The organism is Pseudodesulfovibrio sp. JC047 (genome assembly GCF_010468615.1).
GTDB lineage: Bacteria > Desulfobacterota > Desulfovibrionia > Desulfovibrionales > Desulfovibrionaceae > Pseudodesulfovibrio.
Genome location: NZ_WUEH01000026.1, coordinates 1 through 55,144, shown reverse-complemented (window position 1 = coordinate 55,144; position 55,144 = coordinate 1). Strand labels below are relative to the sequence as shown.

The window sequence follows — 55,144 nt, the reverse complement described above, 5'->3', positions numbered from 1 at the left end:
TCGCGAAGCGACCCAAAAAGTTTAGGAGAGTCCAGAGAACCCTTTTCAAAGGGTTCTCTGGCAGGTCCAGGACAGCGTCCTGGTCTCACCGAAGGTGCCCCCCGGGAGGGTAAGAAAGGCAATTCCCCCGGCTTGGGCGCAAACCGGGGGGAAAGGAGGTTGGAGGCATGGGAAGACGTGAATGCTCAGGGTGCTTCCTTATGATAATTATTACTACTAGAGTAGTAATATGTCAAGTTGGTTTTGAGCCTGTTGAATTATAGGTGCGTAACCTGTAAAAATCATGCTAGCTATTTGTCATGTGTTTTGAAGGTTGAAGGAGAAGGGGGATCTGTGGCTGGAATTGACAGAAAATTCCGAAAGGGTCAGGTGGACGAATTGGAGCACCTTCGGGTGCGCCTCGCCGAGTGCGAGGCCGAGTTGGAGGAGTATAAGGCGGGTCGAAAAGGGGCGTGTGTTGAGGTTGAACAATTGCGAGAGGCCAGGGAGAAGTTGGAATTGGCCAATCTGATTGTGGAGAATTCCTTGGCTGTGTTGTTCCGGCGAAAGGCGGATGATAAATTCGGTTTGGTGTATGTTTCGGAAAACGTGAGTCAGTGGGGATATTCGGCTGAGGATTTTTTAAATGGTACGGTTTTTTTTGAAGGAATCGCACATGAGGATGATCGGGAGTTGGTGGGCGCAGAGATTCAACGGTATCAAGCGTTGGATGCCGAAGAATACACGCAGGAATATCGAATACGGACCGCTGATGGCGAGGTGCGGTGGGTTTCGGATGAGACATTGGTTGTCCGTGATGAAAAGGGAAGGCGACTTTTCAATCAAGGCATTTTGATGGATATTACGCGCCGAAAGAAGGCGGAGGAAGCGCTGGTCGCGAGTGAGTCTAAATTTCGGCGGACGATTGAGGGAGCTGGTGAAGGGTATTTCCTCATGGGTGAAGATTTGACGATCAAGGAGGTCAATGACGCCTATTGCCGGATGATCGGGTATGAACGGGACGCGTTGATGGGGCGGCGGCCGCATGATTTCGCAACATTGGAATATCAACGATTTCTCGTGGATAAGAAAAAAAAGTTTCTCAAACAGGATCAGCGTCGATTTGAAGGGAGCATGATTCACAAGGACGGGCATGTGGTTCCTGTTTTGGTCAATGCGAATACTTTGCGCGATGAAGAAGGTCTTTTTTTGGGACATGTGGCTTTTGTTGCAGACTTGACCCAACAGAAGAAGGCCGTGGAGCTGGCCGGAGAGGTGCAGAAAAGTTTGTTGCCGAAAAAAGCCCCAACGGTTTCCGGGCTTGATGTAGCCGGGGCGAGTGTGGCGAGCGAGATCGCAGGCGGCGATTATTTTGATTATTTGGAAGGGGCGGGCGTTGGGCGTCCCGGGTTGACCGTTGTTGTCGGTGACATTTCCGGCCATGGTGTGGACGCGGCTCTGTTGATGACGACCGCTCGGGGATTTTTGCGAATGCGGGCCTCTCAACCAGGGACACCGGTTCAGGTCGTAACGTCGATGAATCAGCATCTGGCGGAGGATCTGGATGGATCTGGCCGTTTCATGACTCTGTTTTATTTGACGTTGGATACACAGAAAAAAAGAGCGACTTGGGTTCGGGCTGGACATGATCCGGCCATGATTTACTGTCCGGTTCATGATGCGTTTACGGAACTCGGCGCAGAAGCAGGGCTGCCAGTCGGGGTGATGGACGAGTCCGTGTATACCGAACACACGAACGATCTGCTTCCCGGAGAAATTTTTGCTATCGGGACTGATGGGATTTGGGAATCCCGAAACAGGTCGGGGGAGATGTTTGGGAAAAAACGGTTTAAAGCTGTGGTGCGTAGGCTTTCTGCGTTGTCGGCTCAGGATATTTTGGATGGAGTTTTCAAGGCGGTAGAAGTCTTTACCGAGGGAGCCAAGGCGGAAGATGATATCACGTTGGTGATTGTCAAATACGATCAGGAGGGTTGATGGGGCGATATATTACCGCGATAGTGTTGGTGCTGTGTCTGGGGAGTGTCGTGTGTGCCGCGCCCACCAGTCTGGACCGAGTGTCCCAAAAATGGACCGGCGATCTTGCCGAGATGATCGAACTCGGTCGGCCGGTCCGTGTGCTTGTTTCATATAATCAAACAAATTTCTTTGTCTCTCAAGGCGTCATGCGTGGTCTGGAAGTGGACCTCATGAATGCGTATTCGCGATATTTGGCCAAACAGTCTCCAGGGAAAAAAGTCCGTATGGTCTTTTTGGCTGTCCCGTTTTCCCAATTGATCCCTTCGTTGCTGGATGGACGGGGCGATGTCGTGGCCGCTGGGATGACGATGACTCGGGACCGGCAAAAAATCGTGGCTTTTTCATCTCCCTATCGAAAGGATATTCAAGAAATCGTTGTGGGCGGGTATCGAAGCCCTCTTGTTTCCAGTTTGGATGATTTGGCCGGAAAACGAGTCCACGCCATGGCTGGAAGCAGTTATGTCGAACATCTTCAGAGAGTCAGCAAGGATTTGGAGGCACGAGGATTATCGGCCATAGACGTGGTTGAAACCGATCCTGATCTGGTGACGGAAGATCTGTTGGAGATGGTGTCACGAGGTTTGATAGAGTATGTGGTCGCGGAAAATCAATTGGCTGAAATCTGGAAGAAAACCATGCCCGGACTGCGACTTTTTTATGAGGCTGTTCTTCATGAAGGCGGCGATTTGGCCTGGGCGGTCCGGCCCGGTAATACGGAGTTGAAGGCCAGTCTTGACGGGTTTGCCAAGACCGTCCGTCAGGGCACGCTCAAGGGGAATATGTTTTACAAGCGGTATCTGGTCAACGAGCAGCATGTCCTGAATTTCAAGAACCCGTTGGAACAGGGCCGGCTGCATCCCATGGCAGAGCTTTTTCGGAAGTATGCGGCTCGATATGGATTCGATTGGCTCAAGATTGCAGCATTGGCGTTTCAGGAATCCGGTTTTGATCAACGCTTGCGAAGCCGACGGGGCGCGGTGGGCGTCATGCAGATCAAACCTTCAACCGCCAGCGACCCCAACGTGGGCATCACCGATATTGAAGAACTGGAAAACAACATCCATGCCGGTGTGAAGTATTTACATTTTTTGTGCGAAAAATATTTCAAAAATTTGGCACCTGAGTCTCGGGTGGATTTTGCACTGGCTGCCTACAATGCGGGACCAGGACGAGTGCGAACATTTCGGAAAAGAGCCGTAGCAATGGGATTGGACCCTGACCGATGGTTCGGGAACGTCGAGTGGGCCGCCTATGATATTGTGGGCCATGAAACGCCTGACTATGTGGCGCATGTTCAGATGTATTATGCGGCATATTTGTCCATGGCAGAGGTGCTGAACCGTCGGGATTCTGTGGTTGAGCCGTAAATCCGTGGATTTTTCGGATTGAGAGAAAGGGAAAGTGGTTTTTCAGCATGTATGGAACGAATCTGGTGTCTTGGACGATATCAGAAAAGAGTATCATAATAAAAATACAGGGTTTGTATTAATACTGACGGTCTGATATTGTGTGCAACGTGAATCAAAAGACACTGTGTATACTCTATTGCGTTCTCCTTCTGCTTGGCATGGAGCTTTCTGCCTGGGGGCAGGAGCAAATTGTCGTGGTTGCTGATGAGAGGATGCCGTACAATGGACGGACTGGCTCTCGTATGGAGGGGTATGCCGTTGAAATCCTTCGTGCGGTTTTTGAATCGAAGGGGTACGAAATTCAATATCAGCCGATGCCATGGAAACGCGCTGTTGACGACGTGCGGAGTGGCAAGGCCGATATTCTGATCGGGTGTTTGCAAGATGACCACTCAGGGTTCATTTTCCCGAACGAGACCCTTGGCAAGGATCTGTTGTGTTTTTATACGAACCAGCCCGGATGGATGTTTGCCGGTGAGGAATCGCTTGCTGATGTCATGGTGGGACTTGTCAAAGGGTATGAATACCGTGACTGGCTGCGTGATGCGGTGATCCGTTCGCCTGAAAAATTTCATGTCATGTATGGGGATGAACCGGTTGTTCGGCTGTTGAAGATGCTCAAGGACAAACGGATTCAGGTCCTTGCCGGAAACAAGGTGGTCGTGGAATATTATCTCAAATCTCTCGGACTGAAAGATGTTCTGTTTTATGGCGGGTGTTATGCCGATCCAACAGATCAATATTTGAGTTTTGCCATGACATCCGAGCGGCCGGAGCGTTCGAGAAAATTGTGTGACATCCTTGATAAAGGGGTATCAGTCATGCGCAAGACCGGCCAGTTGAACTACCTGTTGTTGAAATATGGGCTGAAAGATTGGATTCAGCTGCGATAATCGGCCATGCCTGTTGTGCAGTTAGCGGTTTTCCCGCTACGCGGAAAGATTCCTCTCGAAATGAAAAAGGCACAGAGACATCGGGAGTCATGCCTCTGTGCCGATAGTCTAGAACCGTTCGTAATCGTCGTTCTCATCATCCATGTTTAAATCGACCCCCGTGTTCGTTTCCTTTTTTGAAGGGGGTGAAGACGGAGAATGAGAAGGGAGCGGCTGGGGTGGTGCAGCCTTGATTTTTGGAGTGCTTTTGGGGGCAGCCCAATCAGCGTTTTGCACCTTGAAAAAGGTCATTGCCTGTGCCAGATTTTCGGCTTGAGCGGCCAGTTCTTCACTGGTTGAGGCCATTTCCTCGGAGGCTGAAGCATTGCCCTGAACTACCTGGTCAAGCTGATTGACCGATGCGCTGATTTCGCTGATGCCTTTATCCTGTTCTGTACAACTTGACGCGATTTCCTGCACGAGTTCGGCGGTTTTTCCGATTTCCGGGACCAGGGCTTCCAGCATTTGACTTGCCTTGTCCGCCACACCCATCGACGATTCTGACAATCCGCTGATTTCTTCGGCGGCTTCGCCACTTCGTTCTGCCAGCTTTCTGACTTCCGCTGCCACGACAGCAAAGCCCTTGCCATGTTCTCCGGCCCGGGCCGCTTCAATGGCCGCGTTCAGTGCGAGCAGGTTGGTCTGACGAGCGATTTCCTGAATGATCGTGATTCGTTCGGCAATAGATTTGAAGGCGTCCAATGCTTCGCCCACAGCCTCGCCACTGTCTTTTGCGCCGCTGGCGGCCTTGATGGCGATGCCCTCGGTCTGTTGCGCACTTTCCGCATTGGACCGAATGCCAGACGTCATTTCTTCAATAGATGAAGAGATGGTTTCAATGGAAGCGGCCTGTTCAACCACGGATTGCGACAGGGATTGTGCTGATGCCGATAATTGTTCACTTCCGGCAGAGACTCCGGCTGTAGATTGGTTCACCTCGCCCACAACCACATTGAGCTTGTCCGCCATGTCTGACAGAGAATGTGCCAACTGGCCCACTTCATCATTCTGGTTTAAATCCACGGTCGCGGTCAGATCGCCTGTCGAAACTTCCGCCGCGAAATCCATGCCTTTTTGGAGCGGAGAAATGATGCCCCGGGCAATGATCCATGCGAGGAAAATGCCGACAAGTATCGAAACGACGCTGAAGATGATGACTCCGGTCCGGGTTTCATTCGCTGCTGCGAGCATTTCCGTGTCAGTCATGATATTTGCCTGGATGACGGCAGAACTTTTGTTGAGGATATCCTGCACTGCATTGAGGGACGGAATGGTTTTGGAGACATAGACGAGTTTTGCGGCCTCGTAGCCTTTGAGCCTGCTATCGTTGAGTGCCAGGACCGAATCAATCGTCCCAAGTGTTTCCTCGGCCAGTCCTGCCGTGACATCTTTGAACCAGTCCATCGCCTTGTCGCGTTGGTCGGATTGCAATAGTTTGTCAATGTCGGTGGCCGAATCGTGGAGCGCGGCATGTGGCTCGAAAATCGTCTTGACTGCTGCTCCGAATTCCGGGTCGTCGATCATGCGCTGTCGTGTTTCTTCGGAATACAGCCACAGGCCGAGTTTGCATTTGTGCGGATCGGTCTCAACCCCTGTTTCGGTGGCTTGCTGATCGATCAACGTGTCCTTGATTTGACTCATCCAGACAAGATGATCCAATTTCTTGTCTCGTAAAAAGGCCCCCAATTCCACATCCACAGGTGCGTATTTGTCATTAATTTCAATGGCCGAAGCATGAAGTTCATCATGGTATGCCTCTATTTCATGCAAAAGTGGCTTGATTCCCGGAACAAGCTTTTCCGCTGCGATTCGGGCATCACTATAATACCACTTGCCAAAGGCGCATTCCTTCGGATCGGTCTGGACATCCAGTGAATGGATATGAGAATCCGTGAGTAATTCATTGACCTTTTCGGCCCATTTGAGGTGATCCACAATTTTTTCGGTGAAGTTCCCTCGCAATGCATTTCCTGAAATGACCTCTTTGGCATTGCCGACGATTCCTTCAATGCCATAGCCCGACCAGAAGCCGAGACCGACAAGTAAAAGGAGGACAGCCCCGAAGCCCACACCAAATTTAACGCTGAGTTTGCAGTCTTTCCAACCCATACCAACCTCCCGGACGACGTTAATATCATACTAAAAAAGTATAAATACTGGAAAATAGTTGCGCATACTAAGGGCACTATGAAGCTCTTGAAAAGGCTTCAATTATAATGTCGTGATAATCATGGGGGTGGCTGGATGCGAGGCATGGATGAATGTCGTCCCTTTTGGTCGGTATATTTCTATTGTGTCTGATGGTGGGCACCTGATAAGGTTCGGATTTTGAAGCATCGGATAGTGCGCGGGAAAGGGCGCATCGTTCTTATCGATACACATGACGCTCAATTGTAGGATGGCGTTCAACCCAAAGATTGGAGGGAAGTATGAAAATCCCGGTTTTCAATTGCAAAAATGCAGACGACGTGATGAAAGCGGTCAAGGATTATGACGTCAGTTTCATTCAATATTGGTTTTTGGACATTCTCGGGACCTTGAAGAGTTTTCAGGTGACTCCTAACGAGCTGGAAACCTCTTTTGAAGAAGGTATGGGTTTTGACGGCTCATCCATTCTCGGATTTTGTCGAATCGATGAATCCGACATGGTTGCCATGCCCGATCCCACCACGTTTCAAATTTGTTCCTGGCGGCCATCTGATCGCCCTGTGGCCCGCATGTTCTGTGATGTGACGAGTCCTGATGGATCTCCGTTCGAGGCCGATTCGCGGTACGTGCTCAAGAATGTCATGGGAGAGGCAGCCGAAAAAGGCTACACCTTTTACGTTGGTCCCGAATTGGAGTTTTTCCTGTTTGCCGATGACCAGGATACCGAAGTCCTTGATGCCGGTGGCTACTTTGATGCACCACCCCTTGATCTTGGAAACAACATTCGACGGGATATCATTTTCGCCCTGGATGCCATGGGCATTCAAGTCGAATACTCGCACCACGAGGTTGCTCCATCCCAACACGAAATCGATTTGCGCTACGCCGAAGGTATGAGAATGGCCGATACCGCCATGACTTATCGAGTCGTGGTCAAGGAAATTGCCCGTAAACACGGCTGCTACGCGACCTTCATGCCCAAGCCAATCTTTGGCGAAAACGGTTCAGGTATGCATGTCCATCAATCCCTGTTCAAAAATGGACGCAATGTCTTCTACGATGCCAACGATGAATACCATCTCTCGCCCGAAGGCAAGTCCTATATCGCCGGTATTCTCAAACATGCCCCGGAATTCGTGGCCATCACCAACCAGTGGGTCAATTCGTACAAGCGATTGGTTCCCGGCTACGAAGCCCCGGTCTACATGGCCTGGGCGCGGCGAAATCGGTCCGCGCTCGTGCGTGTGCCCATGTACAAACCCGGCAAGGAAAATGCCACTCGCATGGAGCTTCGTTGCCCGGACCCTGCTGCAAATCCCTATCTCTGTTTTGCCGTTCAGCTCGCTGCCGGACTCAAAGGCATGGAAGAAGGCTACGAACTCGCTCCGCCTGTCGAGGATGATATCTTCTCCATGGATGATCGTCAGCTCAAGCGAAACAAGATCAAATCCCTGCCCGGTTCGCTCTACGAAGCAACCATCAATCTCCAGAAATCAAGCTTCATGAAAGAAGTGCTCGGAGATCATCTGCACAACGCACTCGTCGAAAATAAACTCGCCGAATGGGATGAATACCGAACTCAAGTCACCGAATTCGAACTCGATAAATACCTCCCCATGCTCTAACAAGCCTACCGGCCCTACCGGGGGTCGCCTTCAGCGGGAGCCTACCGGCGGTCGCTTTCAGCGGGACCAGAGAACCCTTTGAAAAGGGTTCTCTGGACTCTCCGAAACTTTTTATCGCTCGCTTCGCTCGAAACTGTCGGCAGCGAAAGTTCGTGCGGCTCTTGGGAGAGCGTTGTAAAAAAATGTTTTTTTACAGACTCTTTTGAAGAATTTTAAAAAGTACATCTTCTGCAAGGGGCTCTTGAGTCTGTAACTTTCCCCCTCTTCTCTCTTATTTCTTTACCCATCCCCTCTTTCATATCCTTCCTCCTTCTTCAATCCCACTCAATGAATGTCGTGGAACCTCGCCGAAGGCGCGCCAAAAAGTTCTGGAAGGGAGTCCAGAGGGGAACCTCTTCCAAGAGGTTCCCCTCTGGCCGCCGGAGGCATCCCACATCCCACATCCCACATCCCATACCCCAGACGACAGCCGTCTCTTCACGCGGACGTACACATCTGCCGAAGGCACATAAAAAGTTTAGGAAAAGAGAGAGATAGGGGGTCTGGGGGAAAGGGAGAGAAAAAGCCCTTTTCAAAGGGTTTGTCTCTCCCTTTCCCCCAGTTGCCGAAGGCATTTCAATTTATCCCATTTCGGGTTCTGTTTTCCAGGCGAAGAGGGGTGTCATGGGTTTCATGTTGGTAAAATCGACGCGAACGGCGACGAAGGCACCGACAGAAGGTGGGAGAAGTGTGGTGTTCAGGAGCTTGGAAACGGTGGAATGGGTCCAGGTTTTGGAGGGGCCGGCGAGGACGGATCGGGCGATGGTTGGGCGAAAGCCGGTGGCGCGTTTGATGAGATCCTGCATTTCGCACCAGGTGAACCAGTTGGCTTTGGCCATGCTGGAGCCGGAGTTTCGGACATTCATGGTGTAGTAGAGGGAGTTTTTGTTGAGGAATCCGATGAGGAGTCCTTTTTCGGCCACACGGGCGGCTTCTGCGAGCATGGCTTCTGGCTCGTTGGAGAATTCGAGAACGGACCAGATCAGGGCGTAGTCGAATTCGTTGTCTGAATAGCCCATGTGCTCACCGTGTCCGAGATGCAGTTCGGCGCGGTTCTTGAAACGCTTTCTGGCGGCCATGAGCATTTCCGGGCTGGTGTCTATGCCGGTGACATCAAGGCCCATCTGGTACAGAATATCCATGAAAAGTCCGGTTCCACAGCCGATTTCAAGCAATTTGTGCTTGCGGCGAGGCCAGCCGGCCAACACGTTGTGGAGCAGTCGCGTCTCCTGTTCCAAGGCGAACCGCCCTTCAGGGGTGTCGAACCACGCTTCATATGTGTCAGGATTCCATGCCATCGCTCTGTCCTCGGTAAAAGAAAGTCTCCTTTCGGAGTATGACTCTCTTGTTTGACGCTGTAAACAGGAATCGGGCGGTGTGGGGCGGACGCGTCCGTTTCGAGAGCGAGTGCCTGTGTGAGCGGGAAGCTAGTCCGTTTGAATTTGGTATGCCTTGAGCTTGCGGTAGAGCGAGCTGCGTTCGAGACCGATGGCTTTGGCAAGCTGGGAGATGTTGCCATCGAATTCCTTGAGCTTGGCTTCGAGAAAACGGGCCTCGAAATCGGCGCGTGCCTGCTTGAGATCGGTTGGTCCCTCGGAAATCAACATGTCCATGGATTCATCTGGAGAGGAAGGGGTGTCTGTGATTTTTGATTCCACAGAGAGCTGTTTGAATTCCGGGGGCAAGCGGTCGGCGGTGACCACGTCTCCGGCATACATGATGAACATGCGCTCGACAAAGTTCTTGAGTTCCCGGACGTTGCCGGGCCATGGATATCGTTTGAGAATTTCAATTGCGTCCTGATTGAAGCCGATGGGCTTGAATCCGTGCTGCTGGACCAGCGTTGCCATGAAATCTTCGATAAGCAGGGGGATGTCTTCGATGCGGTCCCGGAGCGGGGGCAATTCAAGGGGAAAAACCTTGAGTCGGTAATAGAGATCTTCGCGGAAGTTTCCGGCCTTGATTTCCTTGGCCAGATCCTTGTTGGTGGCGGCGATGACGCGAACGTCAACCCGGATGGTCTTGCGACCGCCCACATGTTCAAAGGATTGTTCCTGAAGAATCCGTAAAATCTTAGCCTGTGTTTTCAGGCTCATGTCGCCGATTTCATCGAGGAAGAGAATGGAGCCGTCGGCTAGTTCGAATTTGCCTTCCTTGGCCTTGTCCGCGCCGGTGAACGCGCCTTTTTCGTGGCCGAACAGTTCCGATTCGATCAATTCTTCGGGGATGGCGGCACAGTTGACCGCAACCAGAGGGCGGTCAGCTCGACCGGATTGATGGTGAATGGCCCGGGCCACGATTTCCTTGCCCGTTCCGTTTTCGCCGGTAATGAGCACCCATGAATCCGTGGGTGCCACACGTCCGATGACCCGTTTGAGGTTGATGATGGCCTCTGATTCTCCGGTCAGGGTCACGCGTTGTTCGGAACTGATGCGGGTTTTGAGCGCGATGTTTTCCTGACGTAACCGGGAGAATTCGAGACCATTTCTGGATGAAACAACCACTTTTTCCAGAGAGAGGGGTTTTTCGATGAAATCGAAGGCGCCTTTTTTCAGGGCTTGAACCGCGGTCTCGATGGTGCCGTGGCCGGAAATCATGATAACCGGCAGACCTTCGTAGTCGCGGGTAATGATATCGAGCACTTTCAAACCATCCATACCGGGCAGCCAGATGTCGAGAAAAATGAGATCCGGGATATCCGTGCCGAGAGATTCCAGCCCTTGTTCGCCCGATTCGGCCTCGATAACTTCAAGGCCTTCGTCTTCCAGAATACCGCGCAAGGAGATGCGGATGCCTTCCTCGTCGTCTATGATAAGAATTTTGTCAGCCATGGGTACTCCTTGCGGTCTGAAGTGGTGCGCACTCCTTGGTATAAATGACAGAGCCGGATGATTCAAGGGGGGAAAGCGTTTAGAAATCCCAGTGCTTTTCTCGAAGCCAGGAATAGGATCGCATTCCGTGCACCATTTCGCCCAAAGGGGTGCCTGCCATTGTGAGAAAAAGTTTGAGACTCCACGGACCGATCCATTGCATCCCTTTTGACATGGCCCAGCGCAGATGATCCGATGCTTTGAGTTCCGGGATGATCTGCTGATTGAGCCGACGAATGTATTCCGGGCCGGGACTGGTCTGTTTTGCCAGACCGTGGGCCACGGCTTCTCCGGCATACATGCCTGAACACAGGGCAAAGAAAATACCTTCACCAAAAAGAGGCTCCACCAGTCCGGCCGCATCGCCTGCCAGCATCGTGACGCCAGAAACCGGCTCTTTCAGATAGTTTCCATAGGGCAAAGGATGTCCCCGTCGGTCGGGAATGGCCTCCGAATCTATCTTGAGAAACTCTAGATATTCTTTAAATACCTGTGAAATATTGGTATTTTTTGTTTTGAGTCCGCAGACGCCCACAATGACGGATTGGTTGTTCGGAAAGACCCATCCATAGCCTGCATCGAGGAAACCGATAGAGAGTTCCGGGTGTGTGACCGGGCGAGGGAAGGCGTGTGCGGGCAGGCGGACTTCAATGGTCGGGGCCATGAGTCGGCGCATCCGCTTCGTGTCCACGTCGGAAAAAGATTTTCTGACAACCGAGTTTGCCCCATCTGCGCCGATGACAGCGGTTCCCTGAAAGGTTTCCCCGGTCTGGCTGGTGACAATTCCTCGGGCCGGATCGCAGTGGGCGACCGCGGTGTCCTGAAAGATCGTTGCACCGGCCTGTCGGGCCTTGTTGAGCAGGAGCGCGTCAAAAGCGGTTCTGTCCACGAAGTGAAAGGGAAAGGACAGGGTGCCGTGGGCCACGGCATTGGTCCGGGTGTGGATGGAATATTGGTTGGAGGCGTAGTTGATTGCTCCGGCTCGGGTCAGTGTGCCGGGAGTCTCGCCGAACAGATGTTCCAAGAGCTTGACGGATTTCCACGTGAGCAGACCGCCGCAGAGCTTGGGACGGGGAAAGGTCGCTCGATCGAGAATGGCCACAGAGTGACCGGCCTTGGCCAGGGCGAAACCAGCCGCACTTCCGGCAAGGCTGCCTCCGCAGATGAGGGCGTCGAATGTGTGTGTCATGAGAGGGTCTCCGAATGAAGGGCACACTACACCGTCTTTTGTGCCTCGTGCAAGTCAAAGCCCCCCTTGCCGTAATGGGACTGGCCGCGTATGGAAGGAGAATGTCAGAAAATCAGCAGCGCATGTGGGCGACCATTATCATGTTCGCCTGTTTCTTCATTGGGTCGCAGACCGGGGTGTGTCGTGCCGATGGAGATGCCCGGTTTGTGGAGACCGTGGATGATGCGTCTGATGCGGTGCAACAGAAGAATGTGTCGTTTTTTGATCGGTTGGTGTTCGCGCCGGTTCCTATGGTCAACCCCACATTGGGTGCCGGACTGACCGGGGTGGTCATGTATATGCACCCCGAAGACGATTTCTGGAATGATCCTGGGAACGAAGCGAATGAAGAGCTTCATTCGATGACTGGCGTTGCCGCGATGGCCACATCCAATGAGAGCTGGGCGGCCGGGATGTTTCACAAGGGGTTTTATGCCAATGATCGGTTTCGGGGAACAGCGTATCTGGCCTATGGCGAATTCAATCTGAAATATTATGGGGTTGGCAATGACTCTGCGCTTCGGAACAATCCGCTGAAGTACAGTGCTGATGTGACCGCTTTTCAGGGAACATTTTCTGCCCGGATTTTCGATCACTGGTATCTCGGGCCGAAAATCAAGGTGTTCAATTGGGATTTTGGCGTTGATTTTTCGTCGTTGCACCCGGTGTTGCCCACACTGCATCATTCGGTAAAAACCGTGGGGCTTGGACTGGCTGGAGAACGGGACACGACCAACGACAGTGTCTTTGCGACCGCAGGCGGCAAGCTCCAGTTCGATTTCATGAGTTATAATGAAGCGTGGGGCGGAGACTATGATTACAGCAAGGCCTCGACGAGCTACGCCCATTATTATGGATTGACGGACAGGCTGGTTGTCAGCGGTATGGCCGAATTGAATTTTTCTGACGGGAACACGCCTTTTTTCGATATGCCGTTCCTTCGGCTTCGAGGATTCCCCTACGCGGAATATATCGACAAACAATCCGCATCGATCCAGACCGAGATCAAGTACAAGTTGACACAGCGATGGGGGGTGAATCTTTTCGGCGGACTGGGCTGGGTGGCCGATGAACCGAATCAGCTTTTCAAAAATTCGACAATTCCTACCGGCGGTTTTGGCGTGCGGTATCTCTTGTCGGAAAAGGAAACCATGTACCTGAGTACGGAAATCGGTTTTGGCCCGAATTCTCAGGCTGTGTATTTCAGGGTCGGCGAATGGTTTTGAACCGGACCGCCTTTCTTACATGGTGTTGATGAGTCCCCCTGGCTTTTTCCCGGATTTCTTGAGTTTGAGATAGACCTGAACGTCCTTGTCCAACTTGGCGAGGACGGATTTTTGCAACTGTGCCCGTGTGGTTCGCCGTGTCGGCGTCGTGAAGGTGAATCCGTCTTTCATGGTCACTTGAATCTCGAAGAGAATGGGAGTCGAGGGCGTGACTTTTCGATAGCTGTCCTGTGGCGACGCCTTGATCGTCACTTCTTTGAAGTATTTTTCCCGCTGGCTGAGATAGGCTGTCATGCGTTTGAGTTCTGCTGCGGAGAAATCCTCTCGTTCAAGAGACCCACTGAATTTGAGTTGACGTTGTGCATGGTTGGTGAAGATGGAACGTCCATGACGCACGGCATCCAGATTGAAGAAGATGGCAAGGGCCGAGACAGCGAGAAGGACCAGAATGGTGTTTCTCGTTTTCTCCATGGAATGTGATGTCCGTTTTCGTCGCATGCAGTCTCCTGAAATATGTGGGGTCGGAGGCGACCATACAGTGAATTCAGCCAATGGAAAAGAAAAAGCGTGGACAGGGAGTGAAAGAGGCTGACTCTCTTGACAAAACGCGGGGTGAAAGCCAGTTTGCGGAATGTGGGACATCTGTTCCTTGTCGGTGAATTCTCAAACAGAACAGCGATGCGTGTATGGAAAACAGTAAGATAGCAGCCCTTGTCGAATTGGGCATCCTGTGCCGGGGCGATTCGGTGGAGCAGGCGGGCGAAGGCTCGAGTGACGCCGGTCCCCATGGCCCCTCCGGGCATACGCCGGTCTGTGTATATGAAAATCCCATGTACCAGTATCCCTATGAGGACCCGGCACGGCGCGCCTTTTCCGTGTTTTCCGCTAAAATGTCCGTGGAAACGGCCATGGAACAGACCCGGCTCGTGGTGTTTCTGGGGGCAGCGGATTCGCCCCAGCTCCGAGCCTGCCTCGCCGATGCCAAAACCGTGGTCGTGCTTTTTGAACCGGACGAACGGGTGCTGGTTCATTGTGTGGACTCCATGGGCCTTGCGGCCTTGAATATCGAAAATTTCTTCTGCTTCACCGGAGACCCGGTTTCCTTGTCTCCCGCCTTGCAGGACCTGCTGCCCGGTGCCCTTTTCCGCATGGGGACCCCGGCGTTTTTTTTGACGGATCGGATTCGGCATGAGCACGGCCCATGGGCTGAAGCGGTTATCGAGTATCTGGAAATCCTGCACTATCGGTATGTTGTCTATCCCTTGTCCGGTCAGGCCTTTGCTCGCTCTCGTCCCATGCGGACCATCAAGCATGAGCTGATGTATGACCAGCAGCTGCACGCCTATGAAAATGTGGTGGATTGTACGGTGTCCCCGTCCATCAGCGCATTGAAGAACCGGGCCGTGAATGGCGGGGCCATTCTGGTGGCTGCGGGACCGGATTTGCCCGAGTCGTTCGAGTACATCCGCAAAAATCGGGACAACGCACTGATTATTTGTGTGAATAATGCGGTCAAACCCCTGGTCGAAGCCGGGATTCATCCGCATTTTGTGGTTATCAACGACACATCGATTGATTCCGGGCGCGTTTTCAAAGAGATTCCCCGTCTTCCGGATACCATTCTGGTGGGATATTGCCTGTCAGATCTGGGGGGTGATACCTTTGGCCGAAAGTTCCTTTTCGGGAGTTTTGCCTCGCCGGTCTTTGAGACCCGGGAAATGTTTCGACTGCACGGGTCCGTCATTTCCACAGCCTTTGCCCTGGCCCGACATTTGGGCTGTACATCCTGCGCGTTGGTCGGTGCGCAACTGGTTTCTTCGGACCCATGGGGCCTCCAATATGCGCGGGGAACGCTTAAGGACGAGATCATGGCGCAGGAGAAACCGCTTATCAATCGGTATCCTCAGTTGTATCCCGTGAAAACGGTGTTCGGCGAGCAGTTGTATACGACCATCAACTTTCGGGATGCCGCTTTGTGGCTGGCTGAAACCATCAGGATGTCCGGTGTTGCCTGTTGGAACACGTCCCGTTCCAGCATCCTCTACGGGCCGGGTATCGAACATGATCCCGAGCCGGACCTGGGCACGACTCCGGTGCGTCGGGTCATGGCCGAGGCTTTTCGGGTGGCTTCACCCCGTGTGGACAGGGAAAAAGTGCGACATTTCGTGCAGCGTGAAACCGCATTGTGGCGGAGTATTCGCAAAGCCGTGACCATGGTCCTGGCGGACTCAGGCCCGCTCTTCGAGGCCAAGGGGCTGGCCATTCTCGCCCATTTCGATGCAACGAATGTCACCTATTTGGTGCAACGATACAACGATTTCAATAACGCGATTTTTCATCGACAGGTGTTCGGCTCGGATACGACATCGCGTGAATCTGGGCTGCGGTCGTATTTCGAATACGTGCGGTCCATGAGCGAAACCCTGTTGACCGCTCTCGAAAAAGCCGATCAGTCGTTTTAGAAATCCTGTTTGCAGGCCAGGGGCATCCGCCAACCAGTGCCAAAGGAGCGCGGGGTGAGTTTGATCCCCGGGGCCGCCTGTCTCCGTTTGAATTCGGCAATGTGGACGAGTCGGAGGACGTGGTCCACGGTTGTGGCATCATATCCAGCCGAGAGAATTTCGTTACGGGATTTCTGGTGCTCGATGTGCAGCTCCAGAATACCGTCCAATATCGGGTAGTCGGGCAGGGAGTCCGCATCCTTTTGTTCCGGACGAAGCTCGGCGGACGGGGGTTTGGTGATGATGGCGTTTGGAATTTGTGGTCCGTTCTGGGCGTTGTACCATTTTGCCAGTGCGAATACGCCGGTCTTGTTTACATCTGAAATGACCGCGTACCCACCAGACATATCTCCATAAATTGTGCAATATCCCACAGCCAATTCAGATTTGTTGCCTGTTGTCAGGAGCAGGGAACCGAATTTGTTGGACAGGGCCATGAGCAGGTTGCCCCGGATGCGGGACTGGATGTTCTCTTCCGTGGTGTCCTGACTGTATCCGGCGAACGGCTCTGCCAATGCGGTTTCGAATTGGGTCATGATTGGTTCGATGGGCAGGGTCCACGTCTTGATGCCGAAGTTCTTGGCCAGTTTCAGCGAATCGTCGATGCTGCCCGTGCTGGAATAGGGAGAGGGCATGAGAACCCCGGTGACGTTGTCTGCGCCAAGGGCTTCAGCGGCCACAGCGGCAGTGACGGCGGAGTCGATTCCCCCGGACAAGCCGACCAGCCCGGTGGTGAAGCCGCTTTTATGCACATAGTCGCGGGTGCCGAGAACCAACGCGCGCCACGTCTCGCTTTCGCGGGAAAAATCGTCTGTGGCGACAGTGTTGTCTCCTTCGAGGTCCACCACAACCGTGGCTTCTTCAAATCCAGGGGCGCGGGCGATACAGGTTCCCTGAGAATCAAAGGCGCAGGATCGGCCATCAAAGACAAGATCGTCGTTGCCCCCGACCTGATTTACGTAGATGAGCGGTGTGGCGTATTTGTGTGCCACCGTGCCGAGCATGTCTTCCCGGATACGTTGTTTCCCCAGAAACAGGGGGGACGCGGACAGGTTGAGAATCATGTCGGGATGATGGGCTGCCGCCGCTTCCAGCGGATCGCGGGTGTAGGCGTTTTGATCCCAATAATCCTTGTCGTTCCACGCGTCTTCACAAATAGTCACGGCCAGTGTCGTGTCGTTGAAGCGGAGGATATTGGCGTTGGAATCGGTCTCGGGCGCAGGCTCGAAGTACCGGGCCTCGTCAAAAACATCATAGGTGGGAAGCAGGGCCTTCTTGAAGACCTGACGGATGGAGCCTCCCTCACAGAACAGGGCACAGTTGTAGACGGGTTTTCCCTGGCCGGAGCGGTTCTTTGTCACGGCACCGAGCAGCAGGGCCGGGCCGTTTTCGAGCGCACGAGCCACGGCTTCGGCTTCTCGCCAGACCCGGTCCACGAATTCGTCGTAGAGCAACAGGTCTCGGGGTGGGTAGCCGGTCAGGGCCATTTCCGCCGTCAGACAAAGGTCTGCGCCGCGTCTGGCCGCGTCCCGGGCCGCATCAATGATTTTGGCACTGTTGCCAGAAAGATCGCCGACAAGAGGGTTGAGTTGCAGTATGCCGATTTTCATGGGGAGCTAGTTACGCGAAAGCTGCGGCGTGGGCAACCATCGCGGGGGGTGTCTTGACAAGCCGCACGGCTGGAAGTCACTGTGGCGCATATTGCGAGGAACCATGACCAAAATCCGTTTTTCTCACCCGGAGCCGTCTCCGGTGGCCGGCCGAGTCTGGCCAGTCTTTTTGCCCTTTGCCGGGTGTCCCTATCGGTGTGCGTTTTGTGCGCAGGATAAACTGACAGGTCGGGACCACGCCGATCTGGACCTCGTGTCACGCGAGTTGGAGCGCGACCTGCAACAGGCCCTGGATCAGGGGCGAGGGCCATACGAACTGGCGTTTTACGGCGGGACATTCACGGCATTGCCCGAGCCGTGGCCATCAAAGTTCCTGGCATTGGCCAGCCGGTTTCGATCCCGTGGTCTGCTCACACGTATTCGATGTTCCACCCGACCCGATTGTGTGGATGTGCCCATGCTCGTTTCGCTGAAAGAGCAGGGATTGGATATGGTGGAACTGGGAATTCAATCTTTTGACGATACGGCCCTGCAACAATCGAGTCGCGGATATGACGGTCAAACGGCCCGTCGGGCCTGCGGGATTGTTGCCGAGTCCGGCCTTGTTCTCGGTGTCCAGCTTTTGCCCGGTCTGCCTGGGGATCAGCCCGGTCTGTTCGCTTCTGACGTGGAACAGGCCGCCGCATTTGCCCCGGAAACCGCCCGGCTCTATCCGTGCCTTGTCATCCAAGGCACAGCTCTTGCTACCTTATGGGAACAGGGGAAGTATGTGCCGTGGACGTTGTCCCGCGCCCGGACCGAGCTTGCTTCGGCCCTTGGGGTGTTATGGGCCAGGGGAACCCGCGTGATTCGCATGGGACTCGCCCCGGAAGAGCAGATGCAACAATCGATTCTGGACGGTCCGTGGCATCCCGCATTGGGGCAGACCGTGCGCGGTATGGCCCTGTTGGACATCATTCGGTCTCAGGTGGCGCGTTTGGACACGCCGCTTTCGGGAGTGCTCGTTCCCCGACGGTATCAGGGAGAACTGTTCGGCCACGCTGGAGAATTGGTGGATGCCTATGCCGCGTTTGGCGTGGACAAAACACTTGTTCAGTATGTGAATGATACGATGTTTTCGGTTTTTTAGAGAACTGAAAAATCGGTCGTTTTTTCCCGGAGAGTCCGGTATCTCTCGAAAAGAGAGATTGTGTCCGCTCTTAACAAAAAATGAAAATTGCCGATAGATTGTTCAGTGACTTGAACATTTAGTGCGTGTCGGAAATCCTTCTGACCATGAAATCGTGATCGCCGTTGCGCGCATCGAAGGGAATATGCAGAAATTTGCGCTTGTAGGATGTGGACGGATTGCCCAGAAATACGGGCAATTGTTGTCTGAAAATCAGGTTGAAGGTGCCTGTTTGGTCGCGGTGTGTGATATTCGCGAGGATCGGGCTGTGGCATTGGCTGAAAAAACCGGAGTGCCTTCTTTTTCGGACGCTCATGCCATGATGCGCGCCATGGGTGAGACCATAGACGTGCTCGTCATTGCCACGGAAAGTGGAACACACGCCGCAGTGACCATTGATCTAGCCCGGTATGGCAAACATATCGTGGTGGAAAAACCCATGGCCCTGCGGCTTGAAGATGCGGACGCCATGATTCGGGTCTGTGACGAGGCCGGTATCAAGTTGTTCGTGGTCAAGCAGAATCGGTTGAATTATCCGGTCATCAAACTGCGCGAAGCCTTGGAGGCCGGGCGATTCGGCAAATTGACCATGGGAACCGTGCGGGTTCGGTGGTGCCGCAAGCAGGAGTATTACGATCAGGACGCCTGGCGCGGAACCTGGGCCATGGATGGCGGGGTGTTCGCCAATCAGGCCAGTCACCATATTGATTTGCTCGAATGGATGCTGGGCGAGCCGGTCTCGGTGTTTGCCAAGAGCCGGACGGCCTTGGTGGATGTGGAGGTGGAAGACACGGGCGTGGCTCTTATCACCTTTGCCAGCGGGGCCATCGGCGTGGTGGAAGCAACCAACGCCACGCGGCCAGTGGATCTGGAAGGGTCCATTTCCATTCTTGGTGAAAAGGGGGCCGTGGAAATCGGCGGATTCGCGGTCAATGAAATGAAGGTCTGGAATTTCGAGACCCCAGAGCCGGGAGACGAAGACGTGTTGCGGGAGTATCGCACCAATCCTCCGGACGTGTACGGCTTTGGTCACATCGAGTACCTGCATCAAGTGGTGGAGTGCATTGAACTGGGGAGACCTTCACTGGTGGATGGTCTTGAAGGCCGGAAATCGTTGGAACTTATCAACGCCATTTATGAATCCATTGAAACGGGCCGGGAGGTCCATCTGCGGTTTCAGGCGCAACACTGCAAACTGGGGCACACCAATGACCGTTGAGATCGCCGCCTCCGCCGTGGTGCATGAATCCGTGATTTTTGAAGGCTCGGCCACCGTGGAAGCGTGGTGTATCGTTGGTGCGCCCTCTGTCGGAAACGACACACCGCCCACGACCGTGATCGGGGATGGTGCCGTGCTCCGGTCGCACACCGTGGTCTATGCCGGAAGCGTTATCGGGAAGAATTTCGTCACGGGCAACAAGGCCAATATTCGGGAAGCCTGTTGCATCGGCGACAATGTGAGCGTGGGGACCATGGCCGTGGTCGAACATCATGTTTCGCTCGGACACGGGGTCCGGTTGCACAGTCAGTCCTTTGTCCCGGAATATTGCGTGCTGGAGGATGGAGTCTGGCTCGGACCCAATGCCGTATTGACCAATACGCGGTATCCGCTTTCGCCCGAGGCCACGACCTCGCCAACGCCGGTCAGGTTGTGCCAGGGGGCCATTGTGGGTGCCAACGCCACGATTCTGCCCGGGGTGGTGGTGGGCCGTGACAGCCTCGTGGGAGCGGGGAGTGTCGTGGTCGAGGATGTGGCCGAAGGAACCGTGGTGGCGGGGAATCCGGCCCGATTCATCAATGAGAAAGCAGCCCTGCCCTATGGCGATCGGGAGCCATCGTGACCATTCCATTGGTTGATCTGACCGCGCAACGACGCACCATTCAGACGGAATTGGATGCGGCCATGCAGGCGGTTATTCGTGACAACGCATTTATTCAGGGACCGTATGCCGCAACGTTCGAGCGGGAGTTTGCCGACTTTTGTCAGGCCCGGTGCTGTGTGGGTGTCGGCAACGGGACGGACGCCCTCTATCTGGCCTTGCGCGCCCTTGGCGTGGGACCGGGGGATACCGTGATGGTTCCGGCTATGACCTTTGTGGCCACTGCCGAAGCCGTGACTCTGACCGGAGCGACCCCGGCTTTCGTGGATGTTGATCCCTCGACCTTCACCATGGACCCGGACGACCTGTGTCGGAAGCTGGTCCCTTCGGCCAAGGCAGTCATCCCCGTGCACCTGTACGGCCACCCTGCTTCAATGGAGGAAATTGACGCCATTGCCCGCGAGCATGAATTGTTTGTGGTGCAGGATGCGGCCCAGGCACATGGTGCGACATTTCAGGGACATCCGCTTGCCGCATTCGGGACCTGTTGCTGCTACAGTTTTTATCCGGGAAAGAATCTGGGTGCATATGGCGATGCCGGAGGCGTGGTGACCAATGATGCGGTTTTGGCCGAACAGGTCAGGAAGCTCGCCAACCATGGCCGCACCGCCAAGTACGGACACGATTTTCCGGGGGTGAATTCCCGGCTCGACGGGCTTCAGGCCGCGATACTTTCCGTCAAGTTGCCTCGACTCGATCTGTGGACAGCATCCCGTCGTCAGGTGGCGGATTGGTATGATGCCGGGGTGGCCGCTCTCCCTGATATCGTCGCGCCCGTCACAGGACCGGGAGCCGGTCATGTCTATCATTTGTATGTCATTCAGTGCCGGAAGCGGGACGCGCTCAAACGGTCTCTTGCGGAACAGGGCATCGCCTCGGGCATTCACTATCCGACAGCCGTGCCGTTTCTGCCAGCCTATGCGAATATGAACCACGGGCCGGAGGATTTTCCGGTTGCCCATGCCATGCAGAGTCGGGTGTTGTCCCTGCCCATGTACCCGGAGCTGGACGAGATGCAGGTGGCGCGGATTTGTGCCGCGATCACGGACTGGGCCACAGGTCTGGCCGGGGAGGAATAATCAGTGAAAATCGTTTCCATCACCCCGGATATTGATAGCGGCGGGGCCGCCAAGAGTCTTTTTCTGCTCGCACGGCAGATGGTGAAGGACGGGCATGAGCTGCATATCCTGTCTATCGCGAAACCGTCCCGGACCAAGCGCAAGGTCGAAGCGTTGCAGGAAATGGGCGTTACGGTGGACTATTTCGATATTCCGTATTTCCCGCTCAAGTTGCACGTCTGTCCCATTCCGTTCTGGAAGAACATCCGTCGGGCTGTGGCGAACCGGGCCGAATATGGTCGGTTGGCCGCCCGGGTGCGTGCGTTGGCACCGGACATCATCCATTACAACAGCTATACGACGCTCTTGATTTCATTGTGGCTGCGAGAGTTTCCGGCCATTCTTCACGCACGGGAAGTGCTGATCGAACCGGCCATGTCCATTCCCCTGACCCGGTGGCTCATGCGAAAGAATATCAGTGAAGTCATTGGTATCACTCCCGCCGAGGGCGAGCAGGCGGCGCGGTTGTTCTCTTTGCCGGTCACGGTGGTCAACAACTGGCCGGAAGTTCCGCCCGCCTTGACGCCCATGCCTGCGGATTCTCCTTTGGTATACGGGGTTTTTTCGCACATCACGCCCATCAAGGGCCATCTCGAATGCGTCAAGGCGTGTGCCCTGGCCGCAGACGGATTGCGCGCGGCCAATGTCACGGTGCGCCTTTTTGGTGGTCGGGTTCCCATCCATGAAGCGTATTATCAGGCGGTCCTCGCTGAAGTGGAACGGTCGAAATTGCAGGATATTGTCGATTTCAGAGGATTTACGGACACCCCGGAAGAAGAGATGCGCAAGACTAATCTGGTGATCCGTCCGGACGTGAGTGGGCAGCCGTGGGGTCGAGATGTGATCGAAGCCCTGAGTCTGGGAAGACCGGTTCTTGCCTTTGGATCAGATGAATTTTTCGTGAAACGGGGTGTGACGGGCCGATTGGTGCCGCCGGGTGACATTCGGGCCATGGCCCATGCCATGCTCGATTTCGCCGACCACGCGACCCTCGCCCGGCTGGGGGATTCCGCGTATGCCTTTGCCCGGGACCATTTCGATCCGGTCGGAAACCCCCGGCGGGTTATTGAACGCATGGAGCATATCCTCTCTGTAGCGTGCTCCCGAGAGGGAGCGTAAAAAGGAGACCGTATGTCACTCTCTTCCCCTGTTTCGATTTTGGTCAATCCCGTGGAGAGCGGTCCCCGTTCCCCTTTGCGTCACGCGGCCCGATGCGGCTCATTCTGGTATTTCGTGGATGCGGACGGTTTGTATCGCATTGACGAGACGGCCTTATGCCGGTCTGATGCTTCGCTGCTCGAAGCTGAACGAATTCCCACTCCCGACGGGCATGTGGACGGCGTGTTGGCCTTCAAGGGGAGGCTGTTGATCGGTGTCGCACCGGCTCCACGGAATGATTGTGAATTGTATGTGGCCCGTCCCGGTGACACATGGCGTCCGGCAGGGGCGGTCCATGGCCGGTTGTATAACTGGTGCCGAGACAGTCAGGGGCGATATTGTTTCGTGGTCATTGATCCCATTGATAAGTTTCGGCCTGAACCACGGGCGATCCTCATGAGTGAAAATGGGGAGGATTGGCGCGAATTTGAAATGATTACCGCTGACGAAGCCAATCATGTCCATTCCATTTGTGTGGTGCGGGATCAATTGATCGTGTTGGTGGGAGACAGCCATTTCAACCATCTGTCCATTCGGGTGCTTCATGAGGACGGGACGTTGATTGCCGACCCGGCACAACGAACTCGTGTGTCCTTGGGATTGAGTCATCGAAGCCTGTATCGCGTGTTGCCACGGGGCGACGGTTCAGAATTGTACGCATTGGACGGGGCCACGGAATTGTATGATGCGCGTGGTGATTTCTGGAAAAGCGACTACGCCGAAGACAGCGGATGTCAGGTCGCGGCTCATTTGAATTTCCCGTGGGCGGAGCATCTGCTTTTTCTCGGCACATGGCGGCACAGCCCACCACACCCGTTTCCCTGCCTTTATATCATTCATGGGGATGCCGTCGGGAAATTCGTTGAATCTTCACAGCCGTTTACCCCGGAATACTCCTGGTTTGGTTTTCAGGACATGGATGGGACATTGACCTCTCCTGAAGCGGAATCCATGCTTGGTCGTTTCTGGCCCTGTGCCGGAGGTGTGAGCTTGTATCTGAAACCACTCACCGCGTCACAGACGCAGACCATGGGCGAACAGGGAATACCGTGCCTGAGCAGTGAGGACCTGCACGGGACCGACATTGTTTCCCTGCCAAAGCCTCCATTCATTTTCTCTACATAGAACCTATTGAAATTCAAGGGTTTTGATTAATTTCGTATACTTTTCGATTTCTGCAATCGTCAGATAGAGGCCCATGTCGTTTTCGGCGGTATCCGTATGGGACGTCCAAGCATCTGTCGGGAATCGATATGGAACATTCGTGCTGCCTGCGATCAGGTCATCAATGGCTTTGGCGGCACGTTCACAGGCGTGTCCGTCAATGGTCCCCCAGAAGGTGTTTTGCGCAAATTCCAGGCGTTCTTCGGTCATGGTACTTGTGTGCAGCGGTGTTTCCGAGAAGAAAGTGAGGAAATCTTCATAGGTGTTGACGATGGGAGTGAGCTGATGCAGAGGGTGCCGACTGCCTTCCTGCACCCAGTAGGCAATGGACGGGATACCGAGAAGGTGTGCTTCCACCGAGGTGGTTGATCCCGCATGCAGGAGCATGTCGCAGTGTCGGAGAATTTCGATCATGTATCCGTCACAGATGGTTTTTATGGGCAAATGGTTGTCCGCGATGAAGGTATCATACGCTTCGATGCGTTCACCGGGATGGACCTTGAGCAACACATTCCATTCATCACTGAAGTCATGGCAGAAGTGGCGCATGAAGGCGAACCACGCCGCGCGCCCTTCTTGAGCCTCGTCGATAATTTTTTGTGAATGTGCGAGCAGTTTGTGTGCGGCACTGCCTGCTTCCGGGATGGCTGTTTCCGCCTGGCGATCGGCATAGGACCATGGAGAAGCCATGATGAGCAGCTTTTTGTCGAGATCCAGATCGAGTTGGTCAAAAACGGTTTTTCTGTCAGGGAATAATTCGTTCAGGCTGTGTTGATCGTAGATGTCGAACGTCATGGCTCCGACAGCGCGGACCCGTTCCCCCGGCATGTGTCCTTCCGTCGATATGATACGACGAAAATCTTCGTTGAAGCCGATTTCAAGATCCACATAGGGCGAATAATCCTCGGTGCCGAGGGTCAGGCTTTTCCATTCGGGGGACCGTTCATCCCATGTTGGGCGGTAGATCAGTCCTTCTTCTCGTCGAACCACCTGAAGAATGCCGCGATCCGCCGCAAAATGACTTAGTGACCGCTGAATAGGGGTCGTTCGTGCGCCCCAAATGATGAGGTCCGGACGCAGTTCCACAATGCTGTTGCAGGTGGTGATATTCAGTGGACGGAGAATGACCTCGTGTCCGAGCCGTTCCAATTGGGCCATGAGCAGTAGGTCAATGAACAAGTCCCGTTGCTTGTACACCACGAAGAGCAGGATGCGTTTTGTTTCCCGAGGCCCGCTTCCAAGTGTGTACTCGCGGAGGTCTCCGAAAAATTCTTGATCGGAAACGGGGGCATCACATTGCTCGTTTGCCTGTATCTCATGGAGCCAACTGAATCGGTCGAGCGATTGCGCCGCATGAAGCAGGCCGTGTGCGGTCCATTCCTTTTTTGGAACATTCAGACGATGCAGGCGCACCAATGCCGGGTAGCACAAGGGGTCCACCTGAAGGACGGATCGGGCACAGTCTCGGGCCGCCACGTCATGACATGGGGCGTTCAGGAGCGTGTCAAAAAGTGTGGATGGCGGGACCGGGGTCGGCGCGTTTCTGGTCGTTGTCGTCAGCAACAGCCAGTTGATATCCGTGGCAACGTGCCGGGGGACGCATGAATGCCGGAGATATTCAGCAACTGTAAGTGTGTGGGCGGCAGTGCAGTGTTTCAGGATGTCGAGCTGCATGGGGTCTCGGACGATCAGGCCGGAAATTTCGGGCAGGAGCGCGGTCCATTGGGCTGCCACGGCGTGGCCGCGTTCGGAGAGCGGCAGGCGAGATGCGTCGAGCACCACCGGGACGGACAGCTGTGTCAGGAGTTTTTTCCATGACTCCACGGAACAGATCGGGGTCTCAAGTGCGAGGAGTGACGGGGTGGGAATGCACAGTATCGCATCGGCTTCGGGAAGCGGGGTACCTATCGTTTCAAATAGGTCGGCGGGATACGTTCCGGTCGAGGACTCGGGGCAGAAGAGTGACAAATGGACACCCATGGACCGGAGCGCGTCCAGCACTTCGCAGGCGTGGGTATCGAGTTTTTCGGCGAGGATGTTCAGTTTCATGCGGCGGCCCTCCGGGCGTGTCCTTTGGCCAGGCCGAGTATTTGCCAGCCGAGTTCGTAGGAATAGAGAATGTCGGGATGTCGGTTGCTCCGGCGGAAGGCTGTCCACCCCGCAGGCGAGCGGTATCGCCAGGTCGCCGTGTCACAGGCGGCCATGGCGCGTTCGATCATGGATTCGAATTCGTCCGGGCGGTGTGCCGCGATATCCCAGGCCGAAAGCAGGAGCATTCCTTTCTGATGGACGGCATAGGTCGTGGTGTCGATCCAGTATCCCTTTTCAGCATCATAGAAAAACGGGAGCAGGCCGCTGGGTCGCTGGACTCCGCGCCACCAGCGCAGGGACGTGGCCGCGCAGTCCACATATTCATGGGATGGAGTGTGTTCATTCAAGGCCATCATGGCCCATGCTCCATAACAATGTCTGGAAAATCCGGTGATGTGGCCGTCATCGGTGAATGTCCCGGCAGCCGGGCCGTGGGGCAATCGGCAGTGGTCCATGAGAAAGCGGCCTTCCTGTTTCGCGTCATCCAGATACCGGCGGTCGTCGGTGTGTTCATGGAGCGCAAGGGCGGACAGGATGGCATGGTTGCTGGCCTGTACTCCCTGTTTTTGGCCAATGGGGAACCGGTCTCGATACGTTGCGTACACTTTTTGTGCCGTGTTGAGCACGTCGGTGTCGTGCAGCAGGTCATACCCGGCGCACAGGGTGGCCGGGAGCAGGGCGCAACTGTATTGGTCGAGGTTGGTGGTCACTTCGTGAGAATCATATCCCAACTGGGTTCTGCCTTTGAGTTCGGCATTGAGCCAGTGCGCGGCTTGGGTAAGCTGGGCATCCCATTTGGTCAGTTCGGGCAAGAGTCGCTTGGCCTCAACAATCGCGTAGAGATTGCACAGCCCGTAATAATAGTGCGGTCTCTGGTCCGTCAGTCCGGAAGAAAGGTGCATGGCGCGTCGCCAGAATCCGAGATTCGAGTCAAAGATCGGTGCATTGAAAGCGGTGAATGCGAGGTCCATGGCAGTTGTTGCCAATGAGGACGATTCCAGTCTGGCGGACTGAGGCGATTCTGTTTGGTTTTCGGCTGTTTGGGAGGGAGACACTTTCGTTCTTCTGCTGTCAGTGTGCGTATGATGAAATGTCTTTTTCGCGAGTCGGTGGCACAGGTGCGTCAGTTGCGACGCTTTCTGGTCGAGCGGCGGAGCGAGGTCTCTGATATTCTGTGCTTCCCGCATGGCGCAGACCGCTTTGAAGCTGGCGAGAAGCGTTCCGGGTTCGACGAGAGTGACCCCCTGAATCGATGCCGTGTTGTTGTCCACGGAGAGGACTGGCTGTCCGGCGGCAAGGGCAAGGGCGAGTCGGCCATCCGAAGGTGTCCAGCCCAAGGGAAGCAGCACGGCGGAAGAAGTGCCCAGTTCAGTGACGATGTCGGTGACACGTGTCCATTCTGGATGGGTGGAGCCGTGAATGTGCAACGGGATGAGCGAAATGTTCGCGGCTGCGCATTCATCTATGATCCAACGGGGGATTTGGTCCTCCAATACGCCGAAAAGTAGGGGAATCCGGATCGATGGATGCCGGGCCTCGGTTTTGGCCGGAAACAGCGGGCCGGGTGGCAGGTCACTGACCAGAATTCCGGTAGGAAGAACGGTGTCTGTTGGTTGTGTGTCCGCCATTTGTGAAGAAAAGAGCCTGTTTGTGGTGGCTGAAGGAACCGGCGTACCGTGTTCGATGCAGTCGAACAGACAGGGAATGGACAGCGATCGGCACAGTCCGGCCAATTCCCCGGCGGGCTGGCGGCAGATGAGGCAATCATATCGGCCTGCAATGGCGGCGAGGTCGTGGATGTCTTCGGGCGCGTGGCATTGCGCGAACGGAGCGGTCATGACCTCGGGTGCCACGGATGCCGGACCCGGAATCAGATGGAACAGGTCGGTTTGACAGCCTGTGCCGTGGAGCAGTCGGGCAAAGGTGGCGCTTCGCAGGTCGGGAAATTGTTGAACAAAAAGTACGCGCATGGCGATCAATCCAGTGTGTCGAGAAAGGTACTGGCAATGATGGCGTGTTCTTTTCGCAGACAGGGCAGTCCGTCCAGAATCGGATACACCACCATGCATTCCGGGCAAAACAGGTGCCCGGCATGAGAGATCAGCGGCGAAGTGCAGCTCGGGCAGGCGAAGCCGGGAGATGGTGCGGGCTGAGCCGAGGGCTTTTCGAGCAACAGCATCATGGTCCGTCCCTTGTGGGTTTTCTCCAGCAGATGATGGGCGAGGATGCTGAACCCTGCATCCTGTGCGTGGCTGGCCAGATTTCGGCAATAGAGATGGGTGTCCATGTGGTCCCGCATGGCTGGAGTGGCGAGTTCATAACACGGTTCCACCAGCGCCGCGTACCGGCGCGTCACTCGGTGTATTTCAGCCAGAATCGTGTGTTCGGCTCCCCGGTTCGGTTCGATGGAATGCGACGTGAACACCATGTCATAGGCATTGTCGGGCACCGGGAAATGCGTCATTTCTCCCATGAAAAATGTCCCGTTAAGGGCGTTTTTTGTCGCGAAGTGCCGGGCGTATTTGACGCGGGACCAGGAAATGTCAAATCCGGCAATGGTGGATGGCGGGGTGGACAGTTCATTGACCACATGGACCAGCGTGGTTCCCTCGCCACAGCCTGCTTCCAGCAGCGAATCGAAAGTGACGTCACCCAGAGAATTGACGATGTCCCGTGCCCGTGCCTTTTGGAATTCCGGTGCCCCCGGATCGGAGAGGGCCGCGATATAGGACCCGGTTTGCAGGTCGTAACTCTTGAGAATCATTTGGGCGGACACCATGTCTGTGCCGGTTTCCTTTCGGATGTATCGGATGAGGTTGGTGCCCTTGTCATATTCTCGTTTGAGTTCGGCCATGGAAATATCAGATTCGTGTCGTGGTTGGCGTGTCATTTTGGGTCTTCCCTGTTCAGTTGGGCATCGGCTTTCAGACTGGTCTCGTATCCTTCGTTCCGGCGAATGTCCTGGTTGATTGTCTCAAGCTCCGGGTGTGCGTCGAGAACGGCCAGAATGTCCTGCATCCGTGCGGTGGCCGGATCGATATGGTCGAAAATGTGGCGCATGAAGTCCATGTCTTGCGGTTCATCCACGGTCCAGCGCAGGTGGGACAGGTCCGTGGGCGAGACAATGGATTCAAGCCGGAATCGGTCGGGATGGGTCCAGATGAAGGGCGTGACGTGTTCCCGCTCGGACGGTTTGCGTGCTGATTCCCATGCCTGTTCGAGCACGGCCCGGGAAAAGACTTCCACATCCAGCCCGTCAGGATAACTCGGGTTCGGATACGCCGTGCTTACGTAGTCGCAATCCCCGTGTTCATGTCGGCGCAGGCAGTGGTCGATGAGGTCAGGGTCCACCAGCGGGCAATCCCCGGTGATTCTGACCACGGTGTCCGCCTGATGGGTGCGGGCAGCCATCACGTATCGGTCGAGCACGTCGTCAAGACTGCCCCGGACAACCGGATATCCGGCAGCGTGAACCATGTCGGCCAGTGCGTCGTCGCTGGGTTCCCGTGACGTGGCCAGCACCACGGTGTCGGCCATGCTTTGGCTGGCTCGGGCAAGGACGTGCAGGATCATGGGCTGTTCAGCCAGTGGATGCAGCACCTTGCCCGGCAGTCGGGATGACCCGGTTCTCGCTTGTATGATGATGACGTTTTTCATGCTGTCCGTCCGTGGAAAAGATGTGCTGTTTCCGTCGTCAATTGCAGGATGCGGGCCGAATTGTGCAGCCAGTCGCCGTCCTGTCGAACCAATGTCTTTCCGGCGTGGCCCAGTGAGTGACGTGCGTCGCGAGACAGGGATGCCATGGAGATGAGTGTGTCGGCCAATGCCTGTGCATTCCCCACCGGGACGAGGTGTCCGCATTGGGAACGGGTGACCCATTCCCGATTGCCGGGGATGTCCGTGGCAATGACTGGCAGGTTCGAGACCATGGCTTGCAGCAGGGAAATGGAACTGCCGTCCACGCTGGAGCTGCTCACGTAGATGTCGGCGGCGGCCAGACTGATCGAGAGTGCCTCCTGATCGAGCCATCCGGCGAAATGGACGCGGTCGGCAATGCCGAGCGTTGCGGCCCGGGCAATGAGTTCATCGGTCATGCTGCCAGTTCCACCCATGTGGAGAAAAAGGTGCGGGTGATGCCGCAGGGCCGTTGCAAACCCGGAGAGTGTGACCATCGGATGATACAGCGGGTCGTGGCGGCGATTGGAGAGCACGAGGATATCCGTGTCCACATTCAATCCCAGTTCGGCACGTAGAGCAACGGCGCGGTCGGTTTTTTCCGAAGACGGGGCAAATCGATTCAGGGAAATGCCGTAGGGCACGCAGAGAATGGGCGTGGATTGGGTGACGCCGAGCTGCCTGACCTGATCGATGAGAAATCGGCTGTCCACCAACACACTGGATGCGTGGGTGAGGGTGTGGCGCACCGCGTCCATGCGTCGGGTGTCCTGCCGGGCATTCAAGAGGATATCAAAGGCCATGCAGACCGCGACCACCGGCCCGGTCTGGAGTCTGGTCGCGGCATAGCCTGCCGTGTCCAGTGGCCCGGCAAACAACACGTCCGGGGCGAATGTCGTGATCGGTCCCTGCATGGCATCGAGAGCAGTCTCCACCTCCTGTGGCGAGGTCCGTGGGGCTGACGGTTGCCAGAGTATTTCGGTGCCTTCGGGAAGCGATAATGGGGCGTGGGGCGAGAGCGGGAGCACACCCACGGTGTGTCCGGCATCACGAAACATCCGGGCAAACCGAATGATGTGCGGATTGATTTGATCGCAAACAATGACAGTACGCATGACGATGTCCCTGTGTGTGGCCTACCTGGCCACCAATGCGTCCCAGCGCAGTTCTTCACCCTGCTCGAAGGCACGATGGGCAAAGCTGCCCACGACCTGATCCGTGTCCCATGGTGAAATGGACCCTGCCGGGGCCGGACGGAGTGCGGAGAGCATGGCTTTGGTGATGCGTTCGCCTTGGGCGATGGGACGGGCGGCCCGCAGACAACGCCGTTGCAGACAGACGGTTTCCGCCTCGTTGGCTTCGACCTGTTTGAGCGGCGATCCCATGGCCTGTTCCAATTCCCGTGCCCGGTCCACCATGTCTCGCCAGGTGGTGGGTGTCATGGAAAATCCATGGTCCGGTCCGGTCCGGGTTTCGTCGTCCGTGAAATGTTTTTCCACCACCCGTGCGCCCAGTGCGATGGCTCCGAGTACCGTGGTCAGGCCCGGCGTGTGATCCGAGAGTCCCAGTATGAGATCAGGATACAGGGTCGCGTAACTTTTGAGCACGTTCAGGTTGATGTGCGCGAAATTGTCCGTGCTGCCGGTGTAATTGGTGTTGCACTGCATGAGGACCAGTTGGGAATTGGTCTGGAGGATGTGGTCCACGGACCGGCAGACTTCATGAAGGGATGCCGCGCCCGTGGCCAGCAGGACCGGTTTGTTTTTTGTGGCGATGTATTCCAGCATTTCGGCCCAATCAATGTCCCCGGACCCGATCTTGTACGCTGGCACGAATTCGTCCAGCAGATCCACGGCCTCGAAGTCGTAGGGGGTGGAAAAGAAATGGATGTTGTTGTCGATGCAGGCCTGATGCAGGGTGGCGGTCCATGTGCGGGGCACGGACGCATCGGCATAGACTTCGGACACGGATTTGCTCCACGCGGCCTGATGACTGGCCTTGCCACCCAGTCGGTCGAATCCTTTCTGGCTGACGATCTTGTCTGCGGTGAAGTGTTGGAATTTGGCGGCATCGGCTCCGGCTTCGGCAGCCAGTCGAATGAGTTCCACGGCCCGGTCGAGGTCGCCGTCGTGGTTGGCCGCGATGTCGGCGATGAAATAGGTGGGGGTATCCGCCCCGATGCGTCGATCCTGAATGGATATGGTGTGCATGGCGTTTCCTTGGGTTATGCGTGCAATGCGTTGGTGATGGTCGTGCCCAGACCCGACCGTGCCAGATCGTGCATCCGGCGGATGTCCGCCTGAACCGTGGTCTCGGTGCCCAACAGGGTGCTCAGGCGGCTGCCGTTCAGTGCGGAATTGGCCGGGCGGGGGGCCGTGAACGGGATGTTGTCAAGACTTCCCGGCATCACGAGTCTCGGGGCGTATCCCCATTGGTGCATCAGGGCGCGGGCAAAATCGTATTTGCTGATGCTGTCGGTGGAGGCCGCATGATAGGTGCCGGTTAGTCCGGTGTCCAGACAGCGCATGATGATGTCTCCCAGTGTATTGACCAACACTGGGGCGAAAATCGCGTCCGTGAATCCGGTGAATGGGGTGCCGGTTTTCCCGTTATCCAGAATCCATCTGGCCAGTCCGTGCCCCGGACGACCGGTCAGGCCGAAGATGGTGGTCCGCAGGATGAGCGGGTCGGGATGTGCATCCCGAGCGAGCTGCTCTCCCTGAAGTTTGGAGCGACCATACATATTGATCGGCTCCGGTCGATCCTGTTCCGTATACCCGCCGTGAATACCGTCGAACACTGCGTCGGTGGAGATGACGACCAGTCGGGCCGAGACCGATGCGCTTGCCCGGGCCACCAGCCCGGTGGCGTGGGCATTCAATTGCATGGCTGTGTCCGGTTCGGTCTCGCAGCGATCCACCGAGGTCATGGCCGCGCAATGGATCACGATGTCGGGATGGGTGGCTTCAATGGTGAGGGCAATGGACACGGGGTCCGCCAGATTCATGGGACGACAGACCACGCCGGAGAGGTGGACTGGATGCGTCATGAACGTGCCGATAACGCGGCAGGTCTCCCGCAGCATCAGGGCGAGGTTCAGCCCGAGCATCCCGGAGACACCGGTGATGAGGATGGTGGGTGTGTGGTGTGTCATGCCGTGTGTCCCCTAGGCCAACCGGGTGAAGCCGCTTGCCGCTGGTGCGCCGTGGAGTTGTTTGGCTGGGTCATCCGATTGGAGGGCCGTGGCGACCTGTTTGAAGGCCGCGTCCGTTGCCTCGGCATAGCGTTGGATGTGCGCTTCGGTATGCGCGCTCATGGCGTAGAACAGAGAGCTGGCAAGGATGCCGCGTTCAAGCATGGCCTCCACGAACAGGGCCTTGCACAGGTCGTGCTGTTCGGCAAATTGGAAATGGCCCATGGGGTCCATGCCGCCGATGGAGATATCCAGGCCGTGCGTGGTGGCGGCGGTCTGCCAGATCTGTTTGACCGCGCGTCCGAGACGACCGAGTTCCTCGAAGGGCATGTCCCGTTCGAGAATGTCCAGCGTGGCCAAAGCTGCCGTGGGACCGATGCGTTCAGTCCAGTTGGTGCTGCTGATAAAGGAATTCTGTGCTTCGTTCATGACGGATCGGGTGCCGATGACCGCCGCGATGGGGTAGCCGTTGCCCATGGCCTTGGCAAAGACCGCCATGTCCGGGGTCACGGACGTGATGAAAGCGTGTGCCCCGCCGAGTCCGAGCCGGAATCCTGCGGAGATTTCGTCAAAGATCAGGACCGCGCCGCACTTTTTGGCCTGTGCCGCTACATGGTCGAGAAATCCGGGGTCGGGTCGGGTACTGCGCATGGGTTCCATGACAATGGCGGCCAGCTCGCCGTTGGTCTCGTCAATGATCCGGTCCAGTTTTTCCGGGTGATTGTAGGTGAATGGACGAGCGGTTCCGGCCAATTCCTGCGGGACACCCCCGGCGTCCAGTCCGTGCAACAGATGCCCTCCCAGACTGTCTTTGCGTAGATTGGCGGCCAGATACCAGTCATGCCAGCCGTGGTAGCCGCAAAAGGCGATGGTGCTCCGTCGGGTCGCTGTTCGGGCAATGCGCACGGCTACGGCCATGGCCTCGCCGCCCGAGCGGGTCAGCCGGACCATGTCGGCCCAGCCGTGGATGTCGCACAGCCGTTCGGCGAGCAACACCTCTTCCGGGCAGTTCAGGCTGGATGCCACGCCGTTTTTGACGGTTTCGAGTACGGCCGCGTCCACTTCGGGATTGGCATAGCCGAGGATGGTGGCACCAATGCCGCCGATGCTCATATCCAGATAGGTGGTGCCGTCCAGATCGCGGACCGTGGCGCCGCTGGCCTTGGAAAAGTATCCGGGCCATGCGCCGAGTGAGAATTGGTCAGGCCGTTTGGAGAGCAGTTGGGTCATGCCCGGAATGACCGAGGCCGCCCGTTGTTGCATGTCATTGTTTCGAGACATGATTGTTCCTGTGTGTTTATACATTTGGTGCCGATGACGCCGGTGGCAGTAAAAGGGATGCTTCGGAGCGTTTAGAGACTGTCTGCAAAACCCTGTTCACAGTCCTTGCGAAGGATGGTTACCTGAACGCGGTCCTGCCGTGCTGCATCGAAAGTATATGTTGATTTGTATTTATAGGTTTGGTGAACGACATTGTACTGCGGGTGCCAGAGAAACATCGATTGATAGGGCATTTTATGGGTGAAGAGTCCCTCTTGGTGATGGTACTTTCTTCTGACCGGATATTCCGAATCAAAGTCGGTGATGTAGAGAATGCCCTTGTCGGCGAGCAGCGCGTCAACGGCTGCCGCGATGTTGAAAAGTTCTGCCTGACTGGTCCATGAAAGGAAATGTCCGAGGATGATACAGTCGAATTGCTCGTCCTTGATGGGCGGATTGTTGGCCACTCCCACTTCGAGGTGAATGTCGGGATACAGCTCCTGTCCTTTGAGGATGGCCTTGCGCGACGGGTCGAAGCCAGAGCCTGCCGAGCCGAATTTTTCGCGAAAGGCGTCGCACCGAAAACCCGTCATGCATCCGACATCCAGCAGTTTTTTGGGTGCGGCCAATCCCAATGATTCATGGATAGCGACGATATAGTCGTTTTCATGATTTTCTTTTTCATTTTCCGGTGAGAAATTGCGCATGAAATAACCATCGGCGGCATTGAGGCTGAACGCTTCTTCCTGTGTCATGGTGGATGAATGCTTTTTCATTGGATGCTCTGACATGCTGTCTCCTTGTCTCCATTCAAAGCGTTATTTTGCAGAAGGCCACAAACTGGGGTTCAATACATTGTCAGGAACAGCGGATAACTGGGTGCGAAAATCGGCATAGGCTGTCGAGGAGAATGGATGTTCAAAGGCGTGGACATTCTGGAGGAGCTGGGAACTATTTAGCGCACCGAAAATGATGTGTGCTGAAGGGAATGCCTTTCGAACATAGGCCATGGCCGCCACTGTTGGGTCCATGCCGTGTGTGGTGGCAATGGTCCGATATCGTGCCACATGGGGCTGTGCATACGCCATGTGGGGGGGCAGGGATTCAGAATCCATGGTGAGCAGCCCTTGCAGGAACACGGAACGAACCATGAGCCGGACCCCGCGTGTTTCGGCGGTGCGCAACACGCCGGCCTTTTCAAAACGGGTGTCCATGGCGTTTCCGGGAATCTGGAGGACTGACAACAGGGGCTTCTCTAACGCGGACAGGGCGTATTTCGGAGAATAGACGGAAATTCCTCCATGTTTGGTCAGCCCGGCGTCCAACACGGTTTGCAGGGTTGTTTCAATCGCCGTGTCCCATCGGTCAAGGATGGTTTCGTCATGAAGTAGCAGGGCGTCCAGCGGTCGGCCAAGACGGTCTACCGAGGTCTGGACTGCGTGCAGGACCGCCGAGGTGTCAGCGGGGTCGATGGCGGGATCAAGCTTGCTCGTCACGGTCGCGACCCCCTTTTCATCGAGTGCGCGCAGGGCACGGCCAAGCACCCGTTCACTGCATCCGTAGTGCGATGCCGTGTCAAAGCGGTGGACGCCGGTTTGCAACGCTTCGTTGACCAGTGCCAACGCCGCGTCATCCCGGACTCTCCCCTGGGTGTTGGCAATGCCGTAGTCCATGCCAAGCTGGGCTGTGCCCATGACGAGCCTGTTCACGCCGGTGTTCATGCTATTTTGCGTCCTTGGTTTCATATGCATCGAGAATCCGGCGGAATTCGTCCTGGCTCAACAGCCATTCCTTGGAGCTGGATTCATATTCGAAATCATCGGGAACCGGGATGCCTTCCTGGGTATATTCTTCCTGCGTGCCGTATCGTCTCGGCGGCAGAATGGTGTAGTATTTCTCATATTCCAGGGTATTTCTGGCCTCATCCTTGGGAATGAGCACTTCGTGGATTTTCTCTCCCGGGCGAATGCCGACGACATCGATTTCGCAGTCGGGACAGACCGTTTTGGCCAGGTCAACGATATTCATGGTCGGGAGTTTGGGAACAAAAATTTCGCCACCCACCATGGTTTTCATGCGATCGAGGCAAAAATGAACACCGTCTTCGATTCGAATCCAGAATCGGGTCATGCGAGGGTCGGTTACCGGGATGGAGCCGGAGTCCCGATATTTCATGAAGACGGGAAGCACGCTGCCCCGGCTGCCCAGGACGTTGCCATACCGGACCACGCTGAATCGGGTGCCGTATTGGCCAGAATAGGCATTGCCCGCGATAAAGAGCTTGTCCGAACACAGCTTGGTGGCCCCGTACAGATTGAGCGGGTTGACCGCCTTGTCCGTGCTCAGAGCCAGCACCTTTTTGACATTGCATTCAATGGCGGTCTCAATGAGATTCTGTGCGCCGATGACATTGGTCTGAATGAATTCGAACGGATTGTATTCGGCGGCCGGAACCTGTTTGAGTGCGGCGGCATGAACCACGTAATCAACGCCCTTGAGCGCGATTCGCAAGCGGCGTTCGTCGCGGATGTCGCCTAGAAAATACCGCAGACAGGGGTACTCCTTGTCGGAAAACCGTTGTTCCATCTGGAACTGTTTCAACTCATCCCGACTGAAGATGATGAGTTTGTTGGGAGTATAGGTGTTGAGGATGTTTTCCACAAAGGACTGACCAAAGGAGCCGGTCGCGCCGGTCACGAGTATATTACTGCCGTTGAACATAGACATTACCTTGCTGATGAAAGTTGGTGCCGGGAAGCGGCGGAAGAATCGGCCAATGCCGGTTTGGTCCATGGACTGGTGTCAGGAAAGACCGGTTTGATGAGTTCGTGTTCAAGAAAGATTGTGGCCAGCCGTTTGGCGTGGGCAAAGGAGATGCCGATGGCCTGTGCCAGATGGGCGAGATCCAATGTGCCATCCGCATATGTCAGAAAATCGAGCATTGGTTCGACGGTTTCGCCAGAGTGAATATCACTGAGGGTCGGGTACAAACCGCGTTTTCCCAACTGGGGAATGCAGGTCGTTGTTGTTTGATAGTGTTGATTGGCTTCCAGTGCCGAGAAAAAGTGCTGCATGACTTCGAATGTCGAGCCAAGCGTGTCCGTCGTGACGAAATTCAGATCGTCCAGGGACGTATGGTATTCCGGGAACTGCCGGTACAGCGTTTTTTCAAAGGAAATGAACGGGAGGTCTATACCCGGACTGTTGAATTGTTGTTCATCGCTTTCCCGGTCCAGAAAGGAATATGCACGGTGATTTTTCGTGTGCTCCCGGAGGATGGTTTCAGCGAGAAAGTCCATGTGGGTATCGCCCTTTTTGGAATGGACCATACTGAAATTTCCCGCATCACCGCAACAGGTCAGGAGCAGGCCGCCAACGCACCGTTCCCTGAGTCGTTCAAGATGCCGATGGATATAGCAGATGGAGCCGATGGTCTCCGGCCCGAGGTAGAAGCGGTAGGAAAATTCCCGATCCTTTTTTTCAGCCAGCCAAGCCGCCAGGCCTACAAGGGTGACCGGGCCGGACAGCTCGTTGTTGCACATGGATGGATGGCAGGTGTACGAGGTGACCAGAATCTCTTCGGCGCGTCGGCCCGGCAGGAACAGTTCGCCATAGGTGAGACTTCCGGGTTCCAGCCGACTTTTGATGACCGCCCTATATGTTCCGGGCTTGAGCGTCTTCCGTTGGGCGTGTGGCAGGCAGAATCCCCACCGTTTTTCATAATAGCTGGTCACGTAGGGGATGGCCTCGGGCAGGTCTTCTCGTGAATACAGATGCGGCTGGAGTTCGTCGAGTGATAGCGTCGTGTCCACCGGCACGGAATAGTTCAGGACATGCAGGGAGTGATCCTTGAAATCCACGATCCGGTCTCCGTCGGGACCGATGAGATAGGCCTCGTCGATGTTCCATTCGTCGGGCACGGTCCAGTCATAGCAATTGGTGCCGCTTGGAATTTCGTGCAGGGTCAGGTCCGGCACGATCTCCTTGAAGTAGTTGAGGGTTTGTCGCACCCCGTCGCCGGTAATACTCCGGCAGATGGGGTACAGGTCCCGCATCCATTGATGCAGAATATGTCCGTTGATAGTCATTGTGTATCCTTCATTGCGTGGCGGATGAGACGCTTCTTGTCGATTTTTCCGGACGTATTTTTGGGCAGCGCGTCGAAAGTGAGAATGTCCTTGGGGAGCATGTAACTTGGCAGCGCATTTTTCAAGTGTTCCGAGATGGTGTGTGTCGAAATATCGGTTTTCGGGATCATGGTGACACAGAGAACCAGTCGGTTTTCCACGGCGGGATCAGGAATGGCGATGGCCGAGGCCTCCAGCACTCCGGGCACAGCATGGGCGGCGTGTTCCAGTGAGAGAAGGCTGACCCGGTAGCCTCTGGTCTTGACCGTATCATCTCCACGGCCTGCAAAAAAGAGGGTGCCATGAGCATCTCGGTGGACCATGTCGCCAGTCCGATAGACGCGGCGGTTCCGGAGTTCCGGGGTCGTGACCGTGGTGGCGGTCTGTGTCGCCTGCGGACTGCCGTGGTATTCGGTCATGAGCTGCGGTCCTTCGAGCACCAGTTCGCCGTCAGCCGGAGCATTGGTGAGCAGGGAATCATCCCTGTCGATCAGGTGCGCGTGCATTTCGGGGAATGGCACACCGAGGGCAACCGTGGGGTGTGGTGACCGGGTTTCGACCGTCACTTTCTGGAACAGACAATAGACCGTTGCCTCGGTCGGCCCATACAGATTGTACACATCGAGCGAGGGTTTCCAGTCAAAGAGTTGGTGCCTCGTGCTTTCGGGAAAAGCCGCTCCACCGAGCACCACGCATTCAAGGTGGTCGAGTGGAAATCGGCGCAAAATCGCTCCGGCGGAGAGCAGGATGCTGAAGGTGCTCGGCACGGTGGACACAAAGGCCACGGCATGACGGTTCATGGCCCCCACGATGTCCATGATGGTGGGTGCGCCGGGAAGACAGACCATGGGCGATCCCGCTGCCAACAGCATGACGATGTCGAGTACGGATTGGTCAAAGGAGAAATTCGCCACATTGAGCAGCGGTTTTCGGGCGTATGGTCTGAATTCGGTCAGGCACCAGTCCGTGAAATGGCTGAGTGCGCCGTGGGAAATGACAACGCCCTTGGGGATTCCGGTCGAGCCGCTGGTAAAAATGATATATGCGGGCGCGTCTTTTTGGGGTGGAATCGCCTGAAATGGGCGGTCCGATGCCAGGTCGTCAAACAGACAGGTCGGACCGTTGCCGATGGCCGGGATACCCGGCTCGATCACGGTCAGGTCCGGGGAAAGTTGGGTGAGAATTGTCGCGATATAGGGCGTTGGCAGATGTGCATCAAGAGGAGTATACGCCGCGCCGGAGAGCATGACACCGACCATGCACGCGAGAAAATCGAAGCCCCGGGTCATGCGAATGGCCACGCGATGCCCCGGCCCGATGCCCTGTTCGGCCAGAGCTGCGGCTGTTTGGGTGGCCCGGTGGTGCAACGCGGCAAAGGAATATGTCTGCGTCGGCGTGATGATCGCCGGAGCGTCCTCCACAGTGCGAACCGTGTGGGCAAACCGTTCGGGGAGCATCATCGCGACACCGTCCATGGTGCGTCGGTCGCATACCCGAGCGTCTGGAGCATGTCCTGTCCCAATGCTTTGAACTGTGTCCTGAGCGTCTCGTCCCACTGGGTCCAATGGGGCAGGACGCGGGATTTTCGGGCGTTGACCTTGGTTTCGAGCAGGGTTGAGGCTTGGGAGAGGGAGCGGTCCATGTCCAGAAAATCGGCGATCTCGACCAGTCCTTCGGGGGTGACCATACGGTGCATGGGCATGGTCAGGACGGCATCCGACGGCCAGGTCGTCAATCCGTCCCGGATGATGCGGTTGGTTTCCGCCCAGAGCCAGACGTTTTTTTCAAAGGGCGAAAAGTGTTCCCATCTGGCCGCGTCCGGTGCTTCCGGTGTGGGAGCCAGTCGGCCCATGGCCACGTACCGTTCCACCGGATGCAGTGGCCGGGGATCAAGGTACCCGACCGGCATGGGATCGGGCACTTCATCGACGTAGGCAGATCGGACGAAGTCGCGGCCATCCCGGTGGATGAAGAGGAGTTTTGATTCCGGGAAAATCGTTCTCAGAGCGGCCACAAATGGACTATAGTAATAGGCGATTTCAACGAAATGGGTCAGGGCTTTTTGTTCGATCAGCTCGCGAATCTGTGGCAGCCGTTTTTCGCGAAGGATATCGGCGGCCAGTGCGGGCTGTTCATACGCTAGCCGGTTTTCCAGTGTCAAAGCGGGAAGGATCTGCGGTCCTTGGCTGTGCACGTCGCGGAGTTGTCCTTCGTTGAGCGCGAGTGACGAATCGTCCGCGTTCAGAAAGAGTCCGAGCAGGGTGGTGGCGCACCGTCCGGTGCTGACGACGAATGTGGGGGCACAGCGATTCATGACGTTATTCCGCGTGGTCTTTGGAATGAAGGACTGTGACAATTTCTCGCACCGAGGAGAGCCTGAGTAGCTCCTGAGCAGTGAATTCCACGGCCAGTTGATCTTCAAGCGCGCCGACGATTTCCAGATATTTCAGACTGTCCCATTCCTTGAGCGTGATGGTGGACGCGTCTGGTCCCACGGGCTCTGAAAAGAGTGGGGTGAGGATGGCGCAGACCTGTTCGACGGTGGCGTTTGGGGTGTGATTCTTCATGGTTATATCCTGTAGCTTTTTTTCTGTGGTTCTTCCTTGAGCCAGACAAAGAGGTCGTCGAGAAAGGCCTTTTGGGTGGTTGCATAGTACGTCCCCATGGACAGGGAGTACACATTTCCCATGCCCAGTGTGGCCGAGGCAAGTGCGTGTTCCTGTTCGTAATACGCAAAAATCTTGGCATTGAGGTCTCGCTGTATGGAACATTCCCGCCTGAGGACGTGTAAGTAAAACGGTTGGTTCTCTATGCCGGTCTCCGTGACGATGGGATGGAGAAATTCCTTGGTGTACCGATATGGAACACCCATCATCAGTTCAACCTGATGCACCACCGCACTGGTCAGGCGCGGGTGGAGTCCCACACTGACAAACAACGCGTTCGCATCGATCAGCCGTTGTTTGGGGGTGTTGAGACCAAACACCCCTCTGGCCCCGGGACCGCAGAAAAAGTCGGCGTTCTTGCCCACCGCAGCATAGGAGTAAAAGGGATGCTGAGTGCGGACCGCTCCGGGCAGGGTGCGAACCTGTTCGGACAACACGCCCATTTCACAGGGGGTGTGGGCCGGATCATACGGCGTGTTCGTATTGCACAGGCTCGGTGATCCCGCATTGACCACCAGTGTCCCTTCGGACAGATCGATGAGGTCGCACAGCACCGAAATGTGGGCCTGCACCACGGTTTCCTTTTCTGCGGGCGTATACAGTCCCAAAGGCCGGATGTCCGACTTGAGCAGGACGGTCTTTCCGTGGGTGACGCCCAGTTTCGTGTACGCCGAGCAGATGTCTTTTTTCGAATATCGCATATGAGTCCAATATCTTGCGTCGAACGGTGTCGGTGTTATGAGGCCGCTGCCGTGTGCTCCGGGATGGTCGGTTGTTGTTCGTACAGATGCAGCATCTTTCGGATCAGGGTCAGGTCGCAGGGCAGCGAGTCATTCAGTCGAAAGAGTCCCAGATGTTCATGAAACGGTCTGTCTTCCCGGTTTTCTTCATCATAGGTCACGGTCTGTGCCGTTTGGAAAAAGGACCGATCTTCATGCACAGTGTGGGTGGAAAGGGTCTGCGGGTCAAGGGTGAGCATGGTCCCGTCAAAATAGGACAGGTCCGGCAGATACTGACTTCCGCCAAAGGCATCCGGCCAGTTGAAATAGTCCGTGTACTGCGGGTGTTTTTGTCGGAATGGGTGCGGAATGAACAATGGGGATTGTGTCCATGTCAACGCTCCGTTTACCAGATTGGCCCGGTCCTGTTCCATCAGATTCCACCCGATATGTTGCTGGGCATCCTGTTTGAGCAGGGACAGGCACGGACAAGCGTGTGTCCCGGCGATTTCGGCCAATTGCCGCAGCCGGGGTGCCGGGGTCCAGCCCATGAATGGCCGGACGATCATGGTCGGTTCGTGCGGCGAATGAAGTGCCATTTCCCGGATGGCCGCGATTTCACTGTGCAACCGTTCCTCATGAACAAAGGATTCCATGGGAAGGTCAAAGGATTCGAATGGCCCCATGGGCGTTGATCGAAGATGGACCATGCCGGTGACCTGCAATCCGGCGGTGTGCAGCTCTCGAAGGCAGGTGGTCATGATACTGTGAGCCAGCTGTGAATCAAGGACGAGTTCCTGTTCTCGGAAGGAGTGTCGGCCTATGGAAATGAAGACGTTCATTGGTCCCTGCCAAAGTCATAGAGATTGTTGCGCACGGCGTATTCGGCCAGTTCCAGATCGTGTCTGGTGTCGATGTCGATGAGTTCCAACGGGTTGGTAATGGGAAAAACCACGGATGCCGGGCGTTCGGCCGGAATGACGTTGTGCCCCAGAAATGTGGAAATGGGCGTGTACTGGATGGAGGATTTCTGTTCGAGAGAACTGATCGCAACCGGAACATGGGTGCCGTCCGAAAAGAGCGCGTTGCAACAGACTTCCGGGAAAACGCCGGTGCTGACATTGCCATATTTCTGCATGGCCGCGATGTACGTTTTCAGGGTCTTTGCATTGCGGAATGGCGTGGTCGGATACAGATCGATGAAAGACTTGATGCCATACCCTTCCTCCAGCAGAGAGCGGAATGCGTAGTACGAAGACAGGCCCGGGGGCGAGTCGCTGGTGCTCAGTGGTGCAGGGCGGAGAAATGGCGTTTCCGCCCCGTAATGGCGGGCGATTTCAGCGAATTCCTCGTCGTCCGTATTCACGATGATCCGATCGATATCCAGGGCCTTGGCCGTCTCGATGGTGTACGCGATCAGTGGCTTTCCGTTGATCGGTTCGATGTTCTTGCGCGGCAACCGGGTGGACCCGGATCGGGCCGCGATGTGAACCACGATCTTGTCCCTGTCTCCGGGAAAGTCTTTGGCCCAGGCGTTCATGTCTGTTTCCCGATATGAAAAATACGTGTGCAGGATGTCGTGTTTCATCCGTTCTATCGTGTTCGGGAACGTCGGTGTTTTGGCCGTGACCGGCTTTGGCACGACGGTCAGGGGACGCGTCGGGCTGGCCGTGTTTTTGGGTGTCTGGCATTGGACGAGTGACATGACCTAGCTCCGGGATTGTCCCTGCCGGTCGGCAAGAATGGTGTAATAGAGATCTTGAACGATTTTGGTGTGTTTTTCCATGCTGATACGGCTCACGTCCTCCATGAGCGGCTTGGGTGGTTCGTTGAGCATGATGTCCAGCATCTCCGCTTCGGTGCGGGCGTAATAGCCGAGGTCGTGTTCTTCGACCCATGCCCCGGCGGTTTCGTTGTTGCAGACAATGGGAGTAACCCCGGAAAACAGGTAGTCGAACAGTTTGTTCGGCAGAATGGAATTCAGGAAAGTCAGCCGTTTTTCTTCGGTGATTTCCGCGACGTTGAAGGCCGTCAGTCCCCATTGGTACTGGCTCATGTCTTCAAGCAGGTCCGCATACGGCATGTAGTGGTGAAAATGGAACCGGTCCGTGGCGTTTTGCAAGTCGATGTAGGTTCCCTGCACCCGGGGGTTGAAGTGGGAACAATAGACATGCACGTCAATGCCGTTTTCCGTGAAATCCTTGAAGAACGGATGATAATTCCGATATTCCAACGGATAGATGCCCGCGTCCAGCAACATGCCCTGATAGACCATGTGATTGCCGGGTAGCTTGTCCTTGAAGACCCGTTGCATTTCACTGGTCAGACAGAAACAGGGCAGGGCAATGGTGGTTTTGGGGGCGTAATACTGATTGACCACCTGCACCATCCGGTCGCTGACCACAATGACACCGTCACTTTCTTCGAAACAGCATCGCTCGGTCACTTTTTCCCGGTCGTCAAGCTTTTGGCGGAGTCCCCTGAAATCGTGGCAATCAAAGACCACGGGACAGCTGTTGGCGTTTCTGATGGCCACTTCGGTCGGTTCGTTCGGCTCGTTGTGGCCGTGAATGATGTCCCAGTGCCCGGCGCGGATAATGGCCGCCAGCTCGTCCAGCGTGGAATATGTATAGATTTTGTCCAGTGAATTCCGAATGTCCGGGTGGTCATCAAGTGCTTCGCAAGCCAGGTCGATGGTGTGCCCCATCCGTTTGAGGGAGACGGCTTCCTTGTACGCCCTGGAACAGGGGTCCTTGTGAATGAATAATATTCGAAGCGGTCTTTTCATGATGCGTATCCAGTCGGTTCGTGGTGAAAAAAAGTATCCGTCAAAGTTTTTGCAATTCTCATTCCGGCTTTGCCGTCCCACAATGGGATGGGTTTTCGAGGCACGGCACGGCTTCCCACGGCCTGCGCATGGGCGGTTTCAAGCGAGTCCAGATCCACCAGACGGTTGGTGCCGAGTGTGCAGGTGATCGGCCGCTCCGTATTGGGGCGCAGGGTCAGGCAGGGGATGTTCAGATAGGATGTCTCTTCCTGTATCCCGCCGGAATCCGTGATGATTGCCTGTGATCCTTCAACCAGAGCAATGAATTCGAGATACCCCAGCGGCTCGATGACCCGTATGGCCTCGGTGGAACGGAGCGTCTCCAAGAGGGAACAGGCTTCGAGTCGGGCCTGTGTCCGAGGATGCAGCGGCATGACCAGCGGTGTTCGGCGAGCCATGGTTATCAGCGTGTGCACGATGGCCTTGAGTCGGTCCGGGGAATCCACATTTCCCGGGCGATGCAATGTGACCACCGAATATCCCTTGCGGTCGCATTGGACCTGTTTCCACGGTTCGAGCGTGCGGATGGTGGGCAGCATGGTGACCAGTGAATCGATCATGCAGTTGCCCACGCGAAAGATTTTTTCTCGGTCCACGCCTTCATTGAGCAGATTGGTGTCTGCATCCTCCGAAGGGGTCCAGAGAATTGAGGAAATTCGGTCGGTCAGTATCCGGTTGATTTCTTCGGGCATGGTCATGTCGCGACTTCGAAGCCCGGCTTCCAGATGCGCCACCGGCACCTGTTGTTTGGCCGCTGTCAGGGCACAGGCCAGCGTGGAATTCACGTCGCCTGGCACCACGCACAGGTCGGGCCGTTCTTCCCGGAGGAGTTTTTCATACGCCAGCATGACCCCGGCGGTCTGCTGGGCATGGGTGCCCGAGCCAATGGCAAAATTGTGATCGGGCTGCGGAAGATTCAGTTCCCGAATGATTTGGGCGGACAGCGGGGTGTCATAATGTTGACCCGTGTGGATAAGCCGAACCTCAAATCCGTCGAGGCGGCTCACGGCATGATACACCGGGGCCATCTTGATGAGATTGGGGCGTGCCGCAATGATGAGGTGGATTCGTCTCATGACAGTTTTTCCCCGGAAGATTTTTCGTCCGAAATAGTGCTGTTTTTCAGGTGTTTCCTAGCCTTGAGCACCAATTCCTTTGACGCGGTCAACAGCTTGTCGAACTGGGCCGGTTCATGCAGGCCAACCTGTCGATCATCGTGGCTCCGGTGATCATACACTGTTTTCGGGACATGGAGGAACCGCGCGCCGTTCATGGCGAACCGGAGATAGCATTCATGGTCGTCAGCGTTGGAATTTTCATCATAAAAGCCGAATCGTTCGTGCAGTTCGCGGCGATACAGCGTGGCGACACCACATAAATACCAGTCACAAAAGCTTTTTTTGAAGCTATATTCCGGGAGTTTGAATTCACGCACAATCCGGCGCGCGTCATCGATTACAAACATGTCCGCATACACGAAATCCGCGATATTTTGTTCGAGCGGTTGCACAAGAGTCGAGTACATCTGTGGATGACAGATGTCGTCAGAGGTGACAAAAGAACAATATTTCCCGGTTGTTGCCCGGAATCCTCTATTATATGTCGCGGTTGATCCCATGTTCTGCTCATTGAACAGAACCGTGATTTCACGTCCCTGCGGGTAGCGGGGATGCACGACCCGTTCGATGTGGTCGGTTTCTGCGTTGTAAGAGTGGGCATAATTGCGTGTTTCTGTCGTCATATCATTCACATAGCGTTGAATAATATCCCGAGACCCATCTGTCGAGCAATCGTCAACAATGATGATTTCCATGTTTTCATAGTCTTGAAACATGAGGGAGTCCAGGCAAGCTTCCAGATATTTCGAATGGTTATAGCTTGGAACGACAATTGATATTTTGTTCAAAATCCCCTCCTGATGGCAAATCGATCAACGCGCTGTTCTCGTATAACTATTTATTAACCTTATGAACAATCGGTTTTTTTGAGAAAAACTTAAGGGCTGGTGCAGACCCAGCAGTTTGTGCCGATTTTTGGTCGAATTTGGATATATGGTTTAAACATTGCAAAAAATGGTCCTTCCTGTTGAGCGTATTTTTTTTCGTGAATCGGAGTGGACCTTTGGGGCAAAAGCACGTACTTCATATTTTCAGTCCGTGCGCGGACACTTTACCGAACCATAAATTCCTTTAAAGGGAGTAGGCGATACCGAATGGTTGAACTCGTTCGTGCGGCCAAAGCCGCGACCATGGTTCCTGATGCGCAGCCCATTGATGACGCAGGCATCGTTGTGGAGCATGGTATTATTCAGGAAATCGGCAGATATAAAGATCTGGCCCGGACCCATTCCGGTCCGGTGATGGACCTTGGTGATACTTTTCTCGTTCCGGGATTGGTCAATGCGCATTCCCATCTCGAACTCGCGCATCTGCACGAAAAATGCCCGTCAGGGCAAGGATTCGTCACTTGGGTGGAAGCGTTGATGAAACAGCCCATTTTCGATCTCGATCCCACAGCATTTGATATTGCCGGGCAGGAACTCAAACGAACCGGCACCATAATGGTTGGCGATATCGCTACCCGTTTTGCCAAGGAGATGGCCGGAATGCTTGAAGCATCCGGTCTTTTTTTTGTGGTCTTTTGCGAAGCCATCGGCGAAACCGTGCCTCGAAAGACGTTTATCCCTTCCGGGACATTTGAGGCCGGGGTGATGTCTGTGGCCGGGCATTCCCTCTACACCACCCACGTCGATGTCCTGCGTGCTGCCAAGGCCGAGACTCGTGCCAAAAATCTGCCCTTTTCTCTCCATCTGGCCGAGCACGACGACGAAGTCGCCATCATGGCAGGTGAACCCAGCGAATTTCTCGATCTGCTTCAGGCCCGAGGGCGACTTCTCGATTTCACCGTCCCGCACAAGCGTCCTGTTCAGCAGGCTGATGCGCTCGGCTTGCTCGATGCGTCCACCCTTGCCGTTCACTGTGTCAAAGTGTCTGATTCCGACATCGAAGCCGTGCGTCAGTCCGGTGCGACTGTCTGTCTCTGTCCCCGTTCCAACGAATTCATCGGAGTCGGGCGTGCGCCATGGGAAAAATGGTTCTCGTCCGGTACACCCCTTTGTCTCGGGACTGATTCTCTTGCCTCCAATCACGATCTCGATCTCTGGAATGAAGCTCTGTATCTCAAGCAACATTTTCAAGGAGCATTGAGCCTCATTGATGTGCTCGCCATGATGACCCGAAATCCCGCTCGGATACTCGGTGCCAGCCATCTTTTTGGGACTCTCGAACCAGGAAAAATAGCCGCGTTTGCCAAAGTACCAAGCGCTGTGATGGATATATTTTCATGAGATGTTGGGGTGGGGTGATGCCTCCGGTGGCTGGGGGGAAGGGGGAGACAAACCCTTTGAAAAGGGTTCTTTCTCCCCCTTCCCCCCAGACCCCCCATCCCCCTCTTTTCCTCAACTTTTTATCGCGCCTTCGGCGAGGTCCTGCGCCATTGGTTGGGATGGGATTGAAGAAGCAAAAGAATACAAAACATTGTAATTTGAAGAATGAATTTTTAATTTTTACTCAGTCTGTAAAAAAGCAATTTTTTACAACGTTTTTTTGCGAAGCGTGCGAACAAACGCTGTCGGCAGCTTCGAGCGAAGCGAGCGACAAAAAGTTTCGGAGAGTCCTGGTAGGGGTGATGCCTCCGGCGGCTGGGGGGAAGGGAGAGACAAACCCTTTGAAAAGGGCTTTTTCTCTCCCTTCCCCCCAGACCCCCCATCCCTCTCTTTTCCTCAACTTTTTGTGTGCCTTCGGCAAAGGTGCGCGGAATCATTCGGGATGGGATTGAAGAAGTAAAAGCATATAAAGAGTTGTAATTTGAAGAATGAATTTTGTAATTTTTACTCAGTCTGTAAAAAAGTAATTTTTTACAACGTTTTTTTGCGAAGCGTGCGAATAAACGCTGTCGGCAGCTTCGAGCGAAGCGAGCGACAAAAAGTTTAGGAGAGTCCAGAGAACCCTTTTCAAAGGGTTCTTTGGCAGGTCCAGGACAGCGTCCTGGTCTCGCCGAAGGCGACCCCCGGTAGGGGGGGCTCGCTGAAGGCGACCCCCGGTAGGGGTGGATTGATAATTGGCGAAGTGTATAGTGATGTGGAATATGATTGCGTGATTGAGAAAAATCGCGGAATGGAGCACAAGTTAAGGGGAATCTGAGGGGCCTGTTTTTGGGTTCTTTGGTACTCTTTGATCCGGCTGAGAGTGGTTTCCGGGAGGGAATTGCTGAAGGCAAGGAGGAATGAGCGACGATGAAATGGCTTCACAAGGATTTATTGGACGTATCGCAGTTGTCGAAATCGGAGGTCATGGCGATTTTCGAGACAGCGGGTCGTTTTCAGGAATTGCAGGAGCGTCCGGTCAAGAAGGTTCCGACATTGAAAGGTCGGTCCGTGGTCTTATTTTTTGCCGAGCCGAGCACGCGCACGAAGACGAGCTTTGACGTGGCGGGCAAACGGTTGTCGGCGGACACGTTTTCGTTGGCGAAGAGTTCGTCGAGCCTGACCAAGGGCGAGTCGTTGAAAGATACGGCGTTGACGTTGCAGGCCATGGCACCGGATGCCATCGTGATTCGGCATTGGTGTTCGGGCGCGGCCAGATTCTTGGCTGATCGACTGGATTGCGCGGTCATTAATGCCGGCGATGGACGCCATGCTCACCCGACTCAGGCGTTGCTGGATAGCTTCACCTTGCATCAGGAATGGGGTGATGTCGCGGGCAAGACGATTTTGATTCTGGGAGATATCGCTCATAGCCGAGTGGCCCGATCCAATGTGATTCTGCTCAACAAATTGGGGGCAGATGTCCGCTTGTGCGCGCCGAGAACGTTGATGCCTCCGGCAGTGCAGAGCTGGCCGGTGACGGCGTATTCCGATTTGAATGAAGCGGTGAAAGGCGTGGACGCGGTCATGTGCCTGCGGTTGCAGCTTGAGCGGCAGAAAGATGGGCTGTTGCCGGATTTGCGTGAATACGCGCAGACATTCGGATTGCATCAGTGCCATGTCGATCTGGCGAATCAGGATGTGCGCATCTTGCATCCCGGGCCGATGAACAGGGGGATCGAGATCAGTTCTGATCTGGCTGATTCTGCTGAATCGTTGGTGCTCGATCAGGTGTCGAGCGGCGTGGTCGTTCGGATGGCCCTGCTTTTCCTGTATATGACCCGCAAGGGCGAAGAATAAGTCGGAGTAGAAACAATGCCGAAAATAGATTTGATACTGCACCGGGCCGCGCTTGACGGCAAGGAAGTGGATGTTTTTGTTGGCAAGGGCAAGATTGTGGAAATTCGGCCTTCGGTCGAGACGCTGGATGCCGGGGACGCACAGGTTGAAGAGGCCTTTGGGCTGACCCTGATGCCGTCCCTGACTGATGTGCATGTCCACTTGCGCGAGCCGGGCTATGAATACAAGGAAGATGTGGAATCCGGTCTTCGGGCAGCGGCCTGGGGCGGGTTCGGCAATATCATGTGCATGGCCAATACCAAACCGGTGAATGATACGCAGTCCGTCACGGACATGATGCTTGATAAGGCTCGGAGATATTGGCCTCACGGTCCGCGTTTACTTCCGATCGGCGCATTGACCAAGGGGTTGTCCGGCAAGGAACTGGCTCCCATGGCCGAATTGGCCAAGGCGGGATGCGTGGCGTTTTCCAATGATGGCGTGCCGGTCAAGTCCACCAAGATTTTTCGCTTGGCCGTGGAATACGCGTCGGACTGGGATCGAGTGGTCATTGATCATTGCGAAGACCCGTACATGGGCGTTGCTGCCGGAGTGAACGAAGGTGAAGTGTCCAGCCGTTTGGGCCTGCCTGCCCAGCCGGATATTGCCGAGGCCTTGCAGGTCGCACGGGATGTGCTCATTGCCGAATACCTTGATCTGCCGATTCACTTGGCCCATATTTCCTGCCGTAAATCAGTGAATATCATCCGGTCGGCCAAGGCTCGCGGGGTGAAGATCTCGGCTGAAACCGCCCCACATTATTTGATTTTTACCGAAGACTATCTGGAAGACCCGAATTCGGAATACGATACCAATGCCAAGGTCAATCCGCCACTTCGGACGCGGGACGATCAGGCGGCCATGATCGAGGCGTTGAACGATGGCACCATTGATTGCCTGGCGACAGATCACGCACCACATGCTTCGTATGAAAAGGAAACGGAATTTGATGTGGCACCGTGTGGCATAACCGGGCTGGATACGGCGCTGAGCACCACGTGGGCATTGGTCAAAGAGGGTGTGCTGACGCGAGAAACGTTTATTCGGGCTTGGACCACGGCTCCGTGCGGGATATTCAATCTGCCGGTCAATACCTTTCAACCCGGCGATCCTGCGGATTTCTTCCTGTTCGATGAAGATGAAGAATGGACCGTCTCTTCGCAGACCTTGTATTCAAAGGGAAAGAACACTCCATTGCTTGGCACCAGTCTGAAAGGGCGGGTAAAAACCCATTTCATTCAGGGCAAAAAGGTTGTATAGCAATGGTTCTGGGGTCGTCGGCCCCAGACAAAATATGCTTTTGGATAGAGGACGAGACACCATAAGGACTATGTATAGGCTGTCCCTGAAGCCGAGGCTTTTGGACAGCCGGAAGGAGCGATATGAGTCAGCCTTTTAAAGATGCTATCGGGTTTTGTAAAACGATTATGCGCAACGGGTACGATGCGTATGTCATCAACGCGCGTCTTCAGGCTTTGACCTTGGATGAGACGGGCGAAGAAAAAGAACTCGATATTTGCACAGAGGCCGGTTTTTCCGAGCTTCAAAAATATTTTCCAAATATTGAAGAGTCTCAGGATAAGGGCATCATCGCCTATTTGGTTGAAGGTGGCGTGAAGTATTACTTCTACCCCGCTGATGTGAATGAAGCCTCCTACACGGACGAAACCGTGTCTGTCATGACACCGCGTCTGTTGAAGCGATTGGAGCAGCGTGGGGACATCCCGTTGTCTTCTGTCTGTCCGTTCATTCCCAAAGCCAAGGATATGTACGCGGATTTCGCGGACTTTTCCGAAGGGAAAATTCGATTCAAGGGATTGCCCGATCAGGCACTCAAGAAGGACTACTCCTTGGCGTATCGGGCTTTGCGGTTCGCGGCCAATTTTGACAAGGAAATTGAAGCGAACTCCTGGATTGCCATTGTACGCAATGCCCGGCGAGTACTCGATTATGTGCCCATGTCCGATTTTCTGGACGAATGGCGCAAGGTCGAGGCCGAAGCCATGGACAAGTTTTTCCGTCTGCTCTTTGATTCCATGCTGTTGCATGGCTTGATCCCGGAGATCGCGGCATTGTCTCGCGTCCATCAGATCAAGAATCCCGAAGAGGGCACGGAAGAGACCGTCCTTGAGCACACCTTTGACGTGATGCGGACCTATCCCGAAGAGCTGCCCTATGATTGGTATGGGACTGTTGCCTGTTTGTTCCATGACATTGGCAAGCTGTACACCGCCGAATATTATGATGAAAAGTGGAACTTTCTCCAGCACCATCGGGTGGGAGCCAAGGTTTCCCGCAAGATTCTCAAACGGCTTCGGTTCGAGGAGCAGGATATCGACCTGATCTGCGAATTGGTCCAGAATCACATGCGGCCACATTTCATGCTGACAGACAAGGGCATCCGCCGTCTGCGGTCTTTGGACGAGTATCCGCGTATCATGGAAATGGTCAAGGCGGACATCAAGGCCCGTGGTGCATCCTGGCGTGAGTTCAATCACAATCTCAAGATGGCTGAACGTGCGGACATCCCGGAAGACGAGATCGAGCCGTTCATGGATGGTAACCGGATCATGACGCTGACTGGTCTCAAACCGGGACCCATTGTCGGTCAGATTCGCGATGAGTTGCTCAAGGCACAGATCACGAACGACGTCATCACTGACGAGGATGCTGAGAAGTTCGTCATTGAGTACGTGAAAATAAACAAATGCAAAGGCACAACCTGCTAAAGCATTTTCTCGAAAAAGATATGGCCGTTTCGGATGTCCGAAGCGGCCTTTTTTTATGGGAAAAGTCTTCGCCGAAAGTGTTTTGACGGAGAGAAGGTCGAATGGTGTTTACAATGTCATGCCGACTGCCCGGACGGGCGAACCTTCGCCATCCTTGATGCGCAGGGGAAGGCAGGAAAAGATGAATCCTTCAGTTGGGAGTTCGCCTATATTGGTCAGATTTTCGACAATGACCAGCCCGTGATCCAGCAGAATGGTGTGAGCCGGAAGGGTGGAGGAATTCACCGGGTCGGGCGACGGTGTATCAAGCCCAATCCCTTTGAGACCCAACCCACCGAGGAATCGAGCGGCGGTTTCGGAAATGATGGGGAAGTCCCCGAAATATCGGTCGGTTGCCCAATGCTGATCCCACCCCGTTCGCAGAATGGCGAAATCCAGTGCGTCCATGTCCGCAAGCGCAGCCAAGTGTGATTGTTCGATGGTCGGTCCTGAGATCGTGGAGACATCTACCACCGCGCCCCAGCCGACAAAATTATCCGGTCCCAGCCAGTCCAGTCCCGGGGCGTCTGCAAACACATGTGCCGCAGTATCAAGATGGGTGCCGGTGTGTGAGCCGAAGGATATCGTGTTTTGGGCAAAACCATCCCTGTTCACACAGTGTGTCCGGCGGATATTGGCCGGTTCATCGCCGGGAAAGACCGGCATTCCGGTTTGCATGGTGTGGGTCAGGTCAACAAGCTGCATCAGGTGCTCCTCATATACTGTAGAGGTTCATGTTGGGCCGCAAGGTCAGGCGCATATTGGGTTTGACGTGGTTTCGGATGATCTCTCGAACGTCATCCATGGATTTTGCCCCGAGGAATCGGGTTTGCAAGCTGTGTCCGTATGTAAAATTGGCCGCGAAATAGATCGTGAACATTTTGAACCGCTTGAGTGCCCGGATTGGGTCGAAGTTTGCCTCGATTGCATCGGCCAGTTTCATGGCATATTCTTGGAAGCAGCCTTCTAAAGGAATATATCCCGTGGTCCATTCCGCAAAGAGCCAGGGGCGGGCGATGGCCATTCGACCGATTGAGACGCCCGCGCAGCCCGTGTTTTCCAGCATGGACAGGCATTCTTCCGGCAGGACCACATCGCCATTACCGAAGACTGGAATGGATACGGCGTCACTGATTGCCTTGATGTGTTCCTTGACTGGCGGTTTGGTTCGTTTATCCGGTGCCACTCGTGGATGAAAGACCAGGCAGTCAACTCCTTCCGCCTCAAATCGTTGTGCCAGCTCCACAGCCGGGCCGATATCAGGCGTCCAGCCCGTGCGGAATTTGACGAAGACCGGAATGGACACTGTTTGACGGACACTTTTGACAGCTGCGATGGCTGCATCGGGATTTTTCAACAGTCCCGCCCCGGCGTTTCGTTTGACAATGCCTGGGGCCGTGCAGCCCATATTGATATCAATACCGAAAAATCCTTCTGCTTCGATACGTCGGGCCGCCGGGATCATTTCTTCCGGGGTTGAGCCGAAAATTTGGCAGACCAGATGGCCCAATTCTTCTTTTCGCCAGCGGAAGGTTGGAGACACGGATGGTTTTTCCGTGGGAACACTTCTGGCGCTGCACATTTCAGTGAACATCAGGCCACATCCGCCATAGCTATCCAGCACGTCACGATATGCAGCATGACCCAGCCCCGCCAAGGGAGCAAGCCACAGCCGATTGGATATTTCCTTGCCCCTAATCTGGAGTGGGCGATTCAACAATTCCGCCAGTCGCTTTATGTGCGTTTCATCCATCGTTTTCATGCACACCGAAATCACCCTGTTTTATGAAATTGTCAATCTCTCCCCGGAGGGGTGCCTTCGGCGGCCCCTCGCCGGGGTTGCGTGGGATGTCTCCGACGGCCAGAGGGGAACCTCTTGGAAGAGGTTCCCCTCTGGACTCCCCTCCAGAACTTTTTGGCGCGCCTTCGGCGAGGGCACTCGTTATCGGTTGAGTGAGATTGAAGAAGTGAGTGAGATGAAAGAGGGAATGCGGAAAGGAGCAAGAGGGGGTTGTAGGGGAAATTGTTTAATATATTCCCATAGAGTCTGTACGAAATGTAAATTTTTACAATGTGTTTTGAAGAGCCGAACACGATTATGCTGCCGACAGCCTTCGCGAAGCGACTCAAAAAGTTTCGGAGAGTCCAGAAAACCCTTTTTAAAGGGGGCTTTGGCAGGTCCAGGACAGCGTTCAGCTCTCGCTGAAGGTGACTCCTGATAGATTTTCAAGCCGCGTTCCCCTGTTGGTCTATTATAGAGGAATAAAAGGGCTGAAAATAAAGTGAATAAATTCAAGTGTTTGAAAATTCTGAGAAACGAAATGAATGAAAAGGTGAAAAAAGTATAAAAAGGTGTTGACGCGGAAGGGGGAAAACCCTAGTTTCCCCTTCCTGCCTGTGAGTGGGGTCAGCGTTTTGAAAAGACTTTGAAAAAGTTGAAAAAAAGGGTTGACGGGAGCTTCT

Annotated in this window: 46 protein-coding genes; 16 read left to right on the top strand and 30 right to left on the bottom strand. The window is 55.1% G+C overall.

Annotation, left to right across the window (positions count from 1 at the left end):
* Positions 1-333: 333 nt before the first annotated feature.
* The 3 genes from GO013_RS14760 (at position 334) to GO013_RS14750 (ending at position 4,318) form a co-directional block, all read left to right on the top strand.
* Positions 334-1,974, top strand: coding sequence for a SpoIIE family protein phosphatase (locus GO013_RS14760; protein ID WP_163812439.1), 1,641 nt, complete (start codon positions 334-336; stop codon positions 1,972-1,974).
* The gene (locus GO013_RS14755; protein ID WP_163812437.1) at positions 1,974-3,383 is read left to right on the top strand and encodes a transporter substrate-binding domain-containing protein; all 1,410 of its coding nucleotides are present in this window, start codon (positions 1,974-1,976) and stop codon (positions 3,381-3,383) included. Before GO013_RS14760 ends, GO013_RS14755 begins: the two co-directional genes overlap by 1 nt.
* Positions 3,384-3,532: 149 nt before the next feature.
* Positions 3,533-4,318: a transporter substrate-binding domain-containing protein gene (locus tag GO013_RS14750; protein ID WP_163812435.1), complete on the top strand. Its 786-nt coding sequence runs from the start codon at positions 3,533-3,535 to the stop codon at positions 4,316-4,318.
* A gap of 108 nt (positions 4,319-4,426) precedes the next feature.
* Here the strand turns inward: GO013_RS14750 and GO013_RS14745 are convergent, their stop codons facing one another.
* Positions 4,427-6,466: a methyl-accepting chemotaxis protein gene (locus GO013_RS14745; RefSeq protein ID WP_163812433.1), complete on the bottom strand. Its 2,040-nt coding sequence runs from the start codon at positions 6,464-6,466 to the stop codon at positions 4,427-4,429.
* Between the two features lie 320 nt (positions 6,467-6,786).
* On the opposite strand from GO013_RS14745, the gene GO013_RS14740 reads away from it, so the two are divergent.
* Positions 6,787-8,130, top strand: coding sequence for a glutamine synthetase family protein (locus tag GO013_RS14740; protein WP_163812431.1), 1,344 nt, complete (start codon positions 6,787-6,789; stop codon positions 8,128-8,130).
* A gap of 620 nt (positions 8,131-8,750) precedes the next feature.
* Here GO013_RS14740 and GO013_RS14735 read toward each other — a convergent pair.
* The 3 genes from GO013_RS14735 to GO013_RS14725 form a co-directional block, all read right to left on the bottom strand.
* A complete protein-coding gene (locus GO013_RS14735) occupies positions 8,751-9,467 on the bottom strand; it encodes a methyltransferase domain-containing protein (RefSeq protein WP_163812430.1) in 717 nt (238 codons plus the stop codon).
* 129 nt (positions 9,468-9,596) lie between these two features.
* The gene (locus tag GO013_RS14730; RefSeq protein WP_163812428.1) at positions 9,597-11,000 is read right to left on the bottom strand and encodes a sigma-54 dependent transcriptional regulator; all 1,404 of its coding nucleotides are present in this window, start codon (positions 10,998-11,000) and stop codon (positions 9,597-9,599) included.
* A 79-nt stretch (positions 11,001-11,079) separates the two neighbouring features.
* Positions 11,080-12,228 (bottom strand): geranylgeranyl reductase family protein, encoded by a 1,149-nt coding sequence (locus tag GO013_RS14725; RefSeq protein WP_163812426.1) that lies wholly within the window; start codon positions 12,226-12,228, stop codon positions 11,080-11,082.
* A 101-nt stretch (positions 12,229-12,329) separates the two neighbouring features.
* Between GO013_RS14725 and GO013_RS14720 the strand changes: the two genes are divergently transcribed.
* Complete coding sequence (locus tag GO013_RS14720; RefSeq protein ID WP_163812424.1) at positions 12,330-13,493, top strand: BamA/TamA family outer membrane protein; 1,164 nt, start codon at positions 12,330-12,332, stop codon at positions 13,491-13,493.
* 15 nt (positions 13,494-13,508) lie between these two features.
* On the opposite strand, the gene GO013_RS14715 is transcribed toward GO013_RS14720, so the two are convergent.
* On the bottom strand, positions 13,509-13,991 hold the full coding sequence (locus tag GO013_RS14715) for a hypothetical protein (protein ID WP_163812422.1): 483 nt from the start codon (positions 13,989-13,991) through the stop codon (positions 13,509-13,511).
* A 188-nt stretch (positions 13,992-14,179) separates the two neighbouring features.
* Between GO013_RS14715 and GO013_RS14710 the strand changes: the two genes are divergently transcribed.
* Positions 14,180-15,955: a 6-hydroxymethylpterin diphosphokinase MptE-like protein gene (locus GO013_RS14710; RefSeq protein WP_163812420.1), complete on the top strand. Its 1,776-nt coding sequence runs from the start codon at positions 14,180-14,182 to the stop codon at positions 15,953-15,955.
* Here the strand turns inward: GO013_RS14710 and GO013_RS14705 are convergent.
* A complete protein-coding gene (locus GO013_RS14705) occupies positions 15,952-17,604 on the bottom strand; it encodes an NAD+ synthase (RefSeq protein ID WP_163812417.1) in 1,653 nt (550 codons plus the stop codon). The two genes, GO013_RS14710 and GO013_RS14705, sit on opposite strands and share 4 nt — an antisense overlap.
* Positions 17,605-17,707: 103 nt before the next feature.
* Between GO013_RS14705 and GO013_RS14700 the strand changes: the two genes are divergently transcribed.
* From GO013_RS14700 to GO013_RS14675, 6 genes are all read left to right on the top strand, one after another.
* On the top strand, positions 17,708-18,733 hold the full coding sequence (locus tag GO013_RS14700; protein ID WP_163812415.1) for a radical SAM protein: 1,026 nt from the start codon (positions 17,708-17,710) through the stop codon (positions 18,731-18,733).
* A gap of 121 nt (positions 18,734-18,854) precedes the next feature.
* Positions 18,855-19,991 (top strand): Gfo/Idh/MocA family oxidoreductase, encoded by a 1,137-nt coding sequence (locus tag GO013_RS14695; RefSeq protein WP_343219579.1) that lies wholly within the window; start codon positions 18,855-18,857, stop codon positions 19,989-19,991.
* On the top strand, positions 19,981-20,613 hold the full coding sequence (locus GO013_RS14690) for an acyltransferase (protein ID WP_163812413.1): 633 nt from the start codon (positions 19,981-19,983) through the stop codon (positions 20,611-20,613). Before GO013_RS14695 ends, GO013_RS14690 begins: the two co-directional genes overlap by 11 nt.
* Entirely contained in the window at positions 20,610-21,731 is a 1,122-nt protein-coding gene (locus GO013_RS14685; RefSeq protein ID WP_163812411.1) for a DegT/DnrJ/EryC1/StrS family aminotransferase, read from the top strand. The genes GO013_RS14690 and GO013_RS14685 overlap by 4 nt, the downstream gene beginning before the upstream one ends.
* 3 nt (positions 21,732-21,734) lie before the next feature.
* The gene (locus tag GO013_RS17555; protein WP_163812409.1) at positions 21,735-22,889 is read left to right on the top strand and encodes a glycosyltransferase family 4 protein; all 1,155 of its coding nucleotides are present in this window, start codon (positions 21,735-21,737) and stop codon (positions 22,887-22,889) included.
* A 12-nt stretch (positions 22,890-22,901) separates the two neighbouring features.
* Positions 22,902-24,053, top strand: a complete 1,152-nt coding sequence (locus GO013_RS14675; RefSeq protein ID WP_163812407.1) for a hypothetical protein — start codon at positions 22,902-22,904, stop codon at positions 24,051-24,053.
* A gap of 3 nt (positions 24,054-24,056) precedes the next feature.
* Here GO013_RS14675 and GO013_RS14670 read toward each other — a convergent pair whose 3' ends face one another.
* From GO013_RS14670 to GO013_RS14570, 21 genes are all read right to left on the bottom strand, one after another.
* Complete coding sequence (locus tag GO013_RS14670; RefSeq protein ID WP_163812405.1) at positions 24,057-26,141, bottom strand: hypothetical protein; 2,085 nt, start codon at positions 26,139-26,141, stop codon at positions 24,057-24,059.
* Positions 26,138-28,153, bottom strand: a complete 2,016-nt coding sequence (locus GO013_RS14665) for a hypothetical protein (protein ID WP_163812403.1) — start codon at positions 28,151-28,153, stop codon at positions 26,138-26,140. Before GO013_RS14665 ends, GO013_RS14670 begins: the two co-directional genes overlap by 4 nt.
* A gap of 5 nt (positions 28,154-28,158) precedes the next feature.
* Positions 28,159-29,073: a methyltransferase domain-containing protein gene (locus tag GO013_RS14660; RefSeq protein ID WP_163812402.1), complete on the bottom strand. Its 915-nt coding sequence runs from the start codon at positions 29,071-29,073 to the stop codon at positions 28,159-28,161.
* Positions 29,070-29,840: a glycosyltransferase family protein gene (locus GO013_RS14655; RefSeq protein WP_163812401.1), complete on the bottom strand. Its 771-nt coding sequence runs from the start codon at positions 29,838-29,840 to the stop codon at positions 29,070-29,072. Before GO013_RS14655 ends, GO013_RS14660 begins: the two co-directional genes overlap by 4 nt.
* On the bottom strand, positions 29,837-30,973 hold the full coding sequence (locus GO013_RS14650) for a glycosyltransferase family 4 protein (RefSeq protein ID WP_163812399.1): 1,137 nt from the start codon (positions 30,971-30,973) through the stop codon (positions 29,837-29,839). The genes GO013_RS14655 and GO013_RS14650 overlap by 4 nt, the downstream gene beginning before the upstream one ends.
* Before the next feature lie 21 nt (positions 30,974-30,994).
* Complete coding sequence (locus tag GO013_RS14645; RefSeq protein WP_163812397.1) at positions 30,995-32,068, bottom strand: N-acetylneuraminate synthase family protein; 1,074 nt, start codon at positions 32,066-32,068, stop codon at positions 30,995-30,997.
* A 14-nt stretch (positions 32,069-32,082) separates the two neighbouring features.
* The gene (locus tag GO013_RS14640) at positions 32,083-33,012 is read right to left on the bottom strand and encodes an SDR family oxidoreductase (protein WP_163812396.1); all 930 of its coding nucleotides are present in this window, start codon (positions 33,010-33,012) and stop codon (positions 32,083-32,085) included.
* Between the two features lie 12 nt (positions 33,013-33,024).
* Positions 33,025-34,332 carry an aminotransferase class III-fold pyridoxal phosphate-dependent enzyme gene (locus tag GO013_RS14635; protein WP_239057891.1) on the bottom strand — a complete coding sequence of 436 codons (1,308 nt, stop codon included), beginning with the start codon at positions 34,330-34,332 and terminating at the stop codon, positions 33,025-33,027.
* 71 nt (positions 34,333-34,403) lie between these two features.
* Complete coding sequence (locus GO013_RS14630; RefSeq protein WP_163812392.1) at positions 34,404-35,102, bottom strand: class I SAM-dependent methyltransferase; 699 nt, start codon at positions 35,100-35,102, stop codon at positions 34,404-34,406.
* A gap of 27 nt (positions 35,103-35,129) precedes the next feature.
* Positions 35,130-36,032 (bottom strand): aldo/keto reductase, encoded by a 903-nt coding sequence (locus GO013_RS14625; RefSeq protein WP_163812390.1) that lies wholly within the window; start codon positions 36,030-36,032, stop codon positions 35,130-35,132.
* Position 36,033: 1 nt separating this feature from the next.
* A complete protein-coding gene (pseB, locus tag GO013_RS14620) occupies positions 36,034-37,032 on the bottom strand; it encodes a UDP-N-acetylglucosamine 4,6-dehydratase (inverting) (RefSeq protein WP_163812388.1) in 999 nt (332 codons plus the stop codon).
* Positions 37,033-37,037: 5 nt separating this feature from the next.
* A complete protein-coding gene (locus GO013_RS14615; protein WP_163812386.1) occupies positions 37,038-38,399 on the bottom strand; it encodes a DUF4910 domain-containing protein in 1,362 nt (453 codons plus the stop codon).
* Positions 38,396-39,913 (bottom strand): amino acid adenylation domain-containing protein, encoded by a 1,518-nt coding sequence (locus GO013_RS14610; RefSeq protein WP_163812384.1) that lies wholly within the window; start codon positions 39,911-39,913, stop codon positions 38,396-38,398. The genes GO013_RS14615 and GO013_RS14610 overlap by 4 nt, the downstream gene beginning before the upstream one ends.
* Positions 39,895-40,752, bottom strand: a complete 858-nt coding sequence (locus GO013_RS14605) for a sulfotransferase (RefSeq protein WP_163812383.1) — start codon at positions 40,750-40,752, stop codon at positions 39,895-39,897. The genes GO013_RS14610 and GO013_RS14605 overlap by 19 nt, the downstream gene beginning before the upstream one ends.
* Positions 40,753-40,756: 4 nt before the next feature.
* The gene (locus GO013_RS14600) at positions 40,757-41,005 is read right to left on the bottom strand and encodes an acyl carrier protein (RefSeq protein WP_163812381.1); all 249 of its coding nucleotides are present in this window, start codon (positions 41,003-41,005) and stop codon (positions 40,757-40,759) included.
* Between the two features lie 2 nt (positions 41,006-41,007).
* Positions 41,008-41,805, bottom strand: coding sequence for an AAC(3) family N-acetyltransferase (locus GO013_RS14595; protein ID WP_163812380.1), 798 nt, complete (start codon positions 41,803-41,805; stop codon positions 41,008-41,010).
* Positions 41,806-41,840: 35 nt separating this feature from the next.
* Positions 41,841-42,665 carry a hypothetical protein gene (locus GO013_RS14590; protein ID WP_163812378.1) on the bottom strand — a complete coding sequence of 275 codons (825 nt, stop codon included), beginning with the start codon at positions 42,663-42,665 and terminating at the stop codon, positions 41,841-41,843.
* Positions 42,662-43,528: a hypothetical protein gene (locus GO013_RS14585; protein ID WP_239057890.1), complete on the bottom strand. Its 867-nt coding sequence runs from the start codon at positions 43,526-43,528 to the stop codon at positions 42,662-42,664. Before GO013_RS14585 ends, GO013_RS14590 begins: the two co-directional genes overlap by 4 nt.
* 3 nt (positions 43,529-43,531) lie before the next feature.
* Positions 43,532-44,611 (bottom strand): glycosyltransferase, encoded by a 1,080-nt coding sequence (locus GO013_RS14580; protein WP_163812376.1) that lies wholly within the window; start codon positions 44,609-44,611, stop codon positions 43,532-43,534.
* The gene (gene wecB, locus GO013_RS14575) at positions 44,608-45,726 is read right to left on the bottom strand and encodes a UDP-N-acetylglucosamine 2-epimerase (non-hydrolyzing) (RefSeq protein WP_163812374.1); all 1,119 of its coding nucleotides are present in this window, start codon (positions 45,724-45,726) and stop codon (positions 44,608-44,610) included. The genes GO013_RS14580 and wecB overlap by 4 nt, the downstream gene beginning before the upstream one ends.
* Positions 45,723-46,556: a glycosyltransferase gene (locus GO013_RS14570; RefSeq protein ID WP_163812372.1), complete on the bottom strand. Its 834-nt coding sequence runs from the start codon at positions 46,554-46,556 to the stop codon at positions 45,723-45,725. The genes wecB and GO013_RS14570 overlap by 4 nt, the downstream gene beginning before the upstream one ends.
* Positions 46,557-46,862: 306 nt before the next feature.
* Here GO013_RS14570 and GO013_RS14565 point away from each other — a divergent pair, with 306 nt between their 5' ends.
* From GO013_RS14565 to GO013_RS14550, 4 genes are all read left to right on the top strand, one after another.
* On the top strand, positions 46,863-47,996 hold the full coding sequence (locus GO013_RS14565; protein WP_163812370.1) for an amidohydrolase family protein: 1,134 nt from the start codon (positions 46,863-46,865) through the stop codon (positions 47,994-47,996).
* A gap of 948 nt (positions 47,997-48,944) precedes the next feature.
* Positions 48,945-49,874, top strand: coding sequence for an aspartate carbamoyltransferase catalytic subunit (locus GO013_RS14560; RefSeq protein ID WP_163812368.1), 930 nt, complete (start codon positions 48,945-48,947; stop codon positions 49,872-49,874).
* Between the two features lie 15 nt (positions 49,875-49,889).
* Positions 49,890-51,173, top strand: coding sequence for a dihydroorotase (locus GO013_RS14555; protein ID WP_163812366.1), 1,284 nt, complete (start codon positions 49,890-49,892; stop codon positions 51,171-51,173).
* Positions 51,174-51,295: 122 nt separating this feature from the next.
* Positions 51,296-52,642 carry an HD domain-containing protein gene (locus tag GO013_RS14550; RefSeq protein ID WP_163812364.1) on the top strand — a complete coding sequence of 449 codons (1,347 nt, stop codon included), beginning with the start codon at positions 51,296-51,298 and terminating at the stop codon, positions 52,640-52,642.
* A 108-nt stretch (positions 52,643-52,750) separates the two neighbouring features.
* Here GO013_RS14550 and GO013_RS14545 read toward each other — a convergent pair whose 3' ends face one another.
* The 3 genes from GO013_RS14545 to GO013_RS17060 all read right to left on the bottom strand — a co-directional run.
* Positions 52,751-53,386 carry a cyclase family protein gene (locus GO013_RS14545; RefSeq protein ID WP_163812362.1) on the bottom strand — a complete coding sequence of 212 codons (636 nt, stop codon included), beginning with the start codon at positions 53,384-53,386 and terminating at the stop codon, positions 52,751-52,753.
* A 10-nt stretch (positions 53,387-53,396) separates the two neighbouring features.
* Positions 53,397-54,443, bottom strand: a complete 1,047-nt coding sequence (locus GO013_RS14540) for a tRNA-dihydrouridine synthase family protein (protein WP_163812360.1) — start codon at positions 54,441-54,443, stop codon at positions 53,397-53,399.
* 490 nt (positions 54,444-54,933) lie between these two features.
* Positions 54,934-55,144, bottom strand: a 211-nt coding sequence (locus GO013_RS17060; RefSeq protein ID WP_203529639.1) for a hypothetical protein, incomplete at its 5' end; no start/stop codon positions are given.

Excerpts from the sequence above, each read along its gene's own strand:
- GO013_RS14595 (WP_163812380.1), bottom strand. The coding sequence starts at position 41,805 with ATGCGATATTCGAAAAAAGACATCTGCTCGGCGTACACGAAACTGGGC.
- GO013_RS14730 (WP_163812428.1), bottom strand. The coding sequence starts at position 11,000 with ATGGCTGACAAAATTCTTATCATAGACGACGAGGAAGGCATCCGCATC.
- GO013_RS14710 (WP_163812420.1), top strand. The coding sequence starts at position 14,180 with ATGGAAAACAGTAAGATAGCAGCCCTTGTCGAATTGGGCATCCTGTGC.
- GO013_RS14560 (WP_163812368.1), top strand. The coding sequence starts at position 48,945 with ATGAAATGGCTTCACAAGGATTTATTGGACGTATCGCAGTTGTCGAAA.
- GO013_RS14660 (WP_163812402.1), bottom strand. The coding sequence starts at position 29,073 with ATGACACGCCAACCACGACACGAATCTGATATTTCCATGGCCGAACTC.
- GO013_RS14630 (WP_163812392.1), bottom strand. The coding sequence starts at position 35,102 with ATGTCAGAGCATCCAATGAAAAAGCATTCATCCACCATGACACAGGAA.
- GO013_RS14600 (WP_163812381.1), bottom strand. The coding sequence starts at position 41,005 with ATGAAGAATCACACCCCAAACGCCACCGTCGAACAGGTCTGCGCCATC.
- GO013_RS14700 (WP_163812415.1), top strand. The coding sequence starts at position 17,708 with ATGACCAAAATCCGTTTTTCTCACCCGGAGCCGTCTCCGGTGGCCGGC.
- GO013_RS14715 (WP_163812422.1), bottom strand. The coding sequence starts at position 13,991 with ATGCGACGAAAACGGACATCACATTCCATGGAGAAAACGAGAAACACC.
- GO013_RS14590 (WP_163812378.1), bottom strand. The coding sequence starts at position 42,665 with ATGAACGTCTTCATTTCCATAGGCCGACACTCCTTCCGAGAACAGGAA.
- wecB (WP_163812374.1), bottom strand. The coding sequence starts at position 45,726 with ATGAGACGAATCCACCTCATCATTGCGGCACGCCCCAATCTCATCAAG.
- GO013_RS14690 (WP_163812413.1), top strand. The coding sequence starts at position 19,981 with ATGACCGTTGAGATCGCCGCCTCCGCCGTGGTGCATGAATCCGTGATT.
- GO013_RS14740 (WP_163812431.1), top strand. The coding sequence starts at position 6,787 with ATGAAAATCCCGGTTTTCAATTGCAAAAATGCAGACGACGTGATGAAA.
- GO013_RS14555 (WP_163812366.1), top strand. The coding sequence starts at position 49,890 with ATGCCGAAAATAGATTTGATACTGCACCGGGCCGCGCTTGACGGCAAG.
- GO013_RS14675 (WP_163812407.1), top strand. The coding sequence starts at position 22,902 with ATGTCACTCTCTTCCCCTGTTTCGATTTTGGTCAATCCCGTGGAGAGC.
- GO013_RS14615 (WP_163812386.1), bottom strand. The coding sequence starts at position 38,399 with ATGACTATCAACGGACATATTCTGCATCAATGGATGCGGGACCTGTAC.
- GO013_RS14720 (WP_163812424.1), top strand. The coding sequence starts at position 12,330 with ATGTCAGAAAATCAGCAGCGCATGTGGGCGACCATTATCATGTTCGCC.
- GO013_RS14550 (WP_163812364.1), top strand. The coding sequence starts at position 51,296 with ATGAGTCAGCCTTTTAAAGATGCTATCGGGTTTTGTAAAACGATTATG.
- GO013_RS14565 (WP_163812370.1), top strand. The coding sequence starts at position 46,863 with ATGGTTGAACTCGTTCGTGCGGCCAAAGCCGCGACCATGGTTCCTGAT.
- GO013_RS14545 (WP_163812362.1), bottom strand. The coding sequence starts at position 53,386 with ATGCAGCTTGTTGACCTGACCCACACCATGCAAACCGGAATGCCGGTC.
- GO013_RS14610 (WP_163812384.1), bottom strand. The coding sequence starts at position 39,913 with ATGGACGGTGTCGCGATGATGCTCCCCGAACGGTTTGCCCACACGGTT.
- GO013_RS14655 (WP_163812401.1), bottom strand. The coding sequence starts at position 29,840 with ATGAAAAACGTCATCATCATACAAGCGAGAACCGGGTCATCCCGACTG.
- pseB (WP_163812388.1), bottom strand. The coding sequence starts at position 37,032 with ATGTTCAACGGCAGTAATATACTCGTGACCGGCGCGACCGGCTCCTTT.
- GO013_RS14650 (WP_163812399.1), bottom strand. The coding sequence starts at position 30,973 with ATGCGTACTGTCATTGTTTGCGATCAAATCAATCCGCACATCATTCGG.
- GO013_RS14585 (WP_239057890.1), bottom strand. The coding sequence starts at position 43,528 with ATGTCACTCGTCCAATGCCAGACACCCAAAAACACGGCCAGCCCGACG.
- GO013_RS14635 (WP_239057891.1), bottom strand. The coding sequence starts at position 34,332 with ATGTCTCGAAACAATGACATGCAACAACGGGCGGCCTCGGTCATTCCG.
- GO013_RS14665 (WP_163812403.1), bottom strand. The coding sequence starts at position 28,153 with ATGCGCGTACTTTTTGTTCAACAATTTCCCGACCTGCGAAGCGCCACC.
- GO013_RS14725 (WP_163812426.1), bottom strand. The coding sequence starts at position 12,228 with ATGACACACACATTCGACGCCCTCATCTGCGGAGGCAGCCTTGCCGGA.
- GO013_RS14735 (WP_163812430.1), bottom strand. The coding sequence starts at position 9,467 with ATGGCATGGAATCCTGACACATATGAAGCGTGGTTCGACACCCCTGAA.
- GO013_RS14605 (WP_163812383.1), bottom strand. The coding sequence starts at position 40,752 with ATGAATCGCTGTGCCCCCACATTCGTCGTCAGCACCGGACGGTGCGCC.
- GO013_RS14625 (WP_163812390.1), bottom strand. The coding sequence starts at position 36,032 with ATGAACACCGGCGTGAACAGGCTCGTCATGGGCACAGCCCAGCTTGGC.
- GO013_RS14745 (WP_163812433.1), bottom strand. The coding sequence starts at position 6,466 with ATGGGTTGGAAAGACTGCAAACTCAGCGTTAAATTTGGTGTGGGCTTC.
- GO013_RS14645 (WP_163812397.1), bottom strand. The coding sequence starts at position 32,068 with ATGCACACCATATCCATTCAGGATCGACGCATCGGGGCGGATACCCCC.
- GO013_RS14580 (WP_163812376.1), bottom strand. The coding sequence starts at position 44,611 with ATGAAAAGACCGCTTCGAATATTATTCATTCACAAGGACCCCTGTTCC.
- GO013_RS14640 (WP_163812396.1), bottom strand. The coding sequence starts at position 33,012 with ATGACACACCACACACCCACCATCCTCATCACCGGTGTCTCCGGGATG.
- GO013_RS14705 (WP_163812417.1), bottom strand. The coding sequence starts at position 17,604 with ATGAAAATCGGCATACTGCAACTCAACCCTCTTGTCGGCGATCTTTCT.
- GO013_RS14755 (WP_163812437.1), top strand. The coding sequence starts at position 1,974 with ATGGGGCGATATATTACCGCGATAGTGTTGGTGCTGTGTCTGGGGAGT.
- GO013_RS14540 (WP_163812360.1), bottom strand. The coding sequence starts at position 54,443 with ATGAAAACGATGGATGAAACGCACATAAAGCGACTGGCGGAATTGTTG.
- GO013_RS14670 (WP_163812405.1), bottom strand. The coding sequence starts at position 26,141 with ATGAAACTGAACATCCTCGCCGAAAAACTCGATACCCACGCCTGCGAA.